The sequence below is a fragment of the Streptomyces sp. NPDC058308 genome (genome assembly GCF_042880275.1).
Classification (GTDB): Bacteria; Actinomycetota; Actinomycetes; order Streptomycetales; family Streptomycetaceae; genus Streptomyces.
Map to the genome: position 1 here is coordinate 55,517 of NZ_JBHVZA010000025.1, position 55,285 is coordinate 110,801.

General features: G+C 72.5%; 55 protein-coding genes (2 of these 55 cut by a window edge). 31 read left to right on the forward strand and 24 right to left on the reverse strand.

Annotation, left to right across the window (positions count from 1 at the left end; all coding sequences use genetic code 11):
- The 6 genes from ACFVYL_RS29085 to ACFVYL_RS29110 all read right to left on the reverse strand — a co-directional run.
- Positions 1-119, reverse strand: partial view of a PTS fructose transporter subunit IIA gene (locus ACFVYL_RS29085; protein WP_389721076.1) — the start only. 292 nt of this gene lie to the left of the window's left edge; the window shows 119 of its 411 coding nt (coding positions 1-119); its start codon is at positions 117-119; its stop codon lies beyond the left edge, outside the window.
- The gene (gene dhaL, locus ACFVYL_RS29090) at positions 112-738 is read right to left on the reverse strand and encodes a dihydroxyacetone kinase subunit DhaL (RefSeq protein ID WP_389721078.1); all 627 of its coding nucleotides are present in this window, start codon (positions 736-738) and stop codon (positions 112-114) included. The genes ACFVYL_RS29085 and dhaL overlap by 8 nt, the downstream gene beginning before the upstream one ends.
- Positions 739-820: 82 nt before the next feature.
- A complete protein-coding gene (gene dhaK / locus ACFVYL_RS29095; RefSeq protein ID WP_389721080.1) occupies positions 821-1,813 on the reverse strand; it encodes a dihydroxyacetone kinase subunit DhaK in 993 nt (330 codons plus the stop codon).
- A 342-nt stretch (positions 1,814-2,155) separates the two neighbouring features.
- The gene (locus tag ACFVYL_RS29100) at positions 2,156-3,142 is read right to left on the reverse strand and encodes a TIGR01777 family oxidoreductase (RefSeq protein ID WP_389721082.1); all 987 of its coding nucleotides are present in this window, start codon (positions 3,140-3,142) and stop codon (positions 2,156-2,158) included.
- 71 nt (positions 3,143-3,213) lie between these two features.
- Positions 3,214-3,813, reverse strand: a complete 600-nt coding sequence (locus ACFVYL_RS29105) for a hypothetical protein (protein WP_389721083.1) — start codon at positions 3,811-3,813, stop codon at positions 3,214-3,216.
- 75 nt (positions 3,814-3,888) lie between these two features.
- Positions 3,889-4,524: a TetR/AcrR family transcriptional regulator gene (locus ACFVYL_RS29110; RefSeq protein ID WP_389721085.1), complete on the reverse strand. Its 636-nt coding sequence runs from the start codon at positions 4,522-4,524 to the stop codon at positions 3,889-3,891.
- A 109-nt stretch (positions 4,525-4,633) separates the two neighbouring features.
- Here ACFVYL_RS29110 and ACFVYL_RS29115 point away from each other — a divergent pair, with 109 nt between their 5' ends.
- Together ACFVYL_RS29115 and ACFVYL_RS29120 are read left to right on the forward strand one after the other, a co-directional pair.
- Positions 4,634-5,353, forward strand: coding sequence for a hypothetical protein (locus ACFVYL_RS29115; protein WP_389721087.1), 720 nt, complete (start codon positions 4,634-4,636; stop codon positions 5,351-5,353).
- 73 nt (positions 5,354-5,426) lie between these two features.
- On the forward strand, positions 5,427-7,061 hold the full coding sequence (locus ACFVYL_RS29120; protein ID WP_389721089.1) for a class I adenylate-forming enzyme family protein: 1,635 nt from the start codon (positions 5,427-5,429) through the stop codon (positions 7,059-7,061).
- A gap of 48 nt (positions 7,062-7,109) precedes the next feature.
- Here ACFVYL_RS29120 and ACFVYL_RS29125 read toward each other — a convergent pair whose 3' ends face one another.
- Both ACFVYL_RS29125 and proP read right to left on the reverse strand, forming a co-directional pair.
- Positions 7,110-7,613, reverse strand: coding sequence for a metallophosphoesterase family protein (locus tag ACFVYL_RS29125; protein WP_389721090.1), 504 nt, complete (start codon positions 7,611-7,613; stop codon positions 7,110-7,112).
- A gap of 62 nt (positions 7,614-7,675) precedes the next feature.
- A complete protein-coding gene (gene proP / locus ACFVYL_RS29130; RefSeq protein WP_389721092.1) occupies positions 7,676-9,229 on the reverse strand; it encodes a glycine betaine/L-proline transporter ProP in 1,554 nt (517 codons plus the stop codon).
- A 496-nt stretch (positions 9,230-9,725) separates the two neighbouring features.
- On the opposite strand from proP, the gene ACFVYL_RS29135 reads away from it, so the two are divergent.
- From ACFVYL_RS29135 to ACFVYL_RS29150, 4 genes are all read left to right on the forward strand, one after another.
- A complete protein-coding gene (locus ACFVYL_RS29135) occupies positions 9,726-10,184 on the forward strand; it encodes a hypothetical protein (RefSeq protein WP_389721094.1) in 459 nt (152 codons plus the stop codon).
- Between the two features lie 185 nt (positions 10,185-10,369).
- Positions 10,370-10,744, forward strand: coding sequence for a hypothetical protein (locus ACFVYL_RS29140; RefSeq protein WP_389721096.1), 375 nt, complete (start codon positions 10,370-10,372; stop codon positions 10,742-10,744).
- Between the two features lie 90 nt (positions 10,745-10,834).
- Entirely contained in the window at positions 10,835-12,031 is a 1,197-nt protein-coding gene (locus tag ACFVYL_RS29145) for a PLP-dependent cysteine synthase family protein (RefSeq protein WP_389721098.1), read from the forward strand.
- Positions 12,028-13,347 carry an MFS transporter gene (locus ACFVYL_RS29150; RefSeq protein ID WP_389721100.1) on the forward strand — a complete coding sequence of 440 codons (1,320 nt, stop codon included), beginning with the start codon at positions 12,028-12,030 and terminating at the stop codon, positions 13,345-13,347. Before ACFVYL_RS29145 ends, ACFVYL_RS29150 begins: the two co-directional genes overlap by 4 nt.
- A 49-nt stretch (positions 13,348-13,396) precedes the next feature.
- On the opposite strand, the gene ACFVYL_RS29155 is transcribed toward ACFVYL_RS29150, so the two are convergent.
- The 4 genes from ACFVYL_RS29155 to ACFVYL_RS29170 all read right to left on the reverse strand — a co-directional run bounded on the left by ACFVYL_RS29155 (position 13,397) and on the right by ACFVYL_RS29170 (position 16,231).
- Entirely contained in the window at positions 13,397-14,092 is a 696-nt protein-coding gene (locus ACFVYL_RS29155; protein ID WP_389721102.1) for a DUF3105 domain-containing protein, read from the reverse strand.
- A 106-nt stretch (positions 14,093-14,198) separates the two neighbouring features.
- Positions 14,199-14,603, reverse strand: coding sequence for a hypothetical protein (locus tag ACFVYL_RS29160; protein WP_389721104.1), 405 nt, complete (start codon positions 14,601-14,603; stop codon positions 14,199-14,201).
- Positions 14,604-14,624: 21 nt separating this feature from the next.
- Complete coding sequence (locus tag ACFVYL_RS29165; RefSeq protein ID WP_389721106.1) at positions 14,625-15,224, reverse strand: DinB family protein; 600 nt, start codon at positions 15,222-15,224, stop codon at positions 14,625-14,627.
- A gap of 164 nt (positions 15,225-15,388) precedes the next feature.
- A complete protein-coding gene (locus ACFVYL_RS29170) occupies positions 15,389-16,231 on the reverse strand; it encodes a class I SAM-dependent methyltransferase (protein ID WP_389721108.1) in 843 nt (280 codons plus the stop codon).
- A 132-nt stretch (positions 16,232-16,363) separates the two neighbouring features.
- On the opposite strand from ACFVYL_RS29170, the gene ACFVYL_RS29175 reads away from it, so the two are divergent.
- A complete protein-coding gene (locus ACFVYL_RS29175) occupies positions 16,364-16,942 on the forward strand; it encodes a TetR/AcrR family transcriptional regulator (RefSeq protein ID WP_389721110.1) in 579 nt (192 codons plus the stop codon).
- Positions 16,943-17,028: 86 nt separating this feature from the next.
- Here ACFVYL_RS29175 and ACFVYL_RS29180 read toward each other — a convergent pair whose 3' ends face one another.
- Together ACFVYL_RS29180 and ACFVYL_RS29185 are read right to left on the reverse strand one after the other, a co-directional pair.
- A complete protein-coding gene (locus ACFVYL_RS29180) occupies positions 17,029-18,225 on the reverse strand; it encodes an NAD(P)-binding domain-containing protein (protein WP_389721112.1) in 1,197 nt (398 codons plus the stop codon).
- A 143-nt stretch (positions 18,226-18,368) separates the two neighbouring features.
- Positions 18,369-19,076, reverse strand: a complete 708-nt coding sequence (locus ACFVYL_RS29185; RefSeq protein ID WP_389721114.1) for a hypothetical protein — start codon at positions 19,074-19,076, stop codon at positions 18,369-18,371.
- Between the two features lie 352 nt (positions 19,077-19,428).
- Here ACFVYL_RS29185 and ACFVYL_RS29190 point away from each other — a divergent pair, with 352 nt between their 5' ends.
- From ACFVYL_RS29190 to ACFVYL_RS29200, 3 genes are read left to right on the forward strand one after another with little or no spacing between them, the layout of a single operon-like run.
- Positions 19,429-20,118, forward strand: a complete 690-nt coding sequence (locus ACFVYL_RS29190) for an ABC transporter permease (RefSeq protein ID WP_389721116.1) — start codon at positions 19,429-19,431, stop codon at positions 20,116-20,118.
- Positions 20,115-20,795 carry an ABC transporter permease gene (locus ACFVYL_RS29195; RefSeq protein ID WP_389721118.1) on the forward strand — a complete coding sequence of 227 codons (681 nt, stop codon included), beginning with the start codon at positions 20,115-20,117 and terminating at the stop codon, positions 20,793-20,795. Before ACFVYL_RS29190 ends, ACFVYL_RS29195 begins: the two co-directional genes overlap by 4 nt.
- On the forward strand, positions 20,792-21,808 hold the full coding sequence (locus tag ACFVYL_RS29200) for an ABC transporter substrate-binding protein (protein ID WP_389721120.1): 1,017 nt from the start codon (positions 20,792-20,794) through the stop codon (positions 21,806-21,808). The genes ACFVYL_RS29195 and ACFVYL_RS29200 overlap by 4 nt, the downstream gene beginning before the upstream one ends.
- Before the next feature lie 147 nt (positions 21,809-21,955).
- On the opposite strand, the gene ACFVYL_RS29205 is transcribed toward ACFVYL_RS29200, so the two are convergent.
- From ACFVYL_RS29205 to ACFVYL_RS29220, 4 genes are read right to left on the reverse strand one after another with little or no spacing between them, the layout of a single operon-like run.
- Positions 21,956-23,119: an ABC transporter ATP-binding protein gene (locus ACFVYL_RS29205; protein WP_389721122.1), complete on the reverse strand. Its 1,164-nt coding sequence runs from the start codon at positions 23,117-23,119 to the stop codon at positions 21,956-21,958.
- 22 nt (positions 23,120-23,141) lie between these two features.
- Complete coding sequence (locus ACFVYL_RS29210; RefSeq protein ID WP_389721189.1) at positions 23,142-23,789, reverse strand: lactate utilization protein C; 648 nt, start codon at positions 23,787-23,789, stop codon at positions 23,142-23,144.
- A gap of 8 nt (positions 23,790-23,797) precedes the next feature.
- Positions 23,798-25,318, reverse strand: coding sequence for a LutB/LldF family L-lactate oxidation iron-sulfur protein (locus tag ACFVYL_RS29215; protein WP_389721124.1), 1,521 nt, complete (start codon positions 25,316-25,318; stop codon positions 23,798-23,800).
- A complete protein-coding gene (locus tag ACFVYL_RS29220; protein WP_389721191.1) occupies positions 25,315-26,076 on the reverse strand; it encodes a (Fe-S)-binding protein in 762 nt (253 codons plus the stop codon). Before ACFVYL_RS29220 ends, ACFVYL_RS29215 begins: the two co-directional genes overlap by 4 nt.
- 157 nt (positions 26,077-26,233) lie before the next feature.
- Between ACFVYL_RS29220 and ACFVYL_RS29225 the strand changes: the two genes are divergently transcribed.
- The 3 genes from ACFVYL_RS29225 to ACFVYL_RS29235 all read left to right on the forward strand — a co-directional run bounded on the left by ACFVYL_RS29225 (position 26,234) and on the right by ACFVYL_RS29235 (position 29,297).
- Positions 26,234-27,535: an alpha/beta fold hydrolase gene (locus ACFVYL_RS29225; protein ID WP_389721126.1), complete on the forward strand. Its 1,302-nt coding sequence runs from the start codon at positions 26,234-26,236 to the stop codon at positions 27,533-27,535.
- 106 nt (positions 27,536-27,641) lie between these two features.
- Positions 27,642-28,400, forward strand: coding sequence for a PIG-L deacetylase family protein (locus ACFVYL_RS29230; RefSeq protein ID WP_389721128.1), 759 nt, complete (start codon positions 27,642-27,644; stop codon positions 28,398-28,400).
- Positions 28,401-28,463: 63 nt separating this feature from the next.
- Positions 28,464-29,297, forward strand: a complete 834-nt coding sequence (locus ACFVYL_RS29235) for an enoyl-CoA hydratase/isomerase family protein (RefSeq protein ID WP_389721130.1) — start codon at positions 28,464-28,466, stop codon at positions 29,295-29,297.
- Positions 29,298-29,342: 45 nt separating this feature from the next.
- Here ACFVYL_RS29235 and ACFVYL_RS29240 read toward each other — a convergent pair whose 3' ends face one another.
- Both ACFVYL_RS29240 and ACFVYL_RS29245 read right to left on the reverse strand, forming a co-directional pair.
- Positions 29,343-30,260 (reverse strand): SDR family oxidoreductase, encoded by a 918-nt coding sequence (locus ACFVYL_RS29240; RefSeq protein WP_389721132.1) that lies wholly within the window; start codon positions 30,258-30,260, stop codon positions 29,343-29,345.
- A gap of 51 nt (positions 30,261-30,311) precedes the next feature.
- Positions 30,312-30,881 carry a DUF6817 domain-containing protein gene (locus ACFVYL_RS29245; RefSeq protein ID WP_389721134.1) on the reverse strand — a complete coding sequence of 190 codons (570 nt, stop codon included), beginning with the start codon at positions 30,879-30,881 and terminating at the stop codon, positions 30,312-30,314.
- A gap of 243 nt (positions 30,882-31,124) precedes the next feature.
- Here ACFVYL_RS29245 and ACFVYL_RS29250 point away from each other — a divergent pair, with 243 nt between their 5' ends.
- Positions 31,125-32,048 carry a LysR family transcriptional regulator gene (locus ACFVYL_RS29250; RefSeq protein WP_389721136.1) on the forward strand — a complete coding sequence of 308 codons (924 nt, stop codon included), beginning with the start codon at positions 31,125-31,127 and terminating at the stop codon, positions 32,046-32,048.
- Here the strand turns inward: ACFVYL_RS29250 and ACFVYL_RS29255 are convergent.
- Positions 32,045-33,100, reverse strand: a complete 1,056-nt coding sequence (locus ACFVYL_RS29255; RefSeq protein WP_389721193.1) for an NAD(P)/FAD-dependent oxidoreductase — start codon at positions 33,098-33,100, stop codon at positions 32,045-32,047. The genes ACFVYL_RS29250 and ACFVYL_RS29255 overlap by 4 nt on opposite strands.
- Before the next feature lie 124 nt (positions 33,101-33,224).
- Here ACFVYL_RS29255 and ACFVYL_RS29260 point away from each other — a divergent pair, with 124 nt between their 5' ends.
- From ACFVYL_RS29260 to ACFVYL_RS29315, 12 genes are all read left to right on the forward strand, one after another.
- Entirely contained in the window at positions 33,225-33,839 is a 615-nt protein-coding gene (locus ACFVYL_RS29260; RefSeq protein WP_389721138.1) for a helix-turn-helix domain-containing protein, read from the forward strand.
- An 88-nt stretch (positions 33,840-33,927) separates the two neighbouring features.
- The gene (locus tag ACFVYL_RS29265) at positions 33,928-34,896 is read left to right on the forward strand and encodes an NADPH:quinone oxidoreductase family protein (protein WP_389721140.1); all 969 of its coding nucleotides are present in this window, start codon (positions 33,928-33,930) and stop codon (positions 34,894-34,896) included.
- Positions 34,893-36,080, forward strand: a complete 1,188-nt coding sequence (locus ACFVYL_RS29270) for an acyl-CoA dehydrogenase family protein (protein WP_389721142.1) — start codon at positions 34,893-34,895, stop codon at positions 36,078-36,080. The genes ACFVYL_RS29265 and ACFVYL_RS29270 overlap by 4 nt, the downstream gene beginning before the upstream one ends.
- Positions 36,077-37,225, forward strand: coding sequence for an acyl-CoA dehydrogenase family protein (locus ACFVYL_RS29275; protein ID WP_389721144.1), 1,149 nt, complete (start codon positions 36,077-36,079; stop codon positions 37,223-37,225). Before ACFVYL_RS29270 ends, ACFVYL_RS29275 begins: the two co-directional genes overlap by 4 nt.
- 159 nt (positions 37,226-37,384) lie before the next feature.
- Positions 37,385-38,983, forward strand: a complete 1,599-nt coding sequence (locus tag ACFVYL_RS29280; RefSeq protein ID WP_389721146.1) for an ABC transporter substrate-binding protein — start codon at positions 37,385-37,387, stop codon at positions 38,981-38,983.
- A gap of 62 nt (positions 38,984-39,045) precedes the next feature.
- Entirely contained in the window at positions 39,046-40,011 is a 966-nt protein-coding gene (locus ACFVYL_RS29285) for an ABC transporter permease (protein WP_389721148.1), read from the forward strand.
- Positions 40,004-40,870: an ABC transporter permease gene (locus tag ACFVYL_RS29290; protein WP_389721150.1), complete on the forward strand. Its 867-nt coding sequence runs from the start codon at positions 40,004-40,006 to the stop codon at positions 40,868-40,870. The genes ACFVYL_RS29285 and ACFVYL_RS29290 overlap by 8 nt, the downstream gene beginning before the upstream one ends.
- A gap of 44 nt (positions 40,871-40,914) precedes the next feature.
- Positions 40,915-41,826, forward strand: a complete 912-nt coding sequence (locus ACFVYL_RS29295) for an ABC transporter ATP-binding protein (protein ID WP_389721195.1) — start codon at positions 40,915-40,917, stop codon at positions 41,824-41,826.
- On the forward strand, positions 41,819-42,487 hold the full coding sequence (locus ACFVYL_RS29300) for an ABC transporter ATP-binding protein (RefSeq protein ID WP_389721152.1): 669 nt from the start codon (positions 41,819-41,821) through the stop codon (positions 42,485-42,487). Before ACFVYL_RS29295 ends, ACFVYL_RS29300 begins: the two co-directional genes overlap by 8 nt.
- Before the next feature lie 322 nt (positions 42,488-42,809).
- A complete protein-coding gene (locus ACFVYL_RS29305) occupies positions 42,810-43,670 on the forward strand; it encodes a phosphatidylinositol-specific phospholipase C/glycerophosphodiester phosphodiesterase family protein (protein WP_389721154.1) in 861 nt (286 codons plus the stop codon).
- A gap of 129 nt (positions 43,671-43,799) precedes the next feature.
- The gene (locus ACFVYL_RS29310) at positions 43,800-43,994 is read left to right on the forward strand and encodes a hypothetical protein (protein WP_389721156.1); all 195 of its coding nucleotides are present in this window, start codon (positions 43,800-43,802) and stop codon (positions 43,992-43,994) included.
- Positions 43,995-44,068: 74 nt separating this feature from the next.
- Positions 44,069-45,637 carry a hypothetical protein gene (locus ACFVYL_RS29315; protein ID WP_389721157.1) on the forward strand — a complete coding sequence of 523 codons (1,569 nt, stop codon included), beginning with the start codon at positions 44,069-44,071 and terminating at the stop codon, positions 45,635-45,637.
- A 4-nt stretch (positions 45,638-45,641) separates the two neighbouring features.
- Here ACFVYL_RS29315 and ACFVYL_RS29320 read toward each other — a convergent pair whose 3' ends face one another.
- Positions 45,642-46,916 (reverse strand): phosphodiester glycosidase family protein, encoded by a 1,275-nt coding sequence (locus tag ACFVYL_RS29320; protein ID WP_389721159.1) that lies wholly within the window; start codon positions 46,914-46,916, stop codon positions 45,642-45,644.
- A 46-nt stretch (positions 46,917-46,962) separates the two neighbouring features.
- Positions 46,963-47,373, reverse strand: coding sequence for a DUF779 domain-containing protein (locus ACFVYL_RS29325; RefSeq protein ID WP_389721161.1), 411 nt, complete (start codon positions 47,371-47,373; stop codon positions 46,963-46,965).
- Between the two features lie 131 nt (positions 47,374-47,504).
- On the opposite strand from ACFVYL_RS29325, the gene ACFVYL_RS29330 reads away from it, so the two are divergent.
- Positions 47,505-48,176 (forward strand): L,D-transpeptidase, encoded by a 672-nt coding sequence (locus ACFVYL_RS29330; RefSeq protein WP_389721163.1) that lies wholly within the window; start codon positions 47,505-47,507, stop codon positions 48,174-48,176.
- 26 nt (positions 48,177-48,202) lie between these two features.
- On the opposite strand, the gene ACFVYL_RS29335 is transcribed toward ACFVYL_RS29330, so the two are convergent.
- On the reverse strand, positions 48,203-50,320 hold the full coding sequence (locus tag ACFVYL_RS29335) for a choice-of-anchor A family protein (RefSeq protein WP_389721165.1): 2,118 nt from the start codon (positions 50,318-50,320) through the stop codon (positions 48,203-48,205).
- A gap of 983 nt (positions 50,321-51,303) precedes the next feature.
- Here ACFVYL_RS29335 and ACFVYL_RS29340 point away from each other — a divergent pair.
- The 4 genes from ACFVYL_RS29340 to ACFVYL_RS29355 form a co-directional block, all read left to right on the forward strand.
- Positions 51,304-52,782 (forward strand): esterase, encoded by a 1,479-nt coding sequence (locus ACFVYL_RS29340; RefSeq protein WP_389721167.1) that lies wholly within the window; start codon positions 51,304-51,306, stop codon positions 52,780-52,782.
- 170 nt (positions 52,783-52,952) lie between these two features.
- Entirely contained in the window at positions 52,953-53,270 is a 318-nt protein-coding gene (locus tag ACFVYL_RS29345; protein ID WP_389721169.1) for a hypothetical protein, read from the forward strand.
- Positions 53,271-53,587: 317 nt separating this feature from the next.
- A complete protein-coding gene (locus ACFVYL_RS29350; protein WP_389721171.1) occupies positions 53,588-54,652 on the forward strand; it encodes a phytanoyl-CoA dioxygenase family protein in 1,065 nt (354 codons plus the stop codon).
- A protein-coding gene (locus tag ACFVYL_RS29355; protein WP_389721173.1) for a DUF6271 family protein crosses the window boundary here: on the forward strand, positions 54,634-55,285 show its beginning. The gene runs 668 nt beyond the window's last position; 652 of the gene's 1,320 nt are visible here — the first part of the coding sequence; it begins with the start codon at positions 54,634-54,636; the stop codon falls past the right edge of the window. The genes ACFVYL_RS29350 and ACFVYL_RS29355 overlap by 19 nt, the downstream gene beginning before the upstream one ends.

The window sequence follows — 55,285 nt, forward strand, 5'->3', positions numbered from 1 at the left end:
GCGGCCACCGGCGCGGTCACGACGCCCCCCGCGAGGCCCGTGGCGAGCGCGGCGACCGCCTCGGCGACGGGGCCGCTGTGCGAGACCAGCACGATGCCGACCGACGGCCCGTCAGCCACGGCCGCCCTCCCGCGCGTCGTCGCCCTCCGCGGTCTCCGCGAGCGCCTCGAAGAGGAGGGCCGCCGATGTCGCGCCCGGGTCCTGGTGGCCGATGCTGCGCTCGCCCAGGTAGCTGGCGCGGCCCTTACGCGCCTGCAGCGGCGTCGTCGCCAGGGCGCCGTGCAGCGCGGCCTCCCGTGCCGCGCCGAAGGAGTGCTCCAGCGCGTCGAGCGCGGGGACGAGCGCGTCCAGCATGGTCTTGTCGCCGGGCGCGGCGCCCCCGAGCGCGGCCACCGCGTCGACGCCCGCCCGCAGCGCTTCGGCGAACCCCGCCTCGTCGACCTCGGCCACCTCGCCGAGCGCCTTTCCGGTGCGGCGCAGCAGTGTGCCGTAGAGCGGTCCCGACGCGCCGCCGACCGTCGAGATCAACTGGCGCCCCGCCACCATGAGGACGGCGCCGGGCGTGTCCGGGGCCTCCTTCTCCAGGACGGCGGCGACGGCGGTGAACCCGCGTCGCAGATTGCTGCCGTGGTCGGCGTCGCCGATGGGCGAGTCCAGCTCCGTGAGCCGGTCCGCCTCACGGTCGACAGTGGCTGCACAGGCCGTCAGCCAGCGGCGGAAGAAGTCGGCGTCGAGCACGGGGTCTCCTTGCGTGGGTGAGTGCGTGCCTGGTCATGGGAGCGTGCGGCGGTCGGTCGTGTGTGTCGCGTGTCCGGAAACGTCAGGCCCCCCAGCGCAGGCCGGGCGTGCGGACCGGCGCGTCCCACAGTCCGAGCAGCTCCTCGTCGACCTGGCACAGCGTCACGGACGCTCCGGCCATGTCCAGTGAGGTCACGTAGTTGCCGACGAGGGTGTGCGCCACGGGGACACCGCGCTCGACGAGCACGCGCTGCACTTCCGCGTTGAATCCGTACAGCTCCAGCAGGGGAGTGGCACCCATGCCGTTGACGAGGACCAGGACCGGGTTGCGCGGATCAAGGTCCTCCAGTACGGCGTTCACCGCGAAGTCGGCGATCTCGCGCGAGGTCATCATGGGCCGCCGTTCGCGCCCCGGCTCCCCGTGGATACCCACGCCCAACTCCAGTTCACCCGGCGGCAGTGCGAAGGTCGGGCTGCCCTTGGCCGGCGTACTGCACGCGCTGAGGGCGACGCCGAAGCTCCGGGTGTTCCCGTTGACCCGCCTGGCGATGGCCTCGACCCGCTGCAACGGCATGCCCGCGTCGGCGGCCGCGCCGGCCAGCTTCTCCACGAAGAGGGTGGCGCCGGTGCCGCGCCGCCCGGCGGTGTAGAGGCTGTCGGTGACCGCCACGTCGTCGTCGACGAGCACCTTGGCCACCTGAATGCCCTCGTCCTCGGCGAGCTCCGCGGCCATGTCGAAGTTGAGCACGTCGCCCGTGTAGTTCTTCACGATGAACAGGACGCCCTCGCCGCTGTCCACGGCGGCCGCGGCCCGCACCATCTGGTCCGGCACGGGCGAGGTGAACACCTCGCCCGGACAGGCGGCCGACAGCATCCCCGGCCCCACGAACCCGCCGTGCAAGGGCTCGTGCCCGGACCCGCCACCCGAGACGAGCGCGACCTTGCCCGCGACGGGCGCGTCCCTGCGTACGATCACGCGGTTCTCGACGTCGATCGTCAACTCGGGGTGCGCGGCGGCCATCCCGCGCAGCGCGTCGGCGACGACGGTCTCGGCGACATTGATCAACATCCTCATGGGCACCTCCGGGGCGGGCGGGCGTGATCGGTCGAAAGAGGCCTCTGCCGGTGCAGTATCGACCTTGCCGCGGCGAAGGTCACGCGGACGGACGCGCTCCGTGGCCCGACGTGCCGCGCGGTCGGCGCCATTGCCGTCCTGGGGGCCCAGACGGCGAGCGCGTTGCTGGCTGCGCGCGTCCTGGACTCCGACGGCGTTCCCGGCACCGGCACCGACTGGAAGCCGGCGGTCGCCGCGCTGGAGGCGGACCCCGAGCCGCTGGGGACGCGGTAGAGCAAGTAGGCGAGTCCCGCGGGGACTTGGCCCGGGGGCTTGGGGCCTGGGGCTTGGCGCTTGGGGCCGCTACCCCGCGCGGCTGCCCGACGACCGGGCCCGGCCCGCACCGCTCCGGGTCCGCCCGGACCGCCGTACGAGGGACGTGGCGGCCGTGTCCCAGTCGGGGTGGGCGAAGGCGAACCCGGCCGCGCTGAGCCGTCCCGGCACCACCCGGCGGCTCTTGAGCAGCAGTTCCGTGTCCGAACGGAGCGCGAACGCCCCCAGCTCGGCCATCCAGCGCGTCGCCGGCAGCCCCACAGGAACGCGCCAGGCCGCGCGCAGCACCCGCATGAAGTCACGGTGCGGCAGCGGGCCGGGAGAGGCGAGGTTCACCGGCCCGTCGAGGTCGTCCCGGTCGATCAGGAACTCCACCGCACGTACGAAGTCCTCGTCATGGATCCAGGAGACGTACTGCGCACCGCCCGCCACGGGGCCCCCGAGCCCGAGGCGGGCCAGCGACGACAGCACGTCGAACACGCCGCCGCGGTCCGGGCTCATGACCATCGCCGAACGCAGCGCCACCTTGCGGGTGGCGGGAGTTGGGGCCTCGGTCTGCGCCCGCTCCCAGTTCTCCGCGATCTTCACGCTGTACGCCCAGTAGCCGGGCACTCCGGCCTCCGAGCCGCCGATCACCCCGGTCGCCTCGTCGTGTGCCGCGTCGAAGCGGTGGGCGTAGATCGTCGCCGTGCTCATCTGGAGCCAGACGCGCGGCGGTCGGGTCGCGGCGGCGATCGCCTCGCCGACCACCCGCGCCGAATCCACTCGGGAGTCCATCATGGCCCGCAGGTTGTCGGCGGTGTAGCGGCAGGAGACGCTGCGCCCGGCCAGATTGACCACGGCGTCGCAACCGTCGACCGCCTCGGCCCAGCGGCCGAGCGTGGCGCCGTCCCAGCCGATGTGGTGCGCCCGGACGGGACGCCTGGTCAGCACGGTGACCTCGTGACCGGCCCTCGTCAGCGCGCGGTCGAGGATCGCGCCCACCTGTCCGGTACCCCCGGGCAGCACTACCTTCATCGGGCCCCCTCGTCTCGGCTCGGTGGCGGCCGAGGCACTCCCCGACGTCGCCGGGGCGTCGTGCGTCGTCCCTACTCCCAGTCTGTCAGGTACCCCTGGTGCCGCACGCATCCGCCGTCGGCGGTGAGGGTCGGCTCGCCCGTGTACCAGTCGGGGCGCAGGGACAGCTCGATGCCGCGGTCGGTCGTCGTGCGCACTCCTGGCAGTCCGGCGCCCGGCTCGCCCTGCTTCGGGGCGGGGATGTCCCGCACCGTCAGATCCTGTCCGGACCACTCCTCGCGGAGGGTGTCGACCGCTGCCGCGTATGCGGCGTGGCTCGCGAAGTCGGGGGCCCAGGTGACGGTCGGCCGGTCACGGGTGACTCCCTCCGGGTCGGCGCCGAAGTCGTCCTTGCAGGAGGCGTTCGCCATCCTCCTGTCGTCGATCACTGCGTCCGGGTCGATGCCGAGCTTCCGTACCGCGTCCTCGCCCGCCTGCTCCGTGTGTCTCAGATGCTCGCGGAACGCCGACTCCGACGTGGCCGGACCCGACAGGGACGAGCAGCCCGTGGCGAGTGCCGTGAGGAGCAGCACCGCCACCGGCCCGCCCGCGACCACCGACCTGGCCCGGCGCCGAGGCCGTGGCGGGAAGGTGGCAGTGGGCGAGGTGGTGCGGGTGTGTCTCGTCGTCATGGTCACATCCCAGCAGGCGGCGCGGACCGGGCGGCACCGCTCGCGTACTCAGACTCCGGCTGAGTAGCAGGCCCTTCAGCTGAGGCCGCTCTTCGTGAGATTTCCGAACGCCGAGCACAGGAGCCGGATGCTGCGCCGGAACTTCTCGTCCTGGCTCAGCCGGGGCATCTCCCCCATGACGAGCGGGAAACGCGTGCGCAGGTCGGCGTAGATCTCGGCGGTGACGGCGGGTGCCCGCGGCTCGCTCTGTTCCTGGAGCACGAACCCCGTGACATGGCTGAGGAGGGTGTCGGCCGCGATCCCGATGTGCTCGGCAGGGACACCCCCGTCCAGCAAGGTCCGCAGGAAACGCTCCATCAACGACAGGCCGCCGTGGCTCAGTGCCCCGGGGCTTTCGGCCAACAGGAGTGCGCCGCCCGGGTGTTGGCGCAGGCTCGCTCGCAGTGCCGCGGCTTGCGCCTCGATCTCCTCCTGCCAGGCCGCTTCGGGCGGGAGCGCGGCGAGGGCGGCGCTGCCCGCGTCGTACGCGTGCCGACAGACGCGGTCGGCCATCAGCGCGAGCAGTTCGCTCTTGTTCTTGACGTGGTAGTAGAGGCTGCCCGCGTGGGTGTCGAGCCGCTCGGCCACCCGGCGCATGGACAGGCCGTGATACCCGGTCTCGGCGAACGTGGTCATCCCGGCGTCGACGATCCGCTCCCTGGTGAGCTTCATGAGCCCACCGTAACAGCGTTTCAAACAGTGTTGGAAAAACCGTGCTAGTCTCACCGTCAACGGTTTTCGAACGCCGTTGGAAACTGGGAAGAAGAGGGGCTCGGGGGACATGGACGGACTGCTGTTCAGTGCGACGACGGCCGCGTTGATGGTGATGATGATCAACGGTGGCCTGGGTGCGGTGGGGCGCGACTCGCTCCGTCGGCGGCCCGTCCCGTGGGCCGCGGTCGGTCTGACCGCCCTGGCGGTGGCCGGTGTCGTCCTCCAGCTGTGCTGGGCGGGCGCGATGGCGGCCCTCGATGACGATCCCGCCAAGTCCGGCTGGTGGCGGGTGCTCACGTCGGTCTTCATGCAGAACGGCGGTGTCTTTGGCGCGCTGTGGAACATCGCCACCCTCGCCGTCGTGGCGGCGCTCGCGCAGTGGCTCTGGGGCGCGCCGCTGACGGTGCTGTTCTTCGTCGCGGGCATCCTCCTGCCGGAGCGGATCGATGCGCTGCTCGGTCTGGGCGGCGGTCACAGCGTCGATCCCCGTAACTTCGCGGGCAGTTCCGGCGCCACGTACTTCCTGGGGGCGACCCTGGCCGCGGCGCTCCTGACGCGCAGCCGCACCCTCACCGGCAAGGAGCGCGCTCTCGCCGTCGGCGTCCCGGTGCTCGGGCTGACGATGTGGTTCGCGCAGGACAACGGCCACGGCCTCGTCGCAGCCTACGGCTTCGCGCTCGGGATCCTCATGTGGGCGGTGCTGCGCCGACTGCCGCGCCCGGCGCCCGCCACCTGCGAATTTCGGACGGCTGCAAGTCGCAGGGACGATGCGCGGAGCGGGGCATAGTACCCCGTCGGCCGATGGCCGAAGTTGCCCCCTGTGAGGTGATGACTTCCGGGCGGCATGTTTGCATGTGTTCATGATCGTTAACGCACAGGTGACATCCGAGCCGCGGACGTACGTGGATCGCATACTGGAGCACTGGCACGAGGACGAGGACGCCGAGGCACTCGTCCAGGGCGCGCAGCGGCTGACCCGGGGCGAAGCCCGGCAGCGGCTGTTCCGGCTGGGGCACGCGCTGCGCCGGCAGGGGCTCCGGCCCGGCGACGGAGTGGGGCTGTTCCTGGCCAACCGTGTGGACTCCGTCCTGGTGCAGCTCGCGGTCCATCTCATCGGCTGCCGCGTCGTGTTCCTGCCGCCCGAGCCCGGGCCCGGCGAACTCGCCGCGCTGGTCGAGCAGTCCAGGGCGCGCGCCGTGGTCACCGACCCGCTCTTCGCCGAGCGCGCCGCCGACGCGGCCGGCCGCAGCGTCCACGCGCCTGCGCTGCTCAGCCTCGGGCCCTGTGAGCTGGAGTGCACGGACATCCTTGAGGCGGCGGCCGAGTGCCCGGCGGAGCGCCCGGACGGCGTGCCCGCCCCGGCCGCGGACGAGGCCGTCACCGTCCTCTACACCGGCGGCACCCTGGGCCGTCCCAAGCTCGCCGCGCACAGCCACCGGCTCTACGACACGCTCATGAACTCGGTGGAGGACGACCCGCAGGACCCGCACGAGTCCCGCGCCACGAGCTTCATGACGCTCACCTCGGGCACGGACCGGGTGCTCGCGGCCACGCTGCTCACGCACGGCAGCGGGCACCTCACCTCGATACAGGCCCTGGTGTCGGGCTCCGTCCTCGTCGTACTCCCCGAGTTCGAGCCGGGCGCGGCGCTGGCGGTGCTGCGCGAGGAGGGCATCACCGCCACCATGTTCGTGCCGCCGATGCTGTACGCGCTCCTCGACCACCCGGAGTGCGTGCCGGGCGTGCTCCCCGCGCTGCGCCGCGTCGTCGTGGGCGGCGCCGCGTCGTCGCCGAGCCGGCTGCAGCAGACGGTCGAGGTCTTCGGGCCCGTGCTCAGTCAGGGCTACGGGCAGTCGGAGGCGCTCGGCATCGCCGCGTTCGGCGCGGAGGAGCTCGCCTCCAAGGGGGCCGAGCGCCCCGAGCTCTGGCGCAGCTGCGGCCGCGCGATAGCCGACACCGAGATCGAGATCCGCGGCGAGTCCGGCACGGCGACGCTGCCCGCCGGACAGGTCGGCGAGGTGTGTGTCCGCGGCGAGACGGTGATGCTCGGCTACTACGAGGACCCGGAGCGCACCGCGGAGGCGCTGCGGGACGGCTGGCTGCGCACGGGGGACATGGGCTACCTGGACGCCGAGGGGTACCTGTACCTCGTCGACCGGGCCAAGGACATCATCGTCACCGGCAGCACCAGCGACAACGTCTACTCCCGCGTCCTGGAGGACTTCCTGCTCACGCTGCCCGGGGTGCGCAACGCGGCGGCGCTCGGCGTGCCGGACGAGGAGTTCGGCGAGGCCGTGCAGATCTTCCTGGCCACGGCCGAGGGCGCCGACGTCGACCCGGACGTGGTCGGCGCGGCGGTCACCGCCGAGCTGGGAGACCTGTACACACCCCGCAAGACGGTCCTGCTCGACCGGCTGCCGACGACCAAGGTCGGCAAGGTGGACAAGAAGGCGCTGCGCGCCGCGTGGACGAGCGCGCCCGCGCACACGCCGTAGCGACACAGGCGCCGGCCCGCACCGCGGAGCCGGCGCCCGATGGAGTGATCAGCGCCTCGGCGGCAGCCGGTGCCAGGTCAGGTCGTGCAGCGCGGAGCCCGCGACCGTCAGGGTCAGGAACGTGCAGTACGGCTGGCGCCTGCGGTCCGTGGGAGAGCCGGGATTGAGGAGTCTCAGGCCGCCGGGTGCCTCGGTGTCCCAGGGGATGTGACTGTGCCCGAACGCGAGGACGTCCAGGTCCGGGAAGCGCTCGGCGCACCGGCGCTCGCGTCCGGTGGCCGCTCCGGTCTCGTGGACGACGCCGAACCGCAGCCCCGCCAGTTCGGCCCGCTCGACCTCGGCGAGCCTGCGGCGCAACGGCGGCCCGTCGTTGTTGCCGTGGACGCCGATCAGCCGGCGCGACCTGGCCTCGAACAGATCGAGCGTGGCCTCGTCGATCCAGTCCCCGGCGTGGATCACGACGTCCGCCGCGTCGATCCCCGCCAGCAGGGCGTCCGGCAGGCGCTTCGCGCGCGTCGGCACATGGGTGTCGGAGGTCAGCAGCAGCCGCATGGAGCAAGGGTAGGGGCGGGAGCCGGCCGACGGCGCGCGGTCGCCTTCCCGGCCGGGGCCCCTCACTCGTCGCGTCCGCCGGACCTCGTGGTCCTGGAGTCACCGCGGCCGCCGCCCCGGGGGTGCCGCAGCCGCAGCCACACGTCACGCGCGTGGCGGCCCGCCTCCGTGCGGCTGCGCGCCACGATCTCGCGTGCCTCCTCGTGCGTCTCGACCATGGGCCCTGAGCCGCGCAGGGGACGGCCCGCCGTCTCGTGCAGGAAGAACGTCGACACCAGGCCGATCGCCCCGGCCACCATCAGGTAGAAGGCCGGGACCAGCGTGTTTCCGGTCTTGTCGACCAGGAACGAGGCGAGCAGCGGGGTGGTACCGCCGAAGACGGAGACGGAGATGTTGTAGGCGATCGACAGAGCCCCATACCGCAGCCGGGTGGGGAACAGGGCCGGGAGCGTGGCCGCGGCCGTGCCGGCGAAGCAGACCAGGAGCAGGCCGAGGATCGCACAGCCGAACGCGGGCAGCAGGATGCCGCCCTTCCGGATCAGCAGGAACGCGGGAACGGCGAGCACGATCATCGCGATGCTGCCGCCCATGAACATCGGCCGTCTGCCCCAGCGGTCGGAGCCGCGGCCCACCGTGGTGATGGCGAGGACCACGAGCAGCATGGTGGCGAGCACCAGGAGCTGCGCGGTCGTGTCGCTCTCCCCGAGGGTGACGGTCATGAACGTCGGCAGATACGACGTCACCATGTAGTTCGTGACGTTGTAGAGCAGCACGAGACCCATGCAGATGAGTACCGCCTGCCAGTGCCGGGAGAAGATCTCCCTGAGGCGCCCCTTGCCGGACTGGCGGGCCTGCTCGACGGGGTCACCCTCCTCGCGCCGGGACTCGGCCTCGCGTTCGGCCGCCGAGGAGGCGGCTTCCTGCTGGAAGGCGGGGGTCTCCTCCAGCTTCATCCGCATGTAGAGGCCGATGAGCCCGAGCGGCCCCGCGACGAAGAACGGGATGCGCCAGCCCCAGCTCTCCAGGCCGTCCGTGCCGAGGGTCAGGGTGAGTACGGTGACCAGGCCCGAGCCCAGCGAGTAGCCCACGAAGGTGCCGAAGTCGAGCCAGCTGCCCAGAAAGCCGCGCCGCTGGTCGGGGGCGTACTCGGCGATGTACGTGGTGGCACCGGCGTACTCGCCGCCCGTGGAGAAGCCCTGCACGAGCCGGCACAGGAGCAGCAGCAGGGGAGCGGCGAAACCGATCGAGGCGTACGTGGGGAGCAGACCGACCGCGAACGTGCTGACGGCCATCATGATCATGGTGGCGGCGAGCACGCGCTGACGGCCGATGCGGTCGCCCAGCGGCCCGAAGACGAGCCCGCCCAGTGGCCGCACCAGAAAGGCGGCGGCGAATGTGGCAAACGTGGAGACGACCTGCGCCCCGGGCGAACTGGAAGGGAAGAAGACCTTTCCGATCGTGCCCGCCAGATAGGCGTAGACGCCGAAATCGAACCACTCCATGGTGTTGCCGAGCGCCGCCGCGGTCACGGCACGCCGCACCTGCGGACGGTCCGAGACCATCACGTCCTCGGCGCTGAGCGTCTTCTTCCGGCGGCGCAGCAGCGTGCGCGCCATGCGGTCGGTAGCCGAACGCGAAGCGCGCGGTTCACTCTCCGCCGGACGGGGCTTTCGGGGCGTGCCGCGCGGTTGGCCTCTCACCATGAAGCTTTTCTCCTCGTGCCTGCCGAGAGAAGCTGTGTCGCCGCAAGTCTGAGCCGATCATGAGCGAGCGGCAAATTGTCCGGTCCAGTCAGATCTGGCGGTTTTCCGTGTTTTGCGTGAGTGGCGATGCTCCTGCTGCTTTCGCGGCCACCCGATGGTTCCCGGGGGTTCCGGGGGATGCTGGGGGTGCTGGTGGCTCGGCGGGGGTCGTGGGGCTGCTTCAGGGGTCTCGGGGACCCGGGGGTCTCAGAGGGGGTGAGGGGGAGCGGCAACTTGGCTGCCGGTAGCGGGAGTTGAGTCATGCCTTCGGTGGGTGGGTGACCGTGGGGCGGGCGGGTGGCTTGTTCCTGTTGTGCTCTCGTGAGTCGTGATGTCCGGGTTCGCGAGGTCGGGCTAGGATCGCGGCGTGATGACGGCCTGGTCTCGTTCCGGTGCACGGCGGAGCCGCTCGGCGGCGCCGCTGTGGCGGGTCGTGGGGCTGGGGCTCTGCCTCCTCGGTCTGGTGTTCGCTCACGTGGCGAGCCCCGAGGTCACGAGCCGGCACCTCGCCTCCGTCGGCGGTGTCACGGCGGCCGTCTCCGGTGCCCCCGCCGCTTCCGCCCTCACCTCCGCCATCGCTCCGGACGCTCCGGCCGTGGCCGAGGACCCCGGCGGGCCGCGCCACGACCACCGACAGCAGCACGCCGTCGAGGAGTGCGCGCTGAGCCAGCCTCCGCAGGGCCCCGACGTGGACATGCCCTGCCTCTCCCCGCTGGGCTCGCGGTGGCGGGGCGGCGCGCCCGTCCCGCTGGGCGCGCACCGGATCGCCGGGCGGGACTTCGTGGTCCCGATAGCGCATGCCGCGGATTCCACGATTCTGCGTATCTAAGCCACGACGGCTCTGAACTGGCCTAACACCACCATGAGTTCGCCCGCTCGCCCCATGGGGCCGAGCCCGGCGCCGTTCCGGTGGCCACTTCATGCTGTCCGACCTCGTCCCCGGTCACAGGTGTCACGCGTGCCGCACCCACGGCGCACCGCACCCGGCCGGGACGGCTGCCGCACGGAGGGTCTGTGCCGCATCGGCATTTCTTCCGCACCCTGTATGTCCTGCTGGGCACGCTCCTCGCGTGCTTCGGCGGGCCGCTCCACACCCATGGTCCCGTGCACGTGTCGGGGGCATCCACCTACGAGTGGGTGGAGCCGCGCCTCTCGGAAGGGGCCGAGGGCGCGCTCGTCGACGTACCCGCCCAGCCCGACCACTGTCACGAGCCGGGCCCCGCCTCCCTCGCCCAGCCCTCGGCCCGGCTGCTCCCGCTCGCCCTGAGCGCGGCGCCCGGGGACGAAGGGGCGGACACTTCCGTGGCCTGCCACTCCGCCACCGCACGACGAGCGGCCCCAGGAGTTGGACGGGCCGCTCTCAACTCGCTCTGCAGATGGCGCATATAGGGGCGCCCCGGGCGTGTCCCGCGCCATGACGGGACCCCCCGCGACCAACTCCTGCGTGACCACCCCCGAGCGAGAGCGAGAAGCGAAGAGATGCACTCTCCGACCGCGCACGACTCCACCCCCGCTGGGCCAGGCCCCGCCGGGGCCGCACCCTTTGGCGCCGTTCCTCACGGCGCCGCCCCACTCGGCTCCACCCTCCCCGGCCTCGTCGGAAACACCCCCGTCCTGCACGTCTCCCGGCCGTTCGCCCCGCCCGGCCGCGGCTTCTGGGCCAAGCTGGAGGGCTTCAACCCCGGCGGCATCAAGGACCGCGCCGGGCTCCACATGGTCGAACGCGCCCGGGCCCGCGGCGAGTTGGGGCCCGGACGCCGCATCGTCGAGTCGACAAGCGGCACCCTCGGTCTCGGCCTCGCCCTGGCCGGCACCGTCCACGGCCACCCGGTCACCCTGGTCACGGACCCCGGTCTTGAACCGTCCATGGCCCGGCTGCTCGCCGCCCACGGCGCGACCGTCGACACCGTGCCCGAACGCCACCCGGCCGGCGGCTGGCAGCAGGCGCGGCGGGACCGCGTCGCCGCCCTCCTCGCGGAGCACCCCGGCTCCTGGTGCCCCGACCAGTACGGCAACCCCGACAACGTCAGCGCCTACACCCCGCTGGCCCTCGAACTCGCCGCGCAGCTGGGCCACATCGACGTACTGGTCTGCAGCGTCGGCACCGGCGGGCACTCCGCGGGCGTCTCCCGCGTCCTGCGGCAGCTCTACCCAGGGCTTCGCCTGGTCGGCGTGGACACCGTCGGCTCGACCATCTTCGGCCAGCCCGACCGGCCGAGGCTCATGCGCGGCCTGGGGTCGAGCATCTACCCGCGCAACGTCGCCTACGAGAACTTCGGCGAGGTGCACTGGGTGGCCCCGGCCGAATCCGTCTGGGCCTGCAGGCAGTTGGCGACCTCGCACTACGCGACCGGCGGCTGGAGCGTCGGAGCCGTCGCGCTGGTCGCAGGCTGGCTCGCCAGGACACTCCCGCGCGACACCCGTATCGCCGCGGTCTTCCCCGACGGCCCGCAGCGCTACCTGGAGACGGTCTACGACGACGGGTACTGCGCCGAGCACGGCCTCCTTGGCCATGTCCCGGCACCCGAACCGGACGTGGTGGGCCGCCCCGACGAGAAGGAGGTCACCCGCTGGACGCGCTGCTCCACCGTCCACGATCCGCTGTCCCCGAGCCGGACGGACTGGACGGACCGGACGGGCGCGAGTGTTCGCTCGGTGGGAGGCGAGGCCCTGTGAAGGCGACTCTCACGCAGTTCCGCTCCTACGACCGGAGCGTCCGGCTGCTCCTGGCCAACCAGTTCACCATCAACCTCGGCTTCTACATGCTGATGCCGTATCTCGCCCAGCACCTGTCCGGCACGCTCGGCCTGGCAGGCTGGCTCGTCGGACTCGTCCTCGGCGTACGCAACTTCAGCCAGCAGGGCATGTTCCTCGTCGGGGGCACGCTCGCCGACCGGTTCGGGTACAAGCCGCTGATCGTCGCCGGATGCGTCCTGCGCACCGTCGGCTTCGCCACGCTCGGCCTCGTCGACTCGGTGCCTGCCCTGATCGTCGCCTCGGCGGCCACCGGCTTCGCCGGAGCGCTGTTCAACCCCGCGGTGCGGGCCTATCTCGCCGCCGACGCGGGCGAGCGCCGGGTCGAGGCCTTCGCGCTCTTCAACATCTTCTACCAGGCGGGCATCCTGCTGGGCCCGCTCGTGGGGATGCTGCTCACCGGGGTCGGCTTCAGGGTCACCTGCCTCGTCTCGGCGGCGGTCTTCGCGGTGCTGAGCGTCGTGCAGATCCGCGCCCTCCCCGCCCGTAGGGGCAACGACGCGCGGCACAGGGGCGCGGCCGCGGGCAGCGGGGCGGCGGGCGCCGGGGGCGGAGTCGTCGCCCAGTGGCGGAGCATCGTGGGCAACCGCGCCTTCCTGCTCTTCTCGACCGCGATGATCGGGTCCTACGTCCTGACCTTCCAGGTCTATCTGGCGCTGCCCCTTGAGGTGCGGCGTGTGGGCGGCGACGGCGAGTCCGGCACCGTCGCCGTCGCGCTGCTCTTCGCGGCGTCCGGTCTCGCGACCGTCCTCGGGCAGACCCGGGTGACGGCCCGGTGCAAGGAGCGGCTGGCCCCGGGACAGGCTCTCACCCGGGGGCTCTCGGTCATGGGGCTCGCTTTTGTGCCGCTCCTCGTCGCGACGGCGCTGCCCGAGCCCGGCGGGGGAGCGGGGCGGTGGCTGCTCGCCGCGCTTCCGCCCACGCTGGCCGCCCTGTTGCTCGCGCTGGGCACGATGATCACGTACCCCTTCGAGATGGACACCATCGTCCAGTTGGCGGGGGACCGTCTCGTCGCCACCCACTACGGCCTCTACAACACCATCTGCGGTGTCGGCATCACCGTCGGCAACCTGCTGACGGGAGTCGCCCTCGACGCCGCCAGGGCGGCGGGTCTGTCGGCGCTGCCCTGGCTCGCGCTGCTCGTCCTGGGGCTGGGGTGCGCGCTGTCCCTCCACGGACTGCACCGTGCCGGGCGGCTGACGCGCACGGCCTGCGGGGCGCAGCCCGCCACGGCCTGACCTGAGCCGGTCCGGCCGGCGCGCGACCCGCGCGCCGGCCGGTACCCGCTTACTCGGAGTCGACGCCCCCGGTGCAGGCCGCTCCTGGCTCGGGCGTCTGCGCGCCCTGTACGTACGTGCTGAAGAACTCCGCGGCCCGCGGGTCGTCGGCGCTGTCGACGGTGAGCTGGTGCCCCCAGGCCGACAGCATGATCGCGCTGCGCTGCTTGGCCACCGGACTCATCAGGCTGTAGGTGGTCCTGGACACCTTGTCGGCCAGTTTCTTGACGTCGGCGTCGGGCGCCTTGTCGTTGTACGTGACCCAGACGGCGCCGTGTTCGAGGGAGTGCACGGCGTTCTCGTTCGGTATCTCCTTCTTGTAGACGCTGGCGTCACACGTCATCCACGCCTGGTGGTGGTCACCGCCGACCGGCGGCGTCATCGGGTAGGAGACGGACTTGGTCACGTGATCGCGGCCCAGCTTCTTCGCGTCCCACGTCTTCTCGCCCCGTACGGGCTTCTTGGCGGCGGCGGTGTTCCGCTTCTCCTTGTCGTTGGCGCTGTCGAGTGCGTACGCGCCGAAGCCGATGAGCCCGGCGACGATCACCGCGCTCACCGTGACCGTGATGACGCGGTTGCGGCGCTCGCGGGCCTGTTCCGCGCGGCGCATCGCCTCGACACGGGCCTGGCGCTCCGCGGCGGCGGCCTTCCTGCTCGGCCTGTTGCTCGATCTGTTGTCCTGCTTGCGGGACTTGGGCTTGGCCATGGTGTTCCTGTCCCCGCCGCGCGGGGCGCGGCGGTGGTGGGAGCGGAGTGATGGATGCCGAGTCGCGGGGCGGGCCGCGTGCGCGGGCCGCCCGGCCGGGATCCGTCTAGATCCGCTGCACCTGGAGCATGTGGAGATCGGGGGAGCCGCGGTCCGAGGGAGGCCCGGCCGGCGGGCCGGGCGCCGGCGGCAAGCGCGGGGAGAGCGTCTGCTTCGGCACGGCGGGCAGCGACGGGTCCGCCGGGTTGAGGACGGCTCGTACGCCGTGGGCGGCGGCCGTGCAACGCCGGTCGCCGGGCGGGCAGTCGACGCCGTGCGCGCGCGGAGCCCCGTCGTCGTAGGACGGGGCCCCGGTGGCGGCCGCGGGGTGCCCCGAGCCCCGGTGATCGCCGTCCGGCGCTACGGCGCCGAGGCACATGAACAGCGTGGCGACGAGCGACGCGAGCGCGGCGGCGGACGCGGCGCGGCACCAGGCGTGCCGGGCGGCTCCGGTCCACTGCGTCTGTCTCATCGCAGCGCATCGTAGCGATCGTCAGGACGGCGGCCGACGGGTACCCCGGTCCGCTTCCCGCGCGGCACGTTCCACCCGTTCCCGGTGTGCCTCCTGCCACGCGGCTTCGGGCGGCATGTTGTCGCCGCCCTCTCGCAGTCCGGCGGCACCGTCGATCAACTCTCGTACGACGTCGGCGTGTCCGGCGTGCCGGTCGGTCTCGGCGATCATGTGGACGAGGACGCGATGCAGGGTCAGTTTCCGCCCGTTCTCACCCGGCAGGCGGCCGACCGCGTCGAGGTCCAGCGACTCGATGGTGGCGTCCGAGTGCGCCCACGCCTGCCGGTAGTGCCCGACGATCCGCTCCCGTGTCTCGTCGGCGGTCGCCCACAGGTCCGCGTTCGTCTCGGCGTCGCCCGTGATCCAGAGCCCCGGCGTGGCGAAGGGGCGCCCGAACGTGGCCCCGAAGTACAGGGCTTCGGCACTGGTCACGTGCTTGACCAGGCCCAGGAGATTGGTGCCGGTGGGCGTGAGCGGGCGGCGTATGTCGTACTCCGACAGGCCGTCGAGTTTCCAGAGCAGCACGTCGCGGGCGTCCTGCAGGTAGAGACGGAGGTCGGTTTTGAAGTCTGACGCGGTCATGGGCGGCAGTCTGCCGCTCGCTCGATCACCGGTCATCATGTTTTCGGGGGCGTTGGCCGAGGTCCAAGGCCTGGATGCGGGCGCGGGGCCTGTCGGGGCGGGCCGACAGACCCCGGCGGCGGACCGGGAGGTGCGCGGAGTCGCGCAGTGCGGGTTGCTCCGCGTCAGGGGCGGGTCGCGGTCACCAGAAGGGCGGCCGCGCGCAGGCGCAGGGCGCCGTCCTCCTCGTGCGGGCGCAGGAGCTCCGTCAGCCGGTCGCGCGCGCGGTCCGCGGTCTCGGGGGGCACCTGACTGGTGAGATGGCGTCCGGGACCGGAGCCGAAGAGGAAGTCGGCGGCGTCGGCCGCGTCCCGCCCCCACGTTCCGGTTGTCTCCACGCGCACCGCCTCGACCTTCTCGAATCCGGCGGAGGACAGCAGGGCGCACGTCTTGTCCGCCTCCGCGAGGGAGAACATGCCGGGCCCGCCGGGCGTGCCGAACTTGCCTATCGGAAGGAGGTCGCGCAGTGAGCCGAAGGCCCGGAGCCACTCGTTGTCCTGCGGGAACGCGCCACAGATGAACGCCGCCCGCCCGCCCGGCCGCAGCGCCCTGGCGATGTTGCCGAAACCGGCCACCGGGTCCGCGAAGAACATCACGCCGAAACGGCTGACCGCGAGGTCGAACGCGGCCGCCTCCAGAGGGTGGACCTGAGCGTCACCCTGCTCGAAGGAGACATTGCCGAGGCCCTCCTCCCGCGCGGTGCGGCGGGCCTGCGCCAGCATCGGCGCCGACAGGTCCAGGCCGAGGACCCGGCCGCCGGTCGCCCGGTGGGCGGCCTGCCTGGCCAGCTGTCCCGTCCCGCAGCCGACGTCCAGGACGCGGTCGTCCTCCTGGACCGAAGCGGCCGTCAGGAGAGGGGAGTTGAAGCCGCCGTTGATCGCGTCCCAGCGGGACTGATGGCCGGCCCAGTGCTCCCCCTCGTAGCCGTTCCATGCCTGCGCCTGTTCGGTGTTGGCGATGTCCTGCACTCGGTGCCCCCTGATGCGTCGTGGACGGTGCGCCCGGCACGGTTAGTATGGGCGCTCGCCCAAACAGTATGGGCGAGCGCCCTTTCTGGCAATGGCCGTACCGGGGCGTCCCGTTGCGTACGAGGAGCAGCCATGTCACCGCGCGGAGTCGCGATCCCCGACCTTCGCGACCGGCTCTTCGATGCCGCCGAGCGGATTGTCGCCCGCGAGGGGGCGGCGGCCCTGACGAGCCGGGCGATCACCGGAGAGGCGGGCTGCGCCAAGGGAGTGCTGCACACGCACTTCGGCGGGGTGGACGCGTTCGTCGCCGAGCTCGTGCTCGACCGGTACGCGCGCGCCGCGGCGGCCGCCCGGGCTCTGCCCGGACGGGCGGGTGAGGACAGCGTGGCGGCGAACCTGGCGGGAGTCGCGCTCGGACTGCTCGACTCGCTCGACCCCGGGGTCGTGGGCCTGGCCATGTCCAGCCACGCCACCTCCTGCCGGATCCGCGAGGCGCTCGCCGAGGGCGCCCCCGGCTTCGACGCGATCCAGGGCGCGCTCACCGCGTACCTGGACGCCGAACAGCGGCTCGGCAGGCTGCCGGACACCACCGACACCGCCACGACGGCGCTCGCCGTGGTCGGGACCGTCCACCACCTCCTGATGACCGGGTGGGCAGGCGCGCCGGACCCCCGGGAGCAGACCGAACGGCTGGTCGCCCTGCTCGTGTGACGGCGGGCGAGCATTGCCCCGCCTCCTCAGTTGTTGCCCTGTCAGCTGTCGCCCTCTCAGTTGTTGCTCTGTCAGCCGTCGCCCTGTCAGTCGTCGCAGCACGCCGCCACGGACTTCGTCAGCCGGGGACCCGCGAACCGCGTACCGCTGACGAAGCGCAGTGCGGGCCCGAACGTCGCGACGGCCGAAGGACCGGTGAAGTACAGCCCCGGCACGCTGGACGAGAACCCCTTGTCCAGGACGGGGAATCCACCGATCCGCCGCACGTCCGCGCGCAGCTCGGGCGAGAGGAAGTCCAGCGCCTCGACGTGGACGCGGTAACCCGTGGCGGCGAGGACATGGTCGGACTCGACGGTGTGGGTCCGTCCGTCCGGTGCCGTGGTGTGCAGGGCGACGCTGTTTCCCTGGACCTCCGCCGCCGTGATGTGCCGCTCCGCGAGCAGAGGCACCTGTCCTTCGAACCGGTCCCTGAGCCACCACGCCCCGCGCGGTCTCATCGGCCGCTCGGCGAGCCTGAGCCGGGCCGCCGCGGGCAGCCGTCGGAACGCGGCGGGGTGACGGGTGAGGCCGTACACGGGCCATGAGCGGCCCGCCGGGGTGTCCGGCTGCCAGTGCGGGCGGGACGACGGCGGCGTGTCGAACCGGACCCGCGCCCCGCGTGCGAGCACCTGCACCTCGGCGCCCGCCTCGTGCAGCAGGGCGGCGCTCTCCAGGGCGGACTGCCCGGCTCCGACGACGGTCACGCGGCGCCCGGCGAAGCTGCCGGGATCGGTCTGCTGCGAGCTGTGCGAGATCAGGCCCAGGGCCGACAGACCGCTGGACGCCGCTGCCGCGAGAGGCGTCGGCAGGTGGGCGAAACCGGAGAGGCCGGTGGCCACCACGACGGCGCAGGGCCGGAGCACCTCGCCCGACGACAACTTGACGCGGAAGCCGTCCTCGCGCCGCTCGACCGAGGACACCCTCTCGTCCTCGACGCGGGGCACGAGGCGCTCCCGGAACCACCGGCCGTACCGCATGAACAGGCCCACGGGCACCTGGTCGTGGGCCGCCACCCTGCGCTCCCCGGCGTCGCGGCAGTAGTCCTGGAGAGTGAAGCCCTCGCGTGGGGTCGCCAGCGCGCAGGCGGCGGGCGACGTCTTCAGAAGCATGCCGGCGGGCATGCGCCGTGACCAGTTGGCGACGGGGGCGCCGAAGACACGGACGGGCAGGCCGCGCGCCCGCAGGTGCGCGGCGGCGGACAGACCGTACGGGCCCGCGCCGATGACGACGACGGTCTTGGACATGGGGGTCCCTCCTGGCGGTCACGTCCGGCCGTGCGGAGACGGCTCGGGGCGCGCCGGAATCAGCTGTGGAGTGTGCGGAATCGGGCTTGCCGGGACCGCTCAGGTCCGTGTGGTCCGGCGCGGCGCACGCGCTGCGGCACGGCTCAGACGGCGAGCGGCGGGCGGGCCGGCGGACCGCGCCGTACGACCGTGTCCGCGAGGAGGAGGGGGAGCGCCGTCGGGCGGACGGGCCGCCCGGGACACAGCTGCTGGATCAGCCGGGGGAGTACGGCCGCGTGGGGCGTGGGGCCCGGGTGCAGTACGCGCGCCAGGAAGGCGCAGAGCAGCCGCAGCATCCGCGGCAAGGAGCCGCGCAGCGGACGCGGTTCGCGACCGGCGGCGGTGGCGGTGGTGCGGTGGTCGCTGTCGTGCTGGTGCTGGTGCGGCCTGCGGTCGACGAGGAGGCGGAGCGCGAGCCGTGCGACGACCGGTGAGCAGGAGGGGCGGGCCGCGGGGAACGGCCGCCGACCGCCGCGTACCGCGTACGCACGGTCCGGGTACGCACGGTCCGGGTACGCGCCATCCGCGCGGGACCGTTGCGACCGCCACCGCCGGGTGGCGGCCTGCCCGGCACGGGCGAGGGCCGACCGCGGCGCGGAGTGCCGGGGCCGCGGGGCGCGGGGCGGGAGTGGGATCCGGGGCGCCGAGGCCGCACCGAGCGGGAGTGCCGCGCAGAACAGGACCGCGGCGACGGCCGCGCGGACGTCCCAGGACGGCGCAGAACCGAGGACGAAGTGGTACGAGGCGACCGCGAGGAGGGCACTCACCACGGAGAAGACGGTGGCCCGCGCGACGGCCGGCGGGAACGTCACGCCGCGTGCTCCCGGTACCGGGTGCACCCCCGGCACCGACCGCATCCCCGGCATCGACCGCACCGACCGCGCCTCCATCGTCGACCGCGCGGCCGGTACTCGGCTGTCGCGCGGTCGAGAGCGAGGTACCACCGGTCCCGAAGTCTCCATGACCTATCCATCATGAGCCGTCACCCTCATGGCTGTCACCCCGCTGGGGACCGATGCGGACCGGATGTGCGCGGGAACTGGCCGCCTTTGTGCGGCGGTTGCCGCCCCATGTCCCTACCTGCCGGGACCTGCCGGGCCCCGGCGGACCCGTACGGGTCACCAGAACGCGCCGTCACCCGGCACCCCGGCCTTGAATGGACAGGTGACCGCGCCCCCCGACGACTGCCTCGCGCGCAACGAGTGGATCTGCGGCGAGTACCTGAGCACCCGCCGTCAGATCCTGCTCGACGCGGTCGTCCAGCACCTGCAGCTGACCGCCGTCTCCATCCTGATCGCGCTGGTCGTCGCGGTGCCGCTGGCCGTTCTCGCCCGCCGCTGGGGCTGGGCCGCCGGGCCTGTCCTCGCGCTCACCACCGTCCTGTACACCATTCCCTCGCTCGCGATGTTCTCGCTGCTGCTTCCGGTGTACGGGCTCTCCGCGTCGCTCGTCGTCGCGGGTCTCGTCCTCTACTCCCTCACCCTGCTCGTGCGGAACATCCTCGCCGGCCTGCGCGCCGTGCCCGAGGACACCCGGCAGGCCGCCCGCGGCATGGGCTACGGCCCGATCCGTCTCCTGCTCACGGTCGAGCTGCCGCTCGCGCTGCCCGCGGCCATGGCGGGCCTGCGCATCGCCACGGTCTCCGCGGTCTCGCTCGTCACGATCGGCGCGATCGTCGGCTTCGGCGGACTCGGCAACCTCATCTACACGGGCATGAACACCTACTTCAAGGCCCAGGTGCTCACCGCGTCCGTGCTCTGCGTCGTCATCGCCGTCGCCGCCGATCTCCTGCTGCTCGGCGTGCAGCGCCTCCTCACCCCCTGGGAAAGAGCGACGAGGGCGGCCCGCTCATGAAGACACTCGGCGACGCCTGGACGTGGCTCACCGACTCCGCGCACTGGGCCGGGGACGACGGCATCTGGCACCGGCTCACCCAGCACCTCGTCCTCACCGTCGTCTGCCTGCTGCTCAGCTGCCTGATCGCTCTGCCGGTCGCCCTCGTCCTCGGTCACCTCGGCAAGGGCGGCGCGCTCGCGGTGAACATCTCCAACGTCGGCCGTGCGGTGCCGACGTTCGCCGTCCTGGTCCTGCTGCTCCTCTCCCCGCTGGGCGACTGGGGCGAGGGCCCGACCGTCGTCGCGCTCGTGCTGTTCGCGGTGCCGCCGCTGCTCACCAACGCGTACGTGGGCATGCGCGGCGTCGACCCCAGTGTCGTCCAGGCGGCGCGGGGCATGGGGATGACCGGGCGGCAGATGCTGTGGCGGGTCGAACTGCCGCTCGCGCTCCCGCTGGTGCTCAGCGGCATCCGTCTCGCCGCCGTGCAGCTCGTCGCCACGGCCACGATCGCCGCGCTCGCGGGCGGCGGCGGCCTCGGCCGGATCATCACGGCGGGCTTCAACCTGGCGAGCACCCCGCAGGTCGTGGCGGGCGCCGTCCTCGTGGCCGTGTTCGCGCTCCTTGTCGAGGGCGTCTTCGAGGTGGCCGAACGGTTCGGACCCGGGTGGGTGCGAGGACGGGGGAGGGCGGGATGAGACGAGACCGAGTGCCGCGGGACCGGACGGGACGGGACCGGGCGGGGCGGGACCGGACGGGGCGGGACCGGACCGGGCGGCGTACGGCCCCACTATTGGCAGCCCTCCTCGCACTCCTCACCGGTTGCGCGACGGGCCCCTCGCTGGAGAACCGGGGCGAGGTCACCGCACCCCCGGGCGACAGCAAGCACCTAGTCGTCGGCTCGGCCGGTTTCACCGAGTCCGACCTGCTCGCCCAGATGTACGCACTGCTCCTGAACAAGGCCGGGTACCACACGAAGATCCTCTCCGTGGCCAACCGCGAGCTCTACGAACCCGCCCTGGAGTCCGGCCAGATCGACGTCGTCCCCGAATACGCGGCGACCTTCGCGGACTGGCTCAACGCCAAGAAGAACGGCGCCGACGCCCCGCCCGCGGGCTCGCCCGACCTCGACGCGACCATGAAGGCGTTGCGCCGCCTCGCGGCCCCGCGCGGCCTCACCGTCCTCGACCCCGGCAAGGCCGTCGACCAGAACGCCTTCGCCGTCACCGCCTCCTACGCCCGGCAGCACCGCCTCAAGACCCTGAGCGACCTCGGCGGGTCAGGCCTCAAGGTGCGGCTCGCCGCGGGCGACGAGTGCGTGCAGCGCCCTTACTGCGCCCCGGGGCTTAAGAAGGTGTACGGCATCGACATCACCGGAGTCGACCCCAAGGGCGTCGGCACGACGCAGGCCAAGAGGGCCGTACAGGGCGGTCAGGACCAGATGGTGCTCACCACGTCGACGGACGCGACCCTCGACGACTTCGGCCTGGTGCTCCTCAAGGACGACAAGAACCTGCAGAACGCCGACTACCTCGTGCCCGTGGTCAACCGCTCCCGAGCGGGCAGCAAGGGCGTGGCAGCCGCACTGGGCCGCCTCAACCCGGTCCTGACGACCCGGGACCTGGCCTCCATGAACGAACAGGTCGACAGCTGGCGCCGCCTGCCCCAGGACGTGGCCAGAACGTACCTGGAGGAAAAGGGACTGCTGTAGCCCCCAGGGGTGTAGCCCCAGGGGCGCGGGGAACCGCGCACCCAGCCACGACGCACCCAGCCACGACGCACCCACACCCGAAGAAATCCCCCAGCCCGCCCCCTTACCCCGCGGCCCCCTTAACCCCGCCCCCCGGCGCGGGAGCGCCTACGCGTCAGCCACCGAGTCGAACTCCACCTGCCCCCTCTCCACCCCCTGCGCATCCGCGTCCACCGAGCGCCGCAGCGCCTCGTGCAGCTTGGCCGGGGTGAGGACGCCGAGGAAGCGGGCGCCGTCAAGGACGGCGACCCAGCCCGCGTCGTGCTGCAACATCACGCCGAAGGCCTGCTTGAGCGGGGCGCCGACCGGCACCCAGGAGTTCATGCGGTGCGCCAGGTCACCGACCGTGCCGCCGGTGCCGGCGAGCGTGACCTCGTCGAGGCCGACCCAGCCGTGCAGATCGCCGCCCTCGTCCAGGACGACGGCCCAGCGCGCCTCCTCGGCGCGCAGCCGGGCCGCGGCCTGCGCGGCGGGCTCGTCGAGCCGGGCGATCGGCGGCGCCTCCAGGTCGTCGCGTCGGATCTCGGTGACGGAGAGCCGCTTCAGCCCGCGGTCCGCGCCCACGAACTCGGCGACGTACGGCGTCTCGGGCGCCCCGAGCACCGCGCCGGGCGTGTCGAACTGCTCGATGCGCCCCTGCCCGTACACGGCGATGCGGTCGCCGAGCCGGACGGCCTCCTCGATGTCGTGGGTCACCAGGAGCACCGTCTTGCGGACGGCCGCCTGCATCCGCAGGAACTCGTCCTGCAACTGCTCGCGGACCACCGGGTCGACGGCGCCGAACGGCTCGTCCATCAGGAGCACCGGCGGGTCGGCGGCCAGGGCGCGGGCCACGCCGACGCGTTGGCGCTGGCCACCGGAGAGCTGCTCGGGGTAGCGGGAGCCGAACGTCTTCGGGTCAAGGCCCACCAGGTCGAGCAGTTCCGCCGCGCGCGCCCTGGCCCTGGCCTTCTTCCAGCCGATGAGGGCGGGCACCGTCGCGGTGTTGTCGAGGATCGTCCGGTGCGGGAAGAGGCCGACCTGCTGGATGACGTAGCCGATGCGGCGGCGCAGCCGGACCGGGTCGATGTCGGCGATGTTCTCGCCGTTCACGAAGATGCGGCCCGACGTCGGCTCGATGAGGCGGTTCACCATCATCATCGTCGTGGTCTTGCCGCAGCCGGAGGGGCCGACGAGCGTGACCAGTTCGCCCTCGTCGACCTCGAAGGAGAGGTCGTCCACGGCCGTCGTGCCGTCCGGGTAGCGCTTGGTCACCTGCTCGAACCGGATCATGCCCTCACGCTAGCCGCGCCCGTCACTCACCGCTCATCAGCACCACCTCAAGGGTGCGGGGGCCGTGCACTCCCTCGACCCGGTCCAGCTCGATGTCGCTGGTCGCGGACGGCCCCGAGATCCAGGTCAGCGGCCGCACCGGATCGAGCCGTTCGAGCGCCGCAGGCACCGAGGCGACGATCTGGTCGGGCACTCGTACGACACAGACGTGGTGGTCCGGCACCAGGGTGATGCGGCGGCGGCCCTGGTCCGGAGAGCCGTCGAGCACGATCGTGCCGGTCTCGGCGACGGCGAGGGCGCAGCCCGTGATGACGCTGTCGACCCGGTCGAGCTCGTGCGGGGTGCTCGCCGCCCGGTCGTGGACCCGTACGGGGTCGGCGGCCGCGAGCCAGTGCGGCGGCAGTCCGGGTGGCACGAGCACGGTCTCGGAGCCGCGCCGCGCGTAGAGCCGCATCAGCAGGTCCGCCACCTCGTCCGCCGTGCAGCGGTGCACGATCGCGCGGTAGTCCGCGAGGTTCTCCGCGAGCAGGTCGACGGTCTCTGCGGTGCTGCGCGTGCCGTGCTCGCGTGCGTAGTCACGGTCCACCGCCGCCTCGTACGCGAGGTCGTCGGCCGGCACGTCGGCGAGTGCCCGCCGCACCCGGCCCAGGACGCGGTCCCTGCTGCTCACTGAGCTGCTCACTGGTCGTTCCCCTCGGTCGAGCCGTCGCCTCTGTCCTCGTTCCTGGCGCCCCGCGTACGCTGCCACCAGTCGCGGAACGGCTCCGCGGGTGCCGTCGGCAGCTCCCGTGTCGCGCTCCAGGCCCAGCCGGGCCCCGGGAGCGTACGGGGATGGAAGCGCCGGGTGCGCGAGGCCAGGCGCTGGACCGCGCGCAGCGCGCCGGGACGGGCGAAGGCCACGCCCGCCGCCCGCATCGCGGCCCGCTCCGCCGCGTGCCCCTTCGCGGGCTTCAACGTCACCTTGTTGCCCTGCCGCGTCGCCTCGCCGCCCTGCACGACGCGCTCGCGCAGATGGACGAGCACCTCCGGGATGTCGATGGCGACCGGGCACACGTCGTAACAGGCCCCGCAGAGCGAGGACGCGTACGGCAACGAGGCGTCGATCTCGCTCTGCGTGCCCCGCAGCTGAGGGCTGAGGATCGCGCCGATCGGCCCCGGATAGACCGAGCCGTACGCGTGCCCGCCCGCCCGCTCGTACACGGGGCACACGTTGAGACACGCCGAGCAGCGGATGCAGCGCAGGGCCTGGCGGCCCACCTCGTCGGCGAGGGTGTCGGTGCGGCCGTTGTCGAGCAGGACCAGGTGGAAGGTGCTCGGTCCGTCCGCCGTCCGGGAGTCCGTCGTGCCCGTCCACATCGACGTGTACGGGTTCATGCGCTCGGCCGTCGAGGAGCGGGGGAGGGTCTGCAGGAAGACCTCCAGGTCGCGCCAGGTCGGAATGGTCTTCTCGATGCCGACGACGGAGATCAGCGTCTCGGGGAGGGTGAGGCACATCCGGCCGTTGCCCTCGGACTCGACGACGACGAGCGTGCCGGTCTCGGCGACCATGAAGTTCGCCCCGGAGATGCCGACCTTGGCGCGCAGGAACTTCTCCCGCAGGTGCAGCCGCGCCGCCTCGGCGAGCTCGGCCGGTGTGTCGGAGAGGCCTTCCGGGGCCGGGCGGCCCCAACTGCCCATCTCCTGCTCGAAGATGTCGCGGATCTCGCTGCGGTTGCGGTGGATGGCGGGCACGAGGATGTGCGAGGGGCGGTCCTTGCCGAGCTGCACGATGAGCTCGGCGAGGTCGGTCTCGTAGGCGTGGATGCCCTCGGCCTCCAAGGCTTCGTTGAGGCCGATCTCCTGGGTGGCCATCGACTTGACCTTGACGACCTCCGTCTCGCCCGTGGCCTTGACCAGGTCCGCGACGACGCGGTTCGCCTCTTCGGCGTCGGCCGCCCAGTGCACGGTGCCGCCGGCCCGTACGACCGACTCCTCCAACTGCACGAGGTAGCGGTCGAGATGGCGCAGCGTGTGGTCCTTGATGCGCTTGCCGGCCTTGCGCAGCCGGTCCCAGTCGTCGAGCTCGGTGACGGCGCGGGCCCGCTTGTCGCGGATGGTGTGGGTCGCGTGCCGGAGGTTGGCCCGCAGGGTGGTGTCGCCGACCGCGTCGCGCGCGGCCCGCGGGAACGCGGGCATGCCGACGAACGTGCCGCCGCTCATGACAGGGGCTCCTCTTCCGTGCTCGCCAGGATCTCGGCGATGTGGACGGGGCGCACGGCCGTGTGCAGCCGGGCCATCGTGCCGCCGATGTGCATCAGGCAGGAGTTGTCCGCCGCGCAGAGGACCTCGGCCCCGGTCGACTCGGCGTTGCGCGCCTTGTCGGCCCCCATCGCCGCGGATACATCGGAGTTCTTCACGGCGAACGTGCCGCCGAAGCCGCAGCACTCCTCGGCGCCGGGCAGTTCGAGGAGTTCGAGCCCCCTGACCGCCCGCAGGAGCCGCGCGGGCCGCTCCCCGAGACCGAGGGCGCGCAGGCCGTGGCAGGTCGGGTGGTAGGTGACGGTGTGCGGGTAGTACGCGCCGACGTCGGTAACACCGAGGACGTCCACCAGGAACTCGGTGAGCTCGTACGTCTTGGGCACGACCGGCGCGAGCGTGCGCGCCAGGTCCTCGCCGCGGCCCTCGGCGCGTGCCCGCTCGCCCATGCGCGGGTACAGCTCACGCACCATCGCCCCGCACGATCCGGACGGCGTCACGATCGCGTCATACGCGTCCGAACCGAATACATCGGAGAAATGCCGGGCGAGCGGCTCTGCCTGATGGCGATAGCCGGTGTTGTAGTGCGCCTGCCCGCAGCAGGTCTGAGCCATCGGGAAGTCGACGTCAACTCCCAGCCTGGTCAGCAGTTTCACCACTGCACGGCCCGTGTCCGGATAGAGCGTGTCATTGACACAGGTCAGGAACAGGGCGACGCGCATCGCGGGTTCCTCCTTGTCGATCATCGGATGGGTGCAGCGTACGCGCGCCTGCGCCGCAGCGGGAGTTGTCGGCCCGTACCCGGGCCCGCCCGAGCGGTGTGCTGGACTGGGGCAGGAAGATCCGCAGCCGTCCCGACACCTCGTCCAGGAGTCAGCCTTGACCGTCACGTACCGCCAGCCGGGAGTCGTCCTCACCGACCGCCGCTTCAGCGTGCCGCTCGACCACGACGATCCGGCGGGGGAGCGGATCGAGCTCTTCGCCCGCGAGGCGGTCGCGGCCTCCCGCGGCGGCGCGGACCGGCCCTGGCTCATCTACCTGCAGGGCGGCCCCGGCTGCGGAGCCACCCGCTTCCACGGCACGGAGTCCTGGCTCGGCCGCGCCCTGCGGGACTTCCGCGTCCTCCTCCTCGACCAGCGCGGCACCGGCAACTCCACGCCCGCCAACCGCCAGACGCTCCCGCTGCGCGGCGGCCCCCGGGAACAGGCCGACTACCTGGCCCGCTTCCGCGCCGACTCCATCGTCCGCGACTGCGAGGCCATCCGCCCCGAGGTGACCGGCGGCGCCCCCTGGACCGTTCTCGGGCAGAGCTTCGGCGGCTTCTGCGCCACGCACTACCTGTCGGCCGCCCCCGAGGGCCTGACCACCGCGCTCATCACCGGCGGCCTGCCCACGCTCGACGGGCACGCTGACGACGTCTACCGCGCGGCCTACCCGCGCATGGCACGCAAGAGCGCCGCGCACTACGCCCGTTACCCCCAGGACGTCGAGCGGGCCCGCCGTATCGCCGCGTACCTCGCCGAGCACGAGCCGGTGCTCGACAACGGCTACCGGCTGACCGTCCCGGCCTTCCAGTCCCTCGGCATGCTGCTCGGCTCGGGCGACGGGAGCCACCGCCTGCACTACCTCCTTGAGGACGCCTTCGTGCGCACCCCCGCGGGTCCCGCGCTCTCCGACGCCTTCCAGGAGAACGTGCAGGCCGCCCTCTCGTACGCGAGCAGGCCCCTCTTCGCCGTCCTGCACGAGTCCATCTACGGACAGGGCGAGCGGGCCACCGACTGGGCGGCCGAGCGGGTGCGCGCGGAGTTCCCCGGGTTCGACGCGGAGAAGACCCTGGCGGGCGAGGCGCCGCTGCTGTTCACCGGCGAGGCCGTGCAGCGCTGGATGTTCGACTGCGACCCGGCGCTGCGGCCCCTGCGCGAGACCGCTGACCTGCTCGCCGCGCGCACCGACTGGCCGCGCCTGTACGACACGGAGCGCCTTGCCGCGAACGAGGTGCCGGTGGCCGCGGCGGTCTACCACGACGATCTCTATGTCGACACGGAGCACTCCCTGCGCACCGCCCGCACCGTCCGCGGCCTGCGGACCTGGGTCACCGACGAGTTCGAGCACGACGGGCTGCGCGCGAGCGGTCCGCGCGTCCTCGACCGGCTGCTCGCGCTGGCCCGCGGCGAGGCGTGAGAGCCCGGGCGACCCGGGTGTGAGGGCCCGGGCGACCCGGGTGGGCGGCCCCAACTGGACGCGGAATTCCGGGAACAGGCCGCCCGCCGAGGATAAGCTGACCGGCATGACGGAGCAGACCTCAGCCACACCCGCCGACCAGCTCGCCCCCATGCCCGAGGACTGGCGGCGCGCGCTCGCCGTCGTCGCCCACCCGGACGACCTGGAGTACGGGTGCGCCGCGGCGATCGCGGGCTGGACGGACGGCGGCCGGGAGGTCACCTACCTCCTGGCGACCCGCGGCGAGGCGGGCATCGACACGATGGACCCCGCCACCTGCGGGCCGCTGCGCGAGCGGGAACAGCGGGCGAGCGCGGCCGTCGTCGGCGTGGAGGCCGTGGAGTTCCTCGACCACAAGGACGGCGTCGTCGAGTACGGCACGGCGCTGCGCCGCGACATCGCCGCCGCGATCCGCAGGCACCGCCCCGAGCTCGTCATCACGCTCAACCACCGCGACACGTGGCACGGCGTCGCCTGGAACACCCCCGACCACGTGGCGGTCGGCCGCGCCACGCTGGACGCGGCGGCGGACGCGGGCAACCGCTGGATCTTCCCGGAACTGATCGAGGAACAGGGCCTGGAGCCCTGGAACGGCGTGCGGTGGGTCGCCGTCGCCGGTTCGGCGACGCCCACGCACGCCGCGGACGCCTCGGCGGGTCTTGAGCGCTCGGTGGCCTCGCTCCTCGAACACCGCACTTACATCGAGGCGTTGACCGACGAGGACCCCGAGAAGTACTGCCGTACGTTCCTCACGGGCAACGCGCAGGCGCTGGCGCCGCGCTTCGGCGGGAAGCCCGCGGTGGGGTTCCAGGTCTTCAGTCGGTGAGCCCGCGCCCTTAACCTGACGGCCCATCAGGAACGTCGGGGCAGTCGGGGCAGGGGAGCGCGGATGATCGACACCATCGGCACGGACATCCCGGAGGGCGAGGAGCGGCTGCGCCTCGACGTCGAGGACGGGCTCGGCATCCTCACCCTCTGCCGGCCCCGCAAGCTCAACGCGTGGAGCTGGGAGTCCACCCGGCAACTCGGCCTGTTCGCCGACCGGATCCGCTTCGACGACTCCATCAGGGCGGTGCTGCTGCGCGCCGAGGGACGCGCGTTCTGCGCGGGCATCGACATCACGGCGCCCGGCGGCGCGATCACGGGCCGCTCCGGTGCGGAGCGCGCCCGCAACTACTACGAGGGCATGCGCTGGGTCCACGAGCGCTTCCGTGTCTTCGCGGAGCTTCCGCAGCCGGTGGTCGCGGCCGTACAGGGGTACTGCCTGGGCTTCGGCTTCGAGCTCGCCCTCATGGCGGACGTGCGGATCGCCGCGGACGACGCGGTCTTCGCGCTCCCCGAGGCGCAGCTCGGCGTCGCGGTCGACGCGGGCGGCGACCTGCGCATCGCCCGTGAGGCCGGCGCGGGCTGGGCCAAGCTGCTCGCGTTCACCGGCCGCCGCATCGACGCCGCCACGGCCGAGCGGCTCCGCCTCCTCCAGCAGGTCGTCCCGGCCGCCGGACTCGCGGAGACCTCCCGGGCTCTGGCGGCCGAGATCGCGGCGAACGGGCCGCTCGCGGTGCAGGGCGTCAAGCGCGGCATCGACGCGTTCGCCGACACGGGCATGGCGGGGGCGCTCGACCGCGTCGCGGTCAACGCGGCGCTCACGCTCACCTCCGAGGACTCCCGGGAGGGGTACGGGGCGAAAGGGGCGGGGCGGGCGGCGCTGTTCGAGGGGAAGTAGCGTTCGAGGGGAAGTAGCGGGCGCTTCCCGCGGCCCGCCCACGGATCACGTCCCGAACGCGTCGCGGCCCAGCTGCTCGCGCACGGTCACCACCGGAGGGCTCACCAGCGTCCTGCGCTGCCAGTTCGCGCCGTCGACCACCAAGGTGTGGCCCGTGATGAACCGGGCGTACGGCGAGGCCAGGAAGGTGGCGGCCCAGCCCAGTTCGCGCGGCAGTCCGACGCGCAGGGCGGGCTGGCGGACCGCCTTGTCCCGGGCCCGGTCGAGGGCGCCGCGGATGTCGGCGGTCATGTCGTCGTGCGGCATGAGACCCGGCACAAGCCCGTTGACCTGGATGCCGTACGGCCCCCACTCCACGGCGAGGGTCTCCACCAGGCTCTTCACGCCTGCCTTGGCGGCCGCGCTGTGCGCGAAGCCGGGGCCGCCGGTCCAGGCGTACGACGCCCCGACGTCGATGACCGAGCCGGGGGTGCCGGTCGCCAGATGGCGGCGGGCGAACTCGCGCGTCATGAGGAACGTGCCGGTGAGCGTGGCGTCGACGACCGAGCGCCAGGCGTTCGGGGACATGTCCTCGGCGGGCACGGGGAAGTTGGCGGCCGCGTTGTTCACCAGGACCCCCGGCAGGCCGTACGCCTCCCGCGCCACGTCGAAGACCTCACCGACGCGCTCGGCGTCCCGGATGTCGCAGACCGCGGCGGTCACGCGCCCGCCCAGCGCGGCCAGTTCGTCGCGCGCCGCCCGCAGCCGGTCCTCGTTGCGGCTCGCGATCACCAGGTCTGCGCCGAGCCGCGCGAACTCCGCGGCGACGGCCTTGCCGAGCCCCGTCCCGCCGCCCGTGACCAGGACGACCGTGCCGTCGTACGTACCGGGCGGCAGCGCGGAGGCTCCCCACGGGGGAGGGGGCGGCAGCCCGGGCAGCCGCGCACCGTCCTGCCCCGCGTCGTCCGCCTCGTCGTCGGTCATGCGCGTATCGATACCTCGTACGGGACGAAACCTCCATGCCCGCCGCTCGATTCAGGCGGTCCCGCCGGAGCCGCGGAGGGTGTTCTCGCAGTCCTGCCAGGCTGCGGGGGTGAGCAGCGGGCGCATGCGGGTGAACAGGTCAAGCAGGTCGGCTCCGCAGCGGGCGCGGAAATCGACGTCCGCGTGGGCGATGTCCAGTTCGTTGGCGGCGGTGAGTTCGGCGAACTCCTCCCACCTGCGCGGGGCAGGGGTGAAGGTGCGGCCGGTGAACCTGTCCCGGAAGCGCGCGGCCGGGCCGGTCGCTCCGGGGTACGTGGCCCGCCGGTCGCAGCTCGCGTAGAAGTAGACGAGGGACTCGGCCTCGGTGCCGACGATCTCCCGGACCCGGGCGCGCTGGTGGAGCGGCACCAGATACGGGGCGAACCCGTCGGTGCCGTACAACGCGTGGCAGAGTCCGGCCAGTTGCAGCTCCGGGCGGGCGTTCCAGCGGACGAGCTGCCGGTGTACGCGGTCGAGATGGGCCAGCAGGGTGCCGCCGGGATGATCGAGCGTCGCGGCGCCGCGTTCGCACAGGAGGCGCCGTGCGGCGTGGGCGGGGTCGGTGGCCATGGGTGCGGTCATGGGCACGGGGTGCCTTCCGGGCATGGGTCGGTGGACGGGGTGCCGTCGCGGGTCGGGGTCGGGGGGACGGGAGTTCACGCGTGGAGAGGGTCGGCACCCGGCGCACTCCCCGACACCGTCCGGAGCGGTGCCGGGGCCCGGCCGGGTTGCCGCCCCTGGGCCCGGACTGATCGTCCCGCCGAGCCGACCATCAAGTCAATCCTCGGGTTTTCTTGCCCACCCCCAAGCTGTAGCTTCACTCGCATGACCCTCGACGACCTCCGTGTCTTCGTCGCCGTCTGCCGCTCCGGCAGTCTGAGCGCCGTCGCACGCGACCTCACCTGCACCCAGTCAGCGGTGAGTCAGCACATCAAGCGCCTGGAACGGGAGACGGGCATCGCCCTGCTGGAGCGTCACCCGCGCGGTGTCGTGCCGACCCCCGCGGGACGGCTCCTGCACACCGCGGCCGCCGGCGGCCTCGGCGACATCGACCACGCCCTGCGCAGGCTGCGCGATCTGGTGCAGGGTGAGGCGGGTTCGGTGCGCGTCACCACCGGCTCCACCACCGTCCGCCACTTCATGTCCAGCGCCGTGGTCGCCTTCCGCCGCCACCACCCCAATGTCAGCCTGGAGTTTGAGACCACCCACTCCAGCCGCGACTGCTTCGACGCCCTCCTCGCGGGCGGCCTCGACCTCGCCTGGATCACGCTGGGCGAGCCGGTGCGCGGCATCGAGCAGCGGCCCGTCGTCGAGCTTCCCTGGGTTCTCGCGGTCGCCGTCGCCGACCCCCTGGCCGCCAAGTCCCGTATCGACACCGCCGATCTGGCGGACATCAGCCTGATCGGCCTGCCGGAGAACGCCACGTCACGCTCCCGCCTGGACGCCTGGCTCGCCGCCTCCGGCACCGCACCCACCTCGGACACCAGCGTGGCCGACTGGGACACCGCGATCCTGCTCGCCGAACTCGGCCTGGGCCACGCCATCGTCCCCGACCTGCCCGCCTGGCACGGCCCCGCCCACCCCGGCCTGCGGCTCATCCCGATCCCGGGCCTGCCGACGCTGTGGACGGGCTGGGCGGTGCGCCGCTGGGACGCCCTGTCGCCCCTCGCCAGGGCCTTCGCGGACACGGTGGAGGAGCACTGTGCCGTCACGTTCGCCGATGGCGGTGAACTGCCGGACAGCGCCTAGACATTGAGCCCGTGCGCGTGCTCGCCCGCCACCGCGCGTGCCACCGCCGCCTCCGTACGGGGCGTGAAGGCTCCGGCCCTGCGCCGGGCCGCGGCCGCCTCGATGTCGGTCATGACGAGTTCGGCGTTGACCGCCGAGCCTGCCCGGTAGCCGGTGCTGGCCGCGTTGATCACCTGCTCCATGGGGCTCGCGGCGTTGCCGACCGCCCAGACGCCCGGGAGGCTGGTGCGGCCGGTCTCGTCCACCGCCGGGTAGGGCCCGAACGGAGTGTCCCTGGGCTCGGCGCCGAGCGCGCCCAGAAGGTCGTCGCGGGGCACCGGCTTCGCGGGGACGAACAGCACCGAGCGGGGGAAGACCCGGCCGCCCGCCAGCCGTACGCCCGTCAGCCGGTCGTCCTCGACGGCCAGGCCCGCGACCTCGCCCTCCACGACCCGTACCCCGGCGGCCGCCAGGCGCTCCCACTCCGCGTCGGGCAGGTCCCGCACGGTGTGCAGGAACAGCGTCACGTCCTTGGACCACTGCGTGACGAGCAGTGCCTGGTGGCTGTTGAAGGGTTCGGCGGCGAGCACGCCGAAGGGCTGGTCCCGCACCTCCCAGCCGTGGCAGTACGGGCAGTGCAGCACGTCACGCCCCCAGCGCTCGGCGAGGCCCGGCACGGCGGGCAGTTCGTCCACGAGGCCCGTCGCGACGATGACCCGGCGCGCGTGCACCGTGCCGCCGCCCGCGAGCGTGACGCCGAACTCGCCCGCGCCGTCCGGCGTGACCGCCAAGACGCGGTCGTTCACCAGGCCCACCCCGTACCGCCCCAGCTCCCGCCGGCCTTCGGCGAGGAAGTCGGCGGGCGGCATGCCGTCCCGCGACAGGTAGCCCTGCATGTGGGCGGCGGGGGCGTTGCGCGGCTCGCCCGCGTCGACGACGAGGACGCTCCGGCGGGAGCGGCCGAGCACCAGTGCCGCGCTCAGGCCCGCCGTGCCGCCGCCGACGACCACCACGTCGTAGGCCGCGTCCTGCCGGGCGACGTGGTGGTGGGGGGTGTCGCGGTGATTCTCCATCGTGCTCCGCCTCTTGCTGGTGTTCAGGTCCACGGGGACCACCTCCTTTCTCAGACCATGGACCCGTTCATGCGATATCGACAACTGCCTTTGCCGTTATCGCAAGAAGCGGCATGATGGGGGCATGAGAGAAGACGAGAGGGCGGTACCGGAGTCGATGGATCAGGTCCTCACCGAGGTGGGCCCACGGCTGCGCCGCATCCGCAAGGAGCGCGGCGCCACGCTCGCGGGCCTCTCCGCCGCCACCGGGATCTCGGTCAGCACCCTGTCCCGCCTGGAGTCCGGCCACCGCAGGCCCAGCCTCGAACTGCTGCTGCCGATCGCCCGCGCCCACCAGGTCCCCCTGGACGAACTGGTCGGCGCTCCGCCGGTGGGCGACCCGCGCGTGCGGGCCAAGCCGATCGTCCGGCACGGGCGCACCATGCTGCCCCTGACCCGGCAGCCCGGCGGGCTCCAGGCGTACAAGGTGGTCGAGCCCGCGCGCGCGAAGGCGGCGCCGGATCCGCAGACCCATGAGGGGTACGAGTGGCTGTACGTGCTCTCCGGGAAGCTGCGCCTGATCCTCGGCGACCACGACGTGGTGCTCGGTCCGGGGGAGGCGGCGGAGTTCGACACCCGGGTCCCGCACTGGTTCGGGGCGACGAGCGAGGCGGGCGCGGAGTTCATCAGTCTCTTCGGGCCGCAGGGGGAGCGCATGCACGTACGGGCGCGGCCCACCCGCAAGGAGCACACGGACTGACGGTCGGGCCGGACTGTTCCCTTCGGGGCAAGCGACCGCTTAGTATGTGGTGGAGCCCGGTCTACGACAGCCCCCGTGGAGGCCCCGCATGCAGGCATGGCAAGTGCACGAGAACGGCGAGCCGGGCGAGGTGATGCGCCTCGCCGAGGTGGACCGCCCCGCGCTCGGCGAGGGGCAGGTGCTCCTGAAGGTGCGCGCCGCGAACATCAACTTTCCGGACGCGCTGCTCTGCCGGGGCCAGTACCAGGTCAGGCCCCCGCTGCCGTTCACGCCGGGCATGGAGATCTGCGGTGAGACCGAGGACGGGCGGCGCGTGATCGCCAACCCCGTGCTGCCGTACGGCGGTCTCGCCGAGTACGCCGTCGCGGAGAGCGCCGCCCTGCTGCCCGCCCCGGACGGCCTCGACGACGCGGAGACCGCCGCGCTCCACATCGGCTATCAGACCGGCTGGTTCGCGCTGCACCGCCGCGCGCACCTCCAGGAGGGCGAGACGCTCCTGGTGCACGCGGCCGCCGGCGGCGTCGGCAGCGCGGCGGTGCAGCTCGGCAAGGCGGCGGGCGCCAAGGTCATCGGCGTCGTCGGCGGCGAGGACAAGGCGAGGGTCGCGCGCGAGCTCGGCTGCGACCTCGTCCTTGACCGGCGCACCGACGACGTGATCGGCGCCGTCAAGGAGGCGACGGGCGGCCGCGGCGCCGACGTGATCTACGACCCCGTGGGCGGCGACGCCTACACCAAGTCCGCCAAGTGCGTGGCCTTCGAGGGGCGCATCGTCGTCATCGGCTTCGCCAGCGGCGCCATCCCCACGCCCGCGCTGAACCACGCCCTCGTGAAGAACTACTCGATCGTGGGCCTGCACTGGGGTCTGTACAAGACCAAGGATCCGAGCCTGATCCTGCGCTGCCACGAGGAGCTGTCCGAGCTCGCGGCCAAGGGCGCCATCAAGCCGCTGGTGAGCGAGCGCGTACCGATGGCGGACGCCGCTTCCGCCGTGCAGCGTGTCGCCGACGGCACCACCACGGGGCGCGTCGTCGTGCTCCCGCACGGAGGTGCCGCATGACCGACGCAGCCGAACTGCGCGCCCGCACGCAGGAGTTGCTCGCCGCGTACCCGCCCGCCACGGTGGACCGCGCCGACTTCCTCAGGGCCCGCTTCGACGCGGGCCTCGCCTGGGTGCACTACCCCGAGGGCCTCGGCGGACTCGGCGCGCCGCGCTCCCTGCAGGCCGTCGTGGACGCCGGACTGGAGGCAGCGGGCGCGCCCGACAACGACCCGCGCCGCATCGGGATCGGCCTCGGCATGGCCGCACCGACCGTGCTCGGCTTCGGCACCGAGGAACAGAAGCGCCGCTTCCTGCGCCCGCTGTGGACCGGCGAGGAGGTGTGGTGCCAGCTCTTCAGCGAGCCGGGCGCAGGCTCCGACCTCGCGGCGCTCGGCACCCGCGCCGTCCGCGACGAGGCGAGCGGCGACTGGGTGGTCAACGGCCAGAAGGTGTGGACCTCCAGCGCCCACAGTGCCCGCTGGGCCATCCTCATCGCCCGCACCGACCCGGACCTGCCCAAGCACCGCGGCATCACGTACTTCGTGTGCGACATGACCGACCCGGGCGTCGAGGTGCGGCCGCTGCGCCAGATCACCGGCGAGGCGGAGTTCAACGAGGTGTTCCTCACCGATGTGCGCATCCCCGACGCGCACCGGCTCGGCGCGGTCGGCGAGGGCTGGAAGGTCGCCCAGACCACGCTCATGAACGAGCGCGTCTCCATCGGCGGCATGCGCATCCCGCGCGAGGGCGGCATGATCGGCGCGGTCACCAAGGCCTGGCGCGACCGCCCCGGCCTGCGCACCCACGACCTCCACCAGCGGCTGCTGAAGCTCTGGGTGGAGGCGGAGGTGGCCCGGCTCGCCGGGGAGCGGCTGCGCCAGCAGCTCGTCGCGGGACAGCCGGGCCCCGAGGGGTCCGGCATGAAGCTCGGCTTCGCCCGCCTCAACCAGGAGATCAGTGGCCTTGAGGTGGAACTCCTGGGCTCCGAAGGGCTGTTGTACGACGACTGGACGATGCGCAGGCCCGACCTCGTCGACTTCACCGGCCGCGAGGCGGGCTACCGCTATCTGCGCTCCAAGGGCAACAGCATCGAGGGCGGGACCAGCGAGGTCCTGCTGAACATCGTCGCCGAGCGCGTCCTCGGGCTGCCCGCCGAGCCGCGCACCGACAAGGACGTCGCGTGGAAGGACCTCGCCCGATGAGCACGCAGACCACGCAGACCACTCAGCAGACCGCGCAGAGCTCCCAGCCCGACCTGCTCTACTCCGAGGAGGAAGGGGCGCTGCGCTCGGCCGTGCGGGGGCTGCTCGCCGACCGGTGCGAGGCCGCCGCGGTCCTCGCGCGCATCGAATCCCCGGCGGACGGCTCCCCGCACGACCGTGAACTGTGGAAGGCGCTCACCGACGGCATGGGCCTCGCCGGGCTCCTCGTCCCCGAGGAACTGGGCGGACAGGGCGCCACGCACCGCGAAGCGGCCGTCGTCCTGGAGGAGTTGGGCCGCGCGATGGCGCCCGTGCCCTACCTCACCAGTGCCGTCGTCGCCACGCAGACGCTGCTCGCGTGTGGCGGCGACGAGGCGGCCGGACTGCTCGGGGAGCTCGCCACCGGCCGCACGGTGGCCGCGCTCGCGGCCGGCCTTGCCGTCGCGCCGGGCGACGCGGTCGAGGGCGTACGGCTGGAAGAGGGCGCCCTGCGCGGGGAGTTGGCGGCGGTCGCGGACGCGGCGGGCGCCGACGTGCTGCTCGTTCCGGCCGACGGCGCGCTCTTCGCGGTCGACACGGCGCAGGACGGCGTCACCGTCACCGCGCAGACCTCCCTCGACCTCACCCGGCCGCTCGCCACGGTGACCTTCGACGGGTCGCGCGCGCGGCGGCTGACGGGGGACGCCGACGCGGCCGTACGGCAGGGGCTGCGGGCCGGCGCCGCGCTGCTCGCCTCGGAGCAGCTCGGCATCGCCGAGTGGTGCCTGACGGAGACCGTCCGGTACACCAAGGAGCGGCACCAGTTCAACCGGCCCGTCGGCTCCTTCCAGGCGCTCAAGCACCGGCTCGCGCAGCTGTGGCTTGAGGTCGTCAACCTCCGCGCCGCCGCCCGCAACGCCGCCGACGCCCTGGCCACGGACAGCGCCGAGGCGGACCTGGCGGCCGCCCTCGCGCAGGCCTGCGCGGGCGCCGTAGCGGTGCACGCCGCGGAGGAGGCGCTGCAGTTGCACGGCGGCATCGGCATGACCTGGGAGCACCCCGTCCACCTCTACCTGAAGCGCGCCAAGGCGGACTCGATCGCCTACGGCACGGCAGGCCGCCACCGCGAGGCACTGGCCGCGCTGGTGGATCTGCAGGCCCCCTGACCCGTCTGACCCGTCTGACCTGTCGTACACGCCCCCGCCGACGAATTCGATGCAGCCCGCACCTACCAGGTGCGGGCTGCGCGTTTTACGTCAACATTACGTAGTGCATAATTGCGAGCTGTTCGCAATAACGGTTGATCTTCAGTAGGGGTGTGGAGCATGAGGGCCCGATCGATACGGGGCGCAGGCGCGACGGCGACGGCGGCCGCGATAGCGGTCGCCGCCTCCGCGTGCTCGGCGCCGGGCGACGGCGACGGCGGCGCCAAGGACTCCGCGGTCGTCGGCATCGCCTACGAGCCCGAGACCCTCAGCCCGCTCCTCGGCTACGGCAAGGACGGCAACTCCAAGATCTTCGACGGCCTGCTCACGCACGACGCCGACATGAAGCTCAAGCCGGCACTCGCCGCCGAGCTGCCCAAGGTCGCCGACGGCGGCAGGACCTACACGTACAAGCTCCGCAAGGGCGTCAAGTTCAGCGACGGCAAGCCGTTCTCCGCCAAGGACGTCGTCTTCACCTACGAGACCATCCTCGACAAGAAGACCAACAACGCCTCCAAGACGGAGCTGGACGCCCTCAAGAGCGTCGAGGCGAAGGGCGGCTCGGGCGGGGACACGGTCGTCTTCCACCTCAAGTACCCCTACGCGCCGTTCGCCGAGCGCACCGTGCTGCCCATCGCCCCCGAGCACATCGCGGGCAAGCAGGACGTGAACACCGGCGACTTCACCACCAAGCCGGTCGGCACGGGACCGTACAAGCTGGTCAAGTGGTCCAAGGGCGAGAAGCTGACCTTCAAGGCCAACCCCGGCTACTGGGGCGGCGCGCCGAAGATCAAGAACTTCACCATGGCGATCATCAAGGACGACGACATCCGCGCCACCCGGCTCGACGCCGGTGAGCTCGACGGCGCGATCCTGCCGCCCAACCTCGCCAAGAAGTACAAGAGCGACAGCGGCAAGAACACCTACGCCGCCAAGACCTTCGACTACCGCGTGGTGACCCTGCCCAGCGGCAACAAGGTCGCCGGCGACACCGACGTCCGCCGCGCCCTCGACGTCGGCGTGAACCGCAAGGCCATGGTCGACTCGATCCTGTACGGCGAGGGCAAGGAGGCCTACGGGCCCGTCCCGACCGACAGCCCCTGGTTCACCAAGGGCACCGAGCGCGAGTTCGACGCCGCCAAGGCGAAGAAGATCCTCGACGACGCCGGGTGGAAGCCGGGCAAGGACGGCATCCGCGAGAAGGACGGCGTCCGGGCGACGTTCCCGCTCTGGTACCTCTCCGGCGACAAGCTCCGCCAGGACCACGCCCTCGCCTACGCCTCCGACGCCAAGAAGATCGGCATCAAGGTCGAGGTGCAGTCCGGCACGTGGGAGGTCATCCAGCCCCGCATGCCCAAGGACGCGGTCCTCGCCGGCGGCGGCTCCCCGGCCGACCCCGACTTCGACCAGTACACCCTCCTGAAGTCCTCCCTCGCCGGAGACGGCTTCAACAACATGGCGCACTACGACAACCCCAAGGTCGACAAGGCCCTGGAGGACGCCCGCAAGAGCGGCGACCACGCGAAGCGCCAGGCCGCCTACGACACGATCCAGCGCGAGCTCGTGAAGGATCCCGGCTACACCTTCCTCACGCACATCGACCACCTCTACGTCGTCGACAAGAAGTTCGGCGACCTGAGCACCCAGGTCGAGCCGCACGACCACGGCTTGGCTTCCGGCCCCTGGTGGAACGTCGAGGACTGGCAGCCGGGCAAGTGACGTCAGCGATAACCGAGGCCCCGGGGAAGGCGACGCGCCGCCATCGCCTCCCCTGGGGGCCGATGGCGCGCCTCGCGGCACGGCGGCTGCTGTTCGCCGTCCCCGTGCTGCTCGTCGTCACCTTCGGCGTCTTCGCCGTCGCCGCCGCCTCGCCCTTCGACCCCGTCAAGGCGTACGCGGGCACCGCGGGACTCACCGCCTCGCAGGAGAACCTCGACCAGCTGCGCGCCAACCTCGGCGTCGACCGGCCGCTGACCGCCCGCTGGTGGGACTGGCTCACCTCGGCGCTCACGGGCGACTTCGGGGACTCCAGCACCCTGCGACAGCCCGTCGCGGACGCCATCGGCGAGCGCATCGGCTGGTCCGTGCTGCTCGCCGCGACCGCGTTCCTCGTCGCGATCCTGCTCGGCACCGCGCTCGGCGTGCTCGCCGCCCGCAGGCCCGGCGGCTGGGTCGACCGCGCCGTGACCTCCCTCGCCTACACCCTCGAAGCCGCGCCGCCGTTCTGGCTCGGCCTCCTCGCCGTCTGGCTGTTCGCGCTGAAGCTCGGCGTGCTCCCCTCGGGCGGACTCACCGACACGGCAAGCTCGACCGTGACGGCCGGACAGGTCGCGAGCCACTTGGTGCTGCCCGCGGGCGTACTCGCCGTCTCGCAGCTGCCGTGGTTCGTGCTGTACGTGCGTCAGGGGGTCGGCGACGCCCTGGGCGACGACCCCGTACGCGGGGCACGCGCGCGTGGCCTCGCCGAACGGACCGTGCTCCTCGGGCACGCGCTGCGCTCCGGCATGCTGCCCGTGCTCACGCTCATCGGCTCGCGCGTGCCCGAACTCATCACCGGGGCGCTCCTGGTGGAGACCGTCTTCAGCTGGCCCGGCATCGCCGCGGCCACCGTGCAGGCCGCGACCTCCGTGGACTTCCCGCTGCTCGCCGCGCTGACCGCGCTCGCCACGGCGGCGGTCCTGCTCGGCAACCTCGTGGCCGATCTGCTGTACGGCCTCGCCGACCCGAGGGTGGGATTCGATGGCTGACATCGTGTGGCGTGCCCGGGGCGGCGTGCGCCGCTCCACGCGCGCGTGGCGGGTGCGTTCCTCCGCGGCGATCGTCGCCGCGGTCGTCCTCGCCGTCCTCGTCGTGCCGCCGCTCGTCCACCTCGACGAACAGGCCGTCGACCTCGCCGCGAAGCTCCGGCCGCCGTCCTTGACGCACCCCTTCGGCACCGACGACGTCGGCCGCGACCTGCTGCTGCGCTGCGTGTACGGGCTCCGGGTGTCGCTGTTGGTGGGCGTCGTGGCGGCGGTCGTCGCCACCGTCATCGGCACGGCCGTGGGCGCCCTCGCGGCCGCCTCCGGAGGCTGGGTGGACCGGGTCGTGATGCGCCTCGTGGACGTCTTCTCATCCGTGCCGCACCTGCTGCTCGGCATCTTCATCGTCGCGATGTTCCGGCCCGGCGTCTGGCCCGTCGTCGTCTCCGTGGCGCTCACGCACTGGCTGTCCACCGCCCGCATCGTGCGCGCCGAGGTCCTCTCCCTGCGCTCGCGGCCCTACGTCGACGCGGCGATCTCCGGCGGCGCCTCACGGCTGCGCGTCGTCGTGCGCCACCTGCTGCCCGGCGTCCTGCCGCAGGCCGGACTCGCCGCCGTCCTGATGGTGCCGCACGCCATCTGGCACGAGTCCGCGCTGTCCTTCCTCGGCCTCGGCCTCCCCACCCACCAGGCGAGCCTCGGCACGCTCGTGCAGAGCGCACGCGGTTCGCTGCTCGCCGGGGACTGGTGGCCGACGCTCTTCCCCGGCCTGTTCATCATCGTGCCCACCCTGGCGATCGCGGGCCTCGCGGGCGCCTGGCGGGAACGGATCAACCCCCGGCGCCGATCGGAGCTCATGCTGTGACGGTCCCCGTCCTCTCCGTGAACGGTCTCTCCGTACGGTTCCGCATGCGCGGCGGCCGCCACGTCAGCGCCGTCACCGACGCCACCTTCGACCTCGCGGCGGGGGAGTGCCTCGCCCTGGTCGGCGAGAGCGGCTGCGGCAAGTCCGTGCTCGCCTCCGCGCTCCTCGGCCTGCTCCCGGAGAACGCGGAGACCGCGGGGAGCGCCCTGCTCGGCGACACCGATCTCCTCACCGCCGACGAGCGCACCCTGGCCCGCACCGTGCGGGGGCGGCGCGTCGGCCTCGTACCGCAGAGCCCGGCCGCCCATCTGACGCCGGTCCGCACCGTGCGCTCCCAGCTGGAGGAGACCCTGCGCGAGCTCGCCGGGGTGCGCAGGCCGCGGCTGCGGGCGGCGGCCGAAGCGGCCGCCGAGCGCGCCGCGTTCCCCGCGGGGCACCTGGACCGCTACCCCCACGAACTCTCCGGCGGCCTCGCCCAGCGCGCCGCCACCGCGCTCGCCCTCATCGGCGACGCGCCGCTGCTGCTGGCCGACGAGCCGACGACCGGCCTCGACCGCGACCTCGTGGACCGCACCGTCGACGAGCTGCGCCGGCACGTCGGCGACCATCGCGCGCTGCTCCTCATCACCCACGACCTGGCCGCCGCCGAGCGGATCGCCGACCGGGTCGCCGTGATGTACGCCAGCCGCGTCGTCGAACTCGCCGACGCCGGCGACTTCTTCGGCACGCCAGGACCGCGGCACCCCTACGCCCGCGGCCTCCTGAACGCCCTGCCGGAGCGCGCCTTCACGCCCGTCCCCGGCATGCCGCCCGAGCTGTCCGCGCTCCCCGAGGGGTGCGCGTTCGCGGCCCGCTGCGACCGCGCCGACGAGGCGTGCCGCGCACTGCCCGCCCTCACGGGAGGCTCGGCCTGCCACCACCCCCACGCGGACGTGCTGGAGGCGCCCCGTGCTTGAACTGCGCTCCATCACCGCCGGTTACGACCGCCGCGCCCCCGTCGTCCGGGACGTCGACCTCGCCATCGCGCCCGGCGAATCCGTCGGACTGCTCGGCCCCAGCGGCTGCGGCAAGTCCACCCTGGCGCGGGTCGCCGCGCTGCTGCACCGCCCCGACGCCGGGCAGGTCGTCATCGACGGCGAGGCCGCGGCGGGCTGGCGCCACCGCGCGCCCCGCGCGCAGCGCACCTCCTTCGGCGTCGTCTTCCAGCAGCCCCGGCTCTCCGCGGACCCGCGCCTGACCCTCACCGCGCTGATCGCGGAGCCGCTGCGAGCCGTGGGCCGCGCCGGGGAAGCGGCCGCCCTGGTACCGGAGTTGGCGTCCCGTGTCGGCCTCGGCGAGGAGCTCCTCGGCCGTCGGCCGCACGAGGTCAGCGACGGCCAGCTGCAACGCGCCTGCCTGGCCCGCGCGTTGGTGCTGCGCCCGCGCTGGCTGATCTGCGACGAGATGACGGCGATGCTGGACGCGTCGACGACGGCGGCCCTGGTGCACGTCGTGGAGGAGTACCGGGCCGAGCGCGGCGCCGGACTGCTCGCCGTCGGTCACGACCGCGTACTTCTGGAGCGGTGGTGCGATCGCACGGCGCACTGGGACGAGCTGGCGGGACACACCGGCGCGTAGCGGCCAATGGGGTCAAGAGACAGCCCGGGCAATCGCGCCACACGGCCTGGTCCACGACCCGTACGTACGGCCGCCACTCCTCGCGGGCGACGTCGGCCGCTTCCTGCGCGGCGAGCCGCTCGCGCACTGCGCCAGCCCGGAGGTCTTCGCGGAGCGGTCTTCGCGGGGCGGGCGTGAACGGCCGGCGTCGATAGCGCCAACTCCCGTACCGGCAGGGTTTCCTGACCCGGTCGGAGCCTCATACTCACTGAGGTTCCGCCCGTCGGCGTACCCGAGCGTCGGACCCCGACGCCGCCCCGACCCGCCCTCCCGGGAGGCAGACATGGCCCTCACCACCCGTCGCAGAGCACTCAGCACCCTCGGCGCCGCCCTCGTGGGCGGCATCGCGACACCCGCCTACGCGCAGGCGAACGACCGCGGCCACCACCCCCGGCCGCTGCTGCGCGCCCACGCCCACAACGACTATGAGCACCCCCGGCCCCTCCTCGACGCGCTCGACCACCGCTTCAACAGCGTCGAGGCCGACATCTACCTCGTCGAAGGACAGCTCCTCGTCGCCCACGACCCGGTGGACCTCGACCCCACCCGCACCCTCGAATCCCTCTACCTGGAGCCGCTGGCCGCCCGGGTGCGCGCCCAGCACGGCTCGGTGTACCGGGGCCACCACCGCGCCCCCTTCCAGCTGCTCATCGACATCAAGACCGAGGGCGCGTCCACGTACACCGAGCTCCACCGCCATCTGCAGCCCTACCGGCGGCTGTTCACGACGTACGCCTACGGGAAGGTCCGCCGCGGCGCGGTCACCGCCGTCGTCTCCGGTGACCGCGCGGCGCGCGTCCCGATGGAGGCCCAGCGGATCAGGCACGCCTTCTACGACGGCCGCCTTCTCGACCTCGGCACCGCGGCGCCCGCCTCGCTCATCCCGCTCATCAGCGACAACTGGGCCCTCAACTTCGGCTGGCAGGGCACGGGCCCGATACCCGCCGCCGAACGCGACAAGCTGCGCGGCATCGTCTCCCGGGCCCACGCGCGCGGACAGCGCGTCCGCTTCTGGGCGACGCCCGACCTGCCGGGCCCGCAGCGCGACGCGGTCTGGGGCGAGCTGCTCGCCGCCGGGGTGGACCACCTCAACACCGACGACCTCGCGGGCCTGGAGACGTTCCTCGACGCGCACGGCGGGTGACGGGCGCCGAGCGGCACTCACGCAAGTAACACCCGTTCGGAGCACAGGTCAGACGCCCGGACGCTCCCTCCGCTACGCCAAACTGACGGCCGTGAGCCGCGGTGTCACGTGGCGGAGGAGGTACTTCCCATGGCCATTTCCATCTCTGTCGTCATGCTGCTCCTGATCCTTGCGGTGGTCTTTCTGCGCAACGGAGCGCTGAAGGTCTCGCACGCGATCGTCTGCGGCCTGCTGGGTTTCTACCTGGCGAGCTCGAGCATGGCGCCGACCATCCGCGACGGCCTGACGGCCACCGCCAACATCGTCAGCGGCATCCAGCCATGACCGTTCTTTGCGGCTTCATGAACAACTGACGCCGCGTCATGGACACTTGAGGGGGTGCGCTCTAGCTTCGGCGCATGTCCAGCAGACTGCGCCGCCTCGTCCCCGCCAGTGCCGTGGCCCTGACCGTCTCCTTCGCGGGCCCCGCGCACGCCGACGAGATCCCCAGGGCCCCGGGCCACCGGCTCGTCGAGCAGTACGCAGGCGCCCCCGCAGAGGCCCGCCCGCTGCCCGGCACCCCACCGCCCCAGCACCCATATCTCGCCGCCAACGGACGCAGCGGGATGCACGCCGACGCGGCGGGCAGCGGCACGTACCCCTGGAGCGGGCCGCTCGGCAAGCGGCCCGCCGCCGACAGCGAGAAGATGGCGGCACTCGGCGGCGAGTGCGCCACCGTCACCTTCGACCGCGACGGACGCATCGTCACCGTCTGCGGCACGTTCACCGGCTTCCTGGTCAAACTGCTCGACCCGAAGACGCTGGACACGCTCGCCGAGTACAAGCTGCCGCAACGGCCCTCGACCATCGAGGCCATCACCCGGCTCGACTTCTCCAGGATCTTCAAGGACACGTCCGGCGGCGCCTACTCCTACCTCGACGACGAGGACCGGCTCGTTCTCGCCGACTCCCGCCAGCACATCGTGCGGCTCGCGCACGAGCGGGCGGCGGACGGGAGCTGGCGCTTCGTCGTCGACAAGGAGTGGGACCTCACGGCGCACGTCCCGCACGACTGCGTCAGCTGGACCAACCTGTACCCGAGCGGCCAGTGCGACCCGGTCACCTCCGTCATGCCGGACTGGGAGGGCCGCATCTGGTGGGTGACCCGGCAGGGCCGCATCGGCACCGTCGACCCGAAGTCCGGCGACATCCGCTCCGTCCGGCTCGACGGCGAGGAGATCCAGAACTCGTTCTCCGTCGCCGAGGACGGCGTGTCGATCGTCTCCGACCACGCCCTCTACAGCTTCCGGGCCGCTGCCGACGGCACCCCGAAGGCCCTCTGGCGCCAGCCGTACGACCGCGGCACCGGCACCAAGCCCGGCTCGGTGAACCAGGGTTCCGGCACCACGCCCGACCTCTTCGGCGAGCACGACGACTACGTGGCGATCACCGACAACGCCGACGACCGCATGAACGTCCTCGTCTTCCGGCGTGGCGCCGACGTACCGGACGACGAGCGGCTCGTCTGCAAGGTCCCCGTCTTCGGCTCCGGCGCCTCCACCACCGACAACTCACTCATCACCTGGGGCGACAGCCTCGTCGTCGAGAACAACTACGGGTACGAGAACATCACTTCGCTCACCTTCGGGCGCAGCGTCGTCGGCGGCGTCAGCCGCATCGACGTGCGCGAGGACGGCAGCGGCTGCGACACGGCCTGGGAGAGCGGCGTCCGCTCCCCGTCCACCGTGCCCAAACTCTCCACCGCCAACGGCCTGTTGTACTTCTACACGAAGGAGCCCAACAGCCTCGGCATCGACGCCTGGTACCTCACCGCGGTCGACTTCCGCACCGGCGAGACCCGGTGGAAGCAGCTCGCCGGCACGGGCATCGCGTACGACAACAACTGGGCCCCGGTGACGCTGGGGCCCGACGGCACGGCCTACGTGGGCGCCTTCAACGGCCTGGTCGCGGTGCGCGACACGCGGTGACGCGTCAGTCCCGGGAGAACACGCCGATGCCGTTCGGCACCGGGCGCTCCGCCCCGCCGCTGGGGTTGTTGCGCACCGTCACGGCATCGGCGCCCGGCGCCCGCGCGACCAGCGTGGAAGTGGCCGAGACCAGCGTGGAGGAACCGCCGCCATCCAGACCGAAGCCTTCCTGTGCCCCCAACTCCCGCAGCGTGTCGGCTACTTCGGCCACCGTCAGACCTGTACGGAACTGCGGGGAACCGTCGAGCGAGAGCAGCAGCAGCCGGCGGCCGTCGTCGGAGATGCCCGCCGCGGTCCGCACCGCCGACGTGGTCGCGTCGAGGCCGGGCAGTGGTTCGCCGTTCCGCAGGACGGGATAGCCGCCGAGGGCGAAGCGGAACGGGATGTGCGAATCGGCCGCCACCAAGCGGTGCCTGACCTGCACCCGGTCGCCCGTCGACAGCTTCCGCAGCTCCTGCGCGCCCGCCTCACGGCCGACCAGGACCGTGCTGCCCCGAGCGATGGGCCCGCTGCCCGGCGTGTCGGCCGAGGCCACGACCCGCCCGTCGCGGATCGTCACCTCGTGGGTGTCCGCGCTGCAGGGCGCGCCGCGGTTCGTGTCCGTTCCGCAGGTCGCGCGCACCCGTGACACGTCGCCCCAGTCGCTGGTGAAGGCGCCGACGGAGCCCACCGGCAGCGCGTACTGGTTGAGGCCGCCCAGCGGCAGCCGGGTGTCGCGGGTGCGGATCCGGCCGTCCAGGGAGAGGTTGTCAAGGCGGGCCCTGCGGTCGTACCCCACGCCGAGGACGGCCTCGGTGGTCACGCCCGGCGGCATCGCCGGGCCGAACCGCTGCCCGTTCGGCACGGCGCCCTTCAACGCGTGGCCGTTCGTGACGGAGGGGCCGACGGGTGCGCCGGTCGCCGGCACGCCGGGGTGCTGGGTCTCGGTGATGTTGAAGAAGTCGCCGTTGATGCCGCCGACGGCGCCGGCCCCGTCGGCCAGCGCGGAGACGGGCGCCCGGGCGGCGACCTTGCCCGGATACAGCAGGCCGACGCTCGCGCGCGGGTCGCGCAGATCCACGTCGAGGACATGGGCGCGGGCGGTGCCGTGCGAGGCGGGAATGTCGAAGTACCGGTACTCCACGCCCGGTGCGATGCTGCTGCCCGCCTGGTCCGCACCCCCGACAGCGCCGCCGGCCGGTGCCGCTCCCACAAGAGCGGCACCGGCCAGCGTGCCGAGCGTCGTGATGAGGGCGCAGGCCGTTCTGAACCGTCCACCGCGTTGCTTCTGGCGTGTCACAGAACCCCCTGATGTCGACCGATCAGCGAACCAACTCTCCCAGCAGTCAACGGAGTTCACCAGATCGCGGTGGTTCCGTGCCGACCAGCCGGGAACGGATGAGGAAACGCACACCTTCCGGGGCCTCCAGCGAGAAGCCGCTGCCGCGGCCCGGCACGACGTCCACTATCAGCCGGGTGTGGCTCCACACCGCGAACTGGCTCTTCGACATCCAGAACGCGACGGGCTCGGCCACGCCCTCGACCGTCAGCGACGCGAGGCGCACGTCGGAGTCGCCGGTGCGGAACTCGCCGTCCGGGTAGCACATGGGGGCGCTGCCGTCGCAGCAGCCGCCAGACTGATGGAACATCAGCGGCCCGTGCACCTCCCGCAGCCGGCGCACGAGCCGGGCGGCGGCGGAGGTGAGCTCCACGCGGGGGGCGTCGCCCGCGGTGTCCTTCGTCTCATGACGGTCCATGGGACCACTCTTTTCCTCGGCACGTTGCAACAGCGTTGCGGGTGAGGGGGGCGGCGCCCCGGATGGACCAATCGTGGGATGGTCGGGTCGTGTCGCCGGGGGAGCGGCCGCGCAGCGGCGAAGCTGGTGCGATGCGCTGGCTTCTCTCCTCGATCGCCGCCCTGTCCCTGGCCTTTCCCGTGGCCCAGGTGCCGGGCGCCGCCGTCGCCGCTCCGGCCTGCCGCGCGGGCACCGCCCCCTACCAGCGGGAACTGGAGCACGAGCTCCGGCTGCCGGTCGACGGACGCCAGTCCACCGCCGACTGCGTGGCCATCCGCCGGCTCCAGCAGCGGCTCGGCATCCGCCCGGCGGACGGCAGGGCGACCCTGCGGACGTACCGCCTGGTCGTCGCCGACCGGGTACGGCGGGACCCCGCGGCCCGGCGGGCCTGCCCCGTCAGGACCTACCGGGTCACCTGTGTGGACCTGAACCGGCAGATCCTGTGGGCACAGAGCGGCAGCAGGCTGGTGTTCGACCCGGTGCCGATCCGCAGCGGGCGGGACGGCCTGGAGACCCGTCGCGGCTGGCAGCGGATCTACTGGAAGAGCCGCAACCACTACTCGACGATCTATCACGTCGCGATGCCGTACGCGCAGTTCTTCAACGGCGGGCAGGCCCTGCACGGCACTCGCTCGGACCTGTTCTCGTCCGGCTCGGCCGGCTGCGTCAACATGGCCATGGGTGACGCCGCGCGCCTCTACGACCTGCTGATGAAGGGCGACCGGCTCTACCTCTGGGGGACGAAGCCGGGTACGGACGGCTGACGCCGCCCGTACCCGGGCCGGTGGAGTCACTTCCCCTTCTTGCCTCCGCCGCGCTGGTTGTGCAGCGTCACGGTCACGCCGTCGTCGGCGTTGCCCGCGGTGACCCTGTACGGGCCGTTGACGGTCTTCTTCGGCAGGACGTAGCCGTCGGGAACGGCGGTCTCCTTGAGGTAGTACGAGCCGAGCTCCAGGCCCTGGAAGTCGCATCGCCCCCTGCCGTCCGTCGCACAGCCCCTGTCGACCAGCGTGTCCCGGTGGGTGCCGGTCGTCTGCAGGCCGGGCCGGTCGTTGGTCTCCTGCCACAGCTGGAAGACGGCACCGCTCAGCGGCTTGCCCGTCTTCTTGTCCTTCTTGACGACCTTGATGGCGCCGAGCTCACCGGGTTCGTCGTGCCTGCTGTTCAACGCCTCCACGGAGACTCCGCGTCCGGCGGTGGCGTCGTCGAGTTCGAGGGGGCCGAAGACCGCCGGGTCCGGGAGCTCGTAACCGTCCGGAGCCTTCGTCTCGACCCAGTAGTACGTCCCGGTGACGACGGTCCTGCGGCACGTACCGGCGGCGCCCGTCGTGCAGGGGGCACCCGAGGAGGTGTCCGGGTCCGAGCCGCCCTGCTGCAGACCGGCCCTTCCGTTGGTCTCGCGCCACAGCTGGAAGACGGCGCCCGCCAGCGGGGCCCCGGTGTCCCGGTCCTTCTTGACGACGGTGACGTCGCCCTTGACGACGGTCGGCTCCTCCTTGGTGTTGGTGGCCGTGACCGTCACACCGTCCTCGGCGTTCGTCTCGGTCAGCTCCAGCGGTCCGAAGACGTTCGGCGAGGGCCGCTCGTAGCCCTTCGGCGCCTTCGTCTCGCGCCAGTAGTACGTGCCGGTCGGCACGGTCTGCACGCACTCGCCCCGCGCCCCGGTGGTGCAGGAGCCGCCGACCTTCGTGTCGGGGTCGGCGCCGCCGGTCTGCAGGCCGTCGTTGCCGTTGGTCTCCTCCCACAGCTCGAACTCGGCGCCCGCGAGCGGCCTGCCGCTCTCCTCGTCGGTCTTGACGATCTTGACCTGGCCGGTGGCCGGCTCGGTGTCGCAGTCGGGCAGGTCGCCGAGGAAGGGATAGTTGTGGATCTCCTGGCCGCCGCCGCCCGACGCCGCGCTGGTGTGGGTGAGCGAGCCGGTGGTGAAGAAGCGGCCGTTCATGCCCGGCACGCTGATCGTGGTCTTCGACTCCTGGTTGCCCACCAGGACGCTGCCCTGGAACTGGCCCGTGCCCTTGAACTCCACCGACGTGGCGTCGGGGAAGTTCCACAGCAGGCGGCTGCGCAGCTTGTTGAACTGACTGCTGTCGTCGATGGTGCCGCTGTAGGTGCTGATGGTGCGCGGTGAGCCGAGGACGTTGACCAGGATCGTGGCGCCGTCCGGGATCCCCTCGAAGCGGATGCCCTCCTGGCCGCCGCTGCGGCTCATCAGGTCGAAGTCCACGTTGAAGACCTGCAGCATAGAGCTGTTGTCGCCCCGGAACAGGGTCTCGCCGCCCGCGTGCGTGGCCGTTCCGGTGGGCGTGCGGGTGCCGCCGTCGGGGTGCGCGTAGCACTGGCTCGCGGCCGTCAGCTCGTCCCGCAGCGGGATGTAGGGCTTGGCTGCGTCGGGGTCCTTGCGCAGGGTGGCGAGGATCCTGCCGGTGGCGTCACCGGCATGGCGCACCACACCGGCCTCGGCGAGCAGCCGTTCGCCGTCGGCGACCGAGACGTCGCCGCCCGTCGTGAGCCAGTCCGCGCCCACGGGCGGCGCCACCCGGGAGCCGACACCGGCCTCGCCGATGTTGTAGATGCTGCTCGCGCCCGCCTCTTTGTCCTGGTCGAAGTCGCCGAGGACCACCACGCGGCCCTCGGCCTCCGCGGCCCGCCGGCGGACGAGGAAGTCCCCGCCGACGTAGACGTTGATGCCGTTGTCGCGGTACCTGATCGTGCCGTTGCCGATGGGCGGGTAGTCGCCGTCCGGGCACGTGCCCGGCACGCACGGGCCGAGCCCGCCGGGCAGGGGTTTCGCGGCGGCCGCCGCGGGTCTTGCCGGGGCGGACCCCGGCCCTGAGGAGGAATGCGCCGTAGCGGGCACGGCCGTGAAGCCGCTTCCCGCCACGACGCCGACGACACACAGATATCTCATTCCGGACTGGATGAGGGAGGGAAAGGTAACGCGCACATCAGCTCCTCGCTTGGGCAGAGACGTGGAGGAGGCTCGCACGACCGGCACCCTGGGCCAGTCAACCGATCCGTTCTTTTCGCGAAGAGCACTGCAAAGGACGAGTGACGGGCCGTCAGGGACGGATCGCGGACACCGCTTGATCGACGCGGTGTACGGGGAATGCGCGACAACTGGTGGGCATACCCCACGGGCTGGCCCGGCACGGCGAACGACAGGCGCCGCGACGTCGTCGGCGTCTGCCACCCGGAGAACACCGTGAGCGTGGGCCCTGCGGCCGACGGCGACGGCCGCATGCGCATCCGCATGTGGCGGCCCGCCGGCGGCAGCCTCGTGCACGCCTCCGCCGTGGTACCACGCGCCGTCACGCAGATGAAGTACGGCAAGTACAGCGCCCGCATCAAGGTCACCGAGCAGGCCCGGCTGCAAGTCAGCCTGGCTGCACTACGGCGGCGGCTGCGAGATGGACCACTCCGAGGGCGAATAAACCGGCTCGCTGAGCGCCTTCCACCACCCGTGCGGCGGAGGCGAACAAGGCGCGTACCCCGGCGCCGAGGACTGGACCGAGTGGCACACGGCCTCCACCGAGTGGACCCCCGGCCATGTGCGCTTTTCCGTCGACGGGCGGGAGACGGGTCACGACACGAGGGGCGTGCCGGACCGCCCGCTGTCCTGGGTTCTGGAGAACGAGGCAGAACGAGAGCGCCCCGGAGGGCCCGGGGCCGCGCCCGGCAGCAGCGCACGCCTTGAGATCACGTGGGTGGCGGCATACGCGCCCGGCTGGAAATGACGCGCGAGGGCAGCGAGTCGAGCTTCCGAGAGCGGTTTCTGAACTCCGTACAACCCTTGGGGCCCATCCCCTGTCGAACAGGACGCCGGACAAGGAACGGGCCCTTTCCGGACACCCCCCGCGCCTGCCCGGCCACCTTCCTTCACAGGAGCCGCTCGTGCGCAAGAACCGTTCGGCCGCCCTCGCCGCGGCCTCATTCCTTCTGCTGACCGGGGCCGGTATCGCCACCGCCCCCGCCGCCTTCGCCGGCACCCCTGGGGGCACCCACGCCGACGACCGCAACAGCGACTTCAACGGCGACGGGTACGAGGATGTGCTGGTCGGCGCCCCCGGCGCCACGGTGAGCGGTGCCAAGGGCGCGGGACTCGTCACCGTCCAGTACGGCTCCACCAGAGGCATCGGCACGACCGACGTCGCCCGGTTCAGCCAGTCGACGGGCGGCGTCTCCGGCGCCGCCGAGGCGGGCGACGCCTTCGGCAAGGCCGTCGCCACCGGCGACCTCGACGGTGACGGCTACGACGACGCCGTCATCGGCATCCCCGGCGAGGACCTCGGCGACCAGGCGGACGCCGGCGGTGTCGCCGTCCTCTGGGGTTCGAGGACGGGCCTCAACGGATCCGCCAGCAGCTGGCTGCAGAGCCAGCAGGCGGCCGCGGGCCAGCAGTTCGGCCTCGGTCTCGCCGCGGCGCACTTCACCGCGGACACGCCCGGCGACCTCCTGGCCGTCCTTGACCGGGACAACATGGAGCTCTTCGTGTACGACCCCGCGCCGCAGGCCCGCGGCGAGGCGCCGCTGCGCCGTCAGTCCACCCAGCGGCTCGGCAGGTCGGCCGACGCCAGCACGATCGTGTCCAAGTCGCTGACCACCGGCGACTACGACAACAACGGCTACGCCGACCTCGTCGCCTCCGGTGTCACCGCGGGGGACGAGCCCGGTCACGGCTGGTCCGTGCAGTTCGCGGGTGGCGCCGACGGCCTCACGTACCGGAACGACCTGCGCGGCGGTCCCGTCGCGGCCTCCGGCGACATCAACAACGACGGCTACGACGACCTGGTGACCGGCGAGCCCGCCTCGCCGGACGACGGCGGCGCGACGATGACCGGCGGTCTGGTCGGCGTGCGCTACGGCACCCCGGACGGCCTCGTGGACGAGGCCAAGTGGTGGACCCAGGACTCCGCGGGCGTGCCCGGCACCGCCGAGCGCGGTGACGGCTGGGGCGGGGACCTGTCCGTCGCGGACACGAACGGCGACGGTTACGCGGACGTCGCGATCGGCGCGCCCGGCGAGGACATCGGCACCGTCGCCGACGCGGGCGCCGTGTGGGTCCTGAACGGTTCGGAGAACGGGATGACGGCCACCGGCGCCAAGTCCTGGGACCAGGACGACACGGACATCCCGGGAGCGTCCGAGAAGGGCGACAAGTGGGGCGGGCAGGTGCGGCTCACCGACCCGAACAGGGACGGCCGCTTCGGCCTCCTCGCGGCGGCGCCCGGCGAGAACACCGGGGACGGCGTGGTGTGGGTCCTGTCCGCGGGCTCGGGCGGGGTGACCGGCGCCGGGTCCTGGACGTACGGGGCGGGTTCGCTCGGGGCGCCCGCCGCGGACTCGGCGTTCGGCGCGGCGATCGACGAGTGAAGGCAGGGGTTCCGGCCGGTTGCGGCCGGTCCTGAACGACCCTGACCAGTCCTGAACTCCCCTGAGGGGAACGGCCTCCGGGCGCGACCGTCAGCGGGCGGCTCTGTTTCATCGCCGCAGCTGCTGACGACAGCGTCCGGAGGCTGATCAGGTATGGAGGCTGATCAGGTATGACAGAGCCCGGCGAAGCGGTCGGCGACATCTCCTACGAGGACGGGGAGACGGCGCCGCGCGACGGGGCCACGGGCTGGCACGCCTACCAGGAGCGGACCTCAGTGCTGGTCCGTACCCGCCACTCGTCCTCGACCAGGAGCTGCCCGAGGGGCCCGGCATCGCCGTGGCCGCCGGCCGGGGCGGCGAAGGCGCGGCTGCGGACGGCGCCCGCCAAGGAGTTCCCCTGCTCGAACGTCGGCTGCGCGGCCCGTACTGGAATCTGCGCGGCAATGGCGGGCCACGGCGTGGCCGAACGGGTGCGGCGTCCCGCCTGACCGGGGGAGTGGCCCGCTGCGCGCCGCTCACTCTATGGCCCGGACCAACTACCGCTCAGTAGCCCGTAGTTGAGCTGCGGGATCTTTGCCAAATCCTCATATGACGGGCGCGTGAACTGGGGGTAAATGTCGCTCTTTTCCCTGCCAAGGCGCCCAATTCAATTGTTGACACGGGTAGTTGGTCTAGTCCATTTTGGTGGGACGCAAGTTCGACAGGGGGCGGGTGTGAACGCGCTGCCCCGGCGCGCCCGGCGGGGCCCGCCGCCCCGGCGTGGAGTCCTGCCGCCGGACGACAGAACCGAACCTTGGAGCACCACATGCCAGCGAGCGACGCCTACCTCCATCGCGCCCCCTCCGACGTCCCGTACTTCAGCGCGGACGGCGACACGTACCTCGCGCGGACACAGCTGCGCGACCTCGAAAAGACCCGCCCCCTGCGTGTGCTCTCCGAGGAGGACTTCGCCTTCTGGCAGACGTACGGCTATGTCGTCGTGAAGCAGGCGATACCCACCGACGCCGCCAAGGACCTGCTCGACTTCGCCTGGGAGTTCCAGGGACTGGACCGCGGCCGCCCGGACACCTGGTACGAGGAGCGTGAGTTCCGCTCCGACCTCGACCGCGAGCTGCACGTCTACGGCTTCGTCGAGGCCTACCACCACCAGCTCATCTGGGACAGCCGCCAGGCGCAGCGGGTCTACGACGCGTTCGTCGACGTGTGGGACTGCGAAGAGCTCTGGGTGACTCTCGACCGGCTCAACCTCAACCCGCCCAACGTCAAGAACCGCTCCCGCTCCCTGATCGCGCCCACGGAGCGCGGGTTCGACATCAACCTCCACTGGGACGTCGACACCACCCTCGGCGTGCTGCCCCAGCGCGTGCAGGGGATCATCGCCCTGGACGACACCCGCCAGGACCACGGCGGCTTCCAGTGCTGCCCCGAGCTGTTCCGCCGCTTCGACCGGTGGAAGGCCCTCCAGCCGGACGGCCGCGACCCCATCCGGCCGGCGATCGACCGGGACGAGATGCCCGTGGTCCGGCCGGAGCTCGAAGCCGGCGACCTGCTCATCTGGAACGGCCTGCTGGCGCACGGCGTGGCCCCCAACACGTCGGAGAACGGCGTACGGGCGGTCCAGTACCTCTCGATGATGCCCGCCCTCGAAACCCACGAGGAGCTGCGCCGCTCCCGCGTCGACTCCTGGCAGAATCTGAGCACGCCGGAGTGGAACGCCACCCTCCTGGGAGACGCCCAGAAGCACGAGTCGCTCCGGTACGGCACCGCAGCGCTCAACGACCTGGGCACCAAGCTGCTCGGCCTCAAGTCCTGGAACGGCCGGCCCTTCGACGAGTCGAACGGGGACGCCGCATGCGCCGAATCTGCCTGACGCTCCCCACCAACCGGGCCTGCCCGCAGACCATCGCGGCGATCGGCGAGGAAGCGGCGTACGCGGCCGCACACTTCGACGTCGAGGCGCACCTGCTGATCCTGGACTCCTCCGACACCGCCACGTTCGCCGGACACACCCGGGCCGTACAGGCCCTGCCTCAGCGGCCGGGCGTCGTCGTGCACCACCTCGACGAGCCGGCCCAGCGCGCCTTCCTGCGCCGGGTGATCGGCAGCGCCGGGGTCGCCAAGCCCGAGCTGATGCTGGACCTGATGCTCCCCGACGGCGTCTCCTACGGCGCCTGCACCAACCGCGCCTTCCTCATCGGCGCCGCCCTCGGCTGCGAGTCCGTCCACCGCAGGGACTCCGACAGCCACTACCAGGCGGTCGACGGCGAGCCCGTCTTCCCCGTCCACCACGAGCTCATGTCGCTCGGCAGGCCCGCGGCCCACGTCGCGCCCGACGTCACCGAGAACACCCTCGACCCACGCCACGCACACAAGCGCGTGGCGATGGTCGGCAGCTCCTTCGTGGGTGAACTCTCCGTGGACATCGGCGAGATCCGCCGCCTGGACCCGGACGTGTACTACGACGTGGTCAGCCTCTGGGCACCCGGTCACTGGTCCGACAGCG

Bases quoted from the DNA above. Each gene is read 5' to 3' on its own strand.
- dhaK (WP_389721080.1), bottom strand. From the start codon at position 1,813: ATGAGGATGTTGATCAATGTCGCCGAGACCGTCGTCGCCGACGCGCTG.
- ACFVYL_RS29100 (WP_389721082.1), bottom strand. From the start codon at position 3,142: ATGAAGGTAGTGCTGCCCGGGGGTACCGGACAGGTGGGCGCGATCCTC.
- ACFVYL_RS29105 (WP_389721083.1), bottom strand. From the start codon at position 3,813: ATGACGACGAGACACACCCGCACCACCTCGCCCACTGCCACCTTCCCG.
- ACFVYL_RS29110 (WP_389721085.1), bottom strand. From the start codon at position 4,524: ATGAAGCTCACCAGGGAGCGGATCGTCGACGCCGGGATGACCACGTTC.
- ACFVYL_RS29115 (WP_389721087.1), top strand. From the start codon at position 4,634: ATGGACGGACTGCTGTTCAGTGCGACGACGGCCGCGTTGATGGTGATG.
- ACFVYL_RS29120 (WP_389721089.1), top strand. From the start codon at position 5,427: ATGATCGTTAACGCACAGGTGACATCCGAGCCGCGGACGTACGTGGAT.
- ACFVYL_RS29125 (WP_389721090.1), bottom strand. From the start codon at position 7,613: ATGCGGCTGCTGCTGACCTCCGACACCCATGTGCCGACGCGCGCGAAG.
- proP (WP_389721092.1), bottom strand. From the start codon at position 9,229: ATGGCGCGCACGCTGCTGCGCCGCCGGAAGAAGACGCTCAGCGCCGAG.
- ACFVYL_RS29135 (WP_389721094.1), top strand. From the start codon at position 9,726: ATGACGGCCTGGTCTCGTTCCGGTGCACGGCGGAGCCGCTCGGCGGCG.
- ACFVYL_RS29145 (WP_389721098.1), top strand. From the start codon at position 10,835: ATGCACTCTCCGACCGCGCACGACTCCACCCCCGCTGGGCCAGGCCCC.
- ACFVYL_RS29155 (WP_389721102.1), bottom strand. From the start codon at position 14,092: ATGGCCAAGCCCAAGTCCCGCAAGCAGGACAACAGATCGAGCAACAGG.
- ACFVYL_RS29160 (WP_389721104.1), bottom strand. From the start codon at position 14,603: ATGAGACAGACGCAGTGGACCGGAGCCGCCCGGCACGCCTGGTGCCGC.
- ACFVYL_RS29165 (WP_389721106.1), bottom strand. From the start codon at position 15,224: ATGACCGCGTCAGACTTCAAAACCGACCTCCGTCTCTACCTGCAGGAC.
- ACFVYL_RS29175 (WP_389721110.1), top strand. From the start codon at position 16,364: ATGTCACCGCGCGGAGTCGCGATCCCCGACCTTCGCGACCGGCTCTTC.
- ACFVYL_RS29180 (WP_389721112.1), bottom strand. From the start codon at position 18,225: ATGTCCAAGACCGTCGTCGTCATCGGCGCGGGCCCGTACGGTCTGTCC.
- ACFVYL_RS29195 (WP_389721118.1), top strand. From the start codon at position 20,115: ATGAAGACACTCGGCGACGCCTGGACGTGGCTCACCGACTCCGCGCAC.
- ACFVYL_RS29200 (WP_389721120.1), top strand. From the start codon at position 20,792: ATGAGACGAGACCGAGTGCCGCGGGACCGGACGGGACGGGACCGGGCG.
- ACFVYL_RS29205 (WP_389721122.1), bottom strand. From the start codon at position 23,119: ATGATCCGGTTCGAGCAGGTGACCAAGCGCTACCCGGACGGCACGACG.
- ACFVYL_RS29215 (WP_389721124.1), bottom strand. From the start codon at position 25,318: ATGAGCGGCGGCACGTTCGTCGGCATGCCCGCGTTCCCGCGGGCCGCG.
- ACFVYL_RS29220 (WP_389721191.1), bottom strand. From the start codon at position 26,076: ATGCGCGTCGCCCTGTTCCTGACCTGTGTCAATGACACGCTCTATCCG.
- ACFVYL_RS29230 (WP_389721128.1), top strand. From the start codon at position 27,642: ATGACGGAGCAGACCTCAGCCACACCCGCCGACCAGCTCGCCCCCATG.
- ACFVYL_RS29235 (WP_389721130.1), top strand. From the start codon at position 28,464: ATGATCGACACCATCGGCACGGACATCCCGGAGGGCGAGGAGCGGCTG.
- ACFVYL_RS29240 (WP_389721132.1), bottom strand. From the start codon at position 30,260: ATGACCGACGACGAGGCGGACGACGCGGGGCAGGACGGTGCGCGGCTG.
- ACFVYL_RS29245 (WP_389721134.1), bottom strand. From the start codon at position 30,881: ATGACCGCACCCATGGCCACCGACCCCGCCCACGCCGCACGGCGCCTC.
- ACFVYL_RS29250 (WP_389721136.1), top strand. From the start codon at position 31,125: ATGACCCTCGACGACCTCCGTGTCTTCGTCGCCGTCTGCCGCTCCGGC.
- ACFVYL_RS29255 (WP_389721193.1), bottom strand. From the start codon at position 33,100: ATGGAGAATCACCGCGACACCCCCCACCACCACGTCGCCCGGCAGGAC.
- ACFVYL_RS29260 (WP_389721138.1), top strand. From the start codon at position 33,225: ATGAGAGAAGACGAGAGGGCGGTACCGGAGTCGATGGATCAGGTCCTC.
- ACFVYL_RS29265 (WP_389721140.1), top strand. From the start codon at position 33,928: ATGCAGGCATGGCAAGTGCACGAGAACGGCGAGCCGGGCGAGGTGATG.
- ACFVYL_RS29270 (WP_389721142.1), top strand. From the start codon at position 34,893: ATGACCGACGCAGCCGAACTGCGCGCCCGCACGCAGGAGTTGCTCGCC.
- ACFVYL_RS29275 (WP_389721144.1), top strand. From the start codon at position 36,077: ATGAGCACGCAGACCACGCAGACCACTCAGCAGACCGCGCAGAGCTCC.
- ACFVYL_RS29280 (WP_389721146.1), top strand. From the start codon at position 37,385: ATGAGGGCCCGATCGATACGGGGCGCAGGCGCGACGGCGACGGCGGCC.
- ACFVYL_RS29285 (WP_389721148.1), top strand. From the start codon at position 39,046: ATGGCGCGCCTCGCGGCACGGCGGCTGCTGTTCGCCGTCCCCGTGCTG.
- ACFVYL_RS29290 (WP_389721150.1), top strand. From the start codon at position 40,004: ATGGCTGACATCGTGTGGCGTGCCCGGGGCGGCGTGCGCCGCTCCACG.
- ACFVYL_RS29295 (WP_389721195.1), top strand. From the start codon at position 40,915: ATGCGCGGCGGCCGCCACGTCAGCGCCGTCACCGACGCCACCTTCGAC.
- ACFVYL_RS29305 (WP_389721154.1), top strand. From the start codon at position 42,810: ATGGCCCTCACCACCCGTCGCAGAGCACTCAGCACCCTCGGCGCCGCC.
- ACFVYL_RS29310 (WP_389721156.1), top strand. From the start codon at position 43,800: ATGGCCATTTCCATCTCTGTCGTCATGCTGCTCCTGATCCTTGCGGTG.
- ACFVYL_RS29315 (WP_389721157.1), top strand. From the start codon at position 44,069: ATGTCCAGCAGACTGCGCCGCCTCGTCCCCGCCAGTGCCGTGGCCCTG.
- ACFVYL_RS29325 (WP_389721161.1), bottom strand. From the start codon at position 47,373: ATGGACCGTCATGAGACGAAGGACACCGCGGGCGACGCCCCCCGCGTG.
- ACFVYL_RS29330 (WP_389721163.1), top strand. From the start codon at position 47,505: ATGCGCTGGCTTCTCTCCTCGATCGCCGCCCTGTCCCTGGCCTTTCCC.
- ACFVYL_RS29335 (WP_389721165.1), bottom strand. From the start codon at position 50,320: ATGAGATATCTGTGTGTCGTCGGCGTCGTGGCGGGAAGCGGCTTCACG.
- ACFVYL_RS29345 (WP_389721169.1), top strand. From the start codon at position 52,953: ATGACAGAGCCCGGCGAAGCGGTCGGCGACATCTCCTACGAGGACGGG.
- ACFVYL_RS29350 (WP_389721171.1), top strand. From the start codon at position 53,588: ATGCCAGCGAGCGACGCCTACCTCCATCGCGCCCCCTCCGACGTCCCG.